The sequence below is a fragment of the Azospirillum sp. UFLA03-27 genome (genome assembly GCF_059803775.1).
Window position 1 is genome coordinate 1 of record NZ_JAUQTX010000012.1, and the last position, 50,829, is coordinate 50,829.

The 50,829-nt window shown below is 69.1% G+C and carries 48 protein-coding genes; 35 read left to right on the plus strand and 13 right to left on the minus strand.

Annotated features, from left to right (window positions below):
• Positions 1 to 76: 76 nt before the first annotated feature.
• Positions 77 to 1,345 (minus strand): adenylate/guanylate cyclase domain-containing protein, encoded by a 1,269-nt coding sequence (locus tag Q4I23_RS03285; RefSeq protein ID WP_498525325.1) that lies wholly within the window; start codon positions 1,343 to 1,345, stop codon positions 77 to 79.
• Positions 1,346 to 1,453: 108 nt separating this feature from the next.
• On the opposite strand from Q4I23_RS03285, the gene Q4I23_RS03290 reads away from it, so the two are divergent.
• Entirely contained in the window at positions 1,454 to 2,008 is a 555-nt protein-coding gene (locus Q4I23_RS03290; RefSeq protein WP_454020237.1) for a NifU family protein, read from the plus strand.
• A 63-nt stretch (positions 2,009 to 2,071) separates the two neighbouring features.
• Here Q4I23_RS03290 and Q4I23_RS03295 read toward each other — a convergent pair whose 3' ends face one another.
• Complete coding sequence (locus tag Q4I23_RS03295) at positions 2,072 to 3,112, minus strand: polysaccharide deacetylase family protein (protein WP_454020236.1); 1,041 nt, start codon at positions 3,110 to 3,112, stop codon at positions 2,072 to 2,074.
• 231 nt (positions 3,113 to 3,343) lie between these two features.
• On the minus strand, positions 3,344 to 3,895 hold the full coding sequence (ddpX, locus tag Q4I23_RS03300) for a D-alanyl-D-alanine dipeptidase (protein ID WP_498525305.1): 552 nt from the start codon (positions 3,893 to 3,895) through the stop codon (positions 3,344 to 3,346).
• A 101-nt stretch (positions 3,896 to 3,996) separates the two neighbouring features.
• Between ddpX and tsaB the strand changes: the two genes are divergently transcribed.
• Together tsaB and Q4I23_RS03310 are read left to right on the plus strand one after the other, a co-directional pair.
• Complete coding sequence (tsaB, locus tag Q4I23_RS03305) at positions 3,997 to 4,683, plus strand: tRNA (adenosine(37)-N6)-threonylcarbamoyltransferase complex dimerization subunit type 1 TsaB (protein WP_498525306.1); 687 nt, start codon at positions 3,997 to 3,999, stop codon at positions 4,681 to 4,683.
• Positions 4,680 to 5,192 carry a GNAT family N-acetyltransferase gene (locus Q4I23_RS03310; protein ID WP_498525307.1) on the plus strand — a complete coding sequence of 171 codons (513 nt, stop codon included), beginning with the start codon at positions 4,680 to 4,682 and terminating at the stop codon, positions 5,190 to 5,192. The genes tsaB and Q4I23_RS03310 overlap by 4 nt, the downstream gene beginning before the upstream one ends.
• Positions 5,193 to 5,195: 3 nt before the next feature.
• Here the strand turns inward: Q4I23_RS03310 and Q4I23_RS03315 are convergent, their stop codons facing one another.
• Positions 5,196 to 5,450 carry a sulfurtransferase TusA family protein gene (locus Q4I23_RS03315; protein WP_498525326.1) on the minus strand — a complete coding sequence of 85 codons (255 nt, stop codon included), beginning with the start codon at positions 5,448 to 5,450 and terminating at the stop codon, positions 5,196 to 5,198.
• 91 nt (positions 5,451 to 5,541) lie between these two features.
• Here Q4I23_RS03315 and Q4I23_RS03320 point away from each other — a divergent pair, with 91 nt between their 5' ends.
• From Q4I23_RS03320 to trmB, 11 genes are all read left to right on the plus strand, one after another.
• On the plus strand, positions 5,542 to 5,958 hold the full coding sequence (locus tag Q4I23_RS03320) for a Ros/MucR family transcriptional regulator (protein WP_014238866.1): 417 nt from the start codon (positions 5,542 to 5,544) through the stop codon (positions 5,956 to 5,958).
• A gap of 311 nt (positions 5,959 to 6,269) precedes the next feature.
• Positions 6,270 to 7,094 carry a GNAT family N-acetyltransferase gene (locus Q4I23_RS03325; RefSeq protein ID WP_174440254.1) on the plus strand — a complete coding sequence of 275 codons (825 nt, stop codon included), beginning with the start codon at positions 6,270 to 6,272 and terminating at the stop codon, positions 7,092 to 7,094.
• A 28-nt stretch (positions 7,095 to 7,122) separates the two neighbouring features.
• Positions 7,123 to 7,956 (plus strand): lysophospholipid acyltransferase family protein, encoded by an 834-nt coding sequence (locus Q4I23_RS03330; RefSeq protein WP_498525308.1) that lies wholly within the window; start codon positions 7,123 to 7,125, stop codon positions 7,954 to 7,956.
• A gap of 259 nt (positions 7,957 to 8,215) precedes the next feature.
• Positions 8,216 to 9,604, plus strand: coding sequence for a tRNA (N6-isopentenyl adenosine(37)-C2)-methylthiotransferase MiaB (miaB, locus tag Q4I23_RS03335; protein WP_498525309.1), 1,389 nt, complete (start codon positions 8,216 to 8,218; stop codon positions 9,602 to 9,604).
• 5 nt (positions 9,605 to 9,609) lie between these two features.
• Positions 9,610 to 10,689 (plus strand): PhoH family protein, encoded by a 1,080-nt coding sequence (locus Q4I23_RS03340; RefSeq protein WP_454020536.1) that lies wholly within the window; start codon positions 9,610 to 9,612, stop codon positions 10,687 to 10,689.
• Complete coding sequence (gene ybeY, locus Q4I23_RS03345; RefSeq protein ID WP_014238860.1) at positions 10,689 to 11,219, plus strand: rRNA maturation RNase YbeY; 531 nt, start codon at positions 10,689 to 10,691, stop codon at positions 11,217 to 11,219. Before Q4I23_RS03340 ends, ybeY begins: the two co-directional genes overlap by 1 nt.
• On the plus strand, positions 11,216 to 12,133 hold the full coding sequence (locus Q4I23_RS03350) for a hemolysin family protein (protein ID WP_454020230.1): 918 nt from the start codon (positions 11,216 to 11,218) through the stop codon (positions 12,131 to 12,133). The genes ybeY and Q4I23_RS03350 overlap by 4 nt, the downstream gene beginning before the upstream one ends.
• 196 nt (positions 12,134 to 12,329) lie before the next feature.
• A complete protein-coding gene (gene lnt / locus Q4I23_RS03355; RefSeq protein WP_498525310.1) occupies positions 12,330 to 13,919 on the plus strand; it encodes an apolipoprotein N-acyltransferase in 1,590 nt (529 codons plus the stop codon).
• Between the two features lie 113 nt (positions 13,920 to 14,032).
• Positions 14,033 to 14,521, plus strand: a complete 489-nt coding sequence (locus Q4I23_RS03360; RefSeq protein WP_145623114.1) for a helix-turn-helix domain-containing protein — start codon at positions 14,033 to 14,035, stop codon at positions 14,519 to 14,521.
• A 255-nt stretch (positions 14,522 to 14,776) separates the two neighbouring features.
• Positions 14,777 to 15,946, plus strand: a complete 1,170-nt coding sequence (metK, locus tag Q4I23_RS03365; RefSeq protein WP_014238855.1) for a methionine adenosyltransferase — start codon at positions 14,777 to 14,779, stop codon at positions 15,944 to 15,946.
• An 87-nt stretch (positions 15,947 to 16,033) separates the two neighbouring features.
• Positions 16,034 to 16,744 carry a tRNA (guanine(46)-N(7))-methyltransferase TrmB gene (gene trmB, locus Q4I23_RS03370; protein WP_498525311.1) on the plus strand — a complete coding sequence of 237 codons (711 nt, stop codon included), beginning with the start codon at positions 16,034 to 16,036 and terminating at the stop codon, positions 16,742 to 16,744.
• Here trmB and Q4I23_RS03375 read toward each other — a convergent pair.
• Positions 16,722 to 17,036, minus strand: a complete 315-nt coding sequence (locus Q4I23_RS03375; RefSeq protein WP_454020227.1) for an antibiotic biosynthesis monooxygenase family protein — start codon at positions 17,034 to 17,036, stop codon at positions 16,722 to 16,724. The genes trmB and Q4I23_RS03375 overlap by 23 nt on opposite strands.
• Before the next feature lie 304 nt (positions 17,037 to 17,340).
• Here Q4I23_RS03375 and rimP point away from each other — a divergent pair, with 304 nt between their 5' ends.
• From rimP to Q4I23_RS03425, 10 genes are all read left to right on the plus strand, one after another.
• Positions 17,341 to 17,826 carry a ribosome maturation factor RimP gene (gene rimP, locus Q4I23_RS03380; RefSeq protein WP_094301442.1) on the plus strand — a complete coding sequence of 162 codons (486 nt, stop codon included), beginning with the start codon at positions 17,341 to 17,343 and terminating at the stop codon, positions 17,824 to 17,826.
• A 54-nt stretch (positions 17,827 to 17,880) separates the two neighbouring features.
• Entirely contained in the window at positions 17,881 to 19,416 is a 1,536-nt protein-coding gene (gene nusA / locus Q4I23_RS03385; RefSeq protein WP_454020226.1) for a transcription termination factor NusA, read from the plus strand.
• Positions 19,417 to 19,446: 30 nt separating this feature from the next.
• Entirely contained in the window at positions 19,447 to 20,166 is a 720-nt protein-coding gene (locus tag Q4I23_RS03390; RefSeq protein WP_237904616.1) for an RNA-binding protein, read from the plus strand.
• A gap of 14 nt (positions 20,167 to 20,180) precedes the next feature.
• Positions 20,181 to 22,916, plus strand: coding sequence for a translation initiation factor IF-2 (infB, locus tag Q4I23_RS03395; RefSeq protein ID WP_237904617.1), 2,736 nt, complete (start codon positions 20,181 to 20,183; stop codon positions 22,914 to 22,916).
• A 129-nt stretch (positions 22,917 to 23,045) separates the two neighbouring features.
• Entirely contained in the window at positions 23,046 to 23,624 is a 579-nt protein-coding gene (gene rbfA, locus Q4I23_RS03400; RefSeq protein WP_454020224.1) for a 30S ribosome-binding factor RbfA, read from the plus strand.
• Complete coding sequence (truB, locus tag Q4I23_RS03405) at positions 23,614 to 24,552, plus strand: tRNA pseudouridine(55) synthase TruB (protein ID WP_498525312.1); 939 nt, start codon at positions 23,614 to 23,616, stop codon at positions 24,550 to 24,552. Before rbfA ends, truB begins: the two co-directional genes overlap by 11 nt.
• Before the next feature lie 15 nt (positions 24,553 to 24,567).
• Positions 24,568 to 24,837, plus strand: coding sequence for a 30S ribosomal protein S15 (rpsO, locus tag Q4I23_RS03410; RefSeq protein WP_035670129.1), 270 nt, complete (start codon positions 24,568 to 24,570; stop codon positions 24,835 to 24,837).
• 296 nt (positions 24,838 to 25,133) lie between these two features.
• Positions 25,134 to 27,254, plus strand: a complete 2,121-nt coding sequence (pnp, locus tag Q4I23_RS03415; protein WP_454020222.1) for a polyribonucleotide nucleotidyltransferase — start codon at positions 25,134 to 25,136, stop codon at positions 27,252 to 27,254.
• 195 nt (positions 27,255 to 27,449) lie between these two features.
• Entirely contained in the window at positions 27,450 to 28,211 is a 762-nt protein-coding gene (locus tag Q4I23_RS03420; protein WP_454020221.1) for a class I SAM-dependent methyltransferase, read from the plus strand.
• Positions 28,212 to 28,273: 62 nt separating this feature from the next.
• On the plus strand, positions 28,274 to 28,786 hold the full coding sequence (locus Q4I23_RS03425; RefSeq protein ID WP_498525313.1) for a hypothetical protein: 513 nt from the start codon (positions 28,274 to 28,276) through the stop codon (positions 28,784 to 28,786).
• Positions 28,787 to 28,797: 11 nt separating this feature from the next.
• Here Q4I23_RS03425 and ypfJ read toward each other — a convergent pair whose 3' ends face one another.
• Positions 28,798 to 29,691: a KPN_02809 family neutral zinc metallopeptidase gene (ypfJ, locus tag Q4I23_RS03430; protein ID WP_498525314.1), complete on the minus strand. Its 894-nt coding sequence runs from the start codon at positions 29,689 to 29,691 to the stop codon at positions 28,798 to 28,800.
• A 125-nt stretch (positions 29,692 to 29,816) separates the two neighbouring features.
• Between ypfJ and Q4I23_RS03435 the strand changes: the two genes are divergently transcribed.
• Complete coding sequence (locus Q4I23_RS03435) at positions 29,817 to 30,371, plus strand: TspO/MBR family protein (RefSeq protein ID WP_498525315.1); 555 nt, start codon at positions 29,817 to 29,819, stop codon at positions 30,369 to 30,371.
• Here Q4I23_RS03435 and Q4I23_RS03440 read toward each other — a convergent pair whose 3' ends face one another.
• Positions 30,372 to 31,406 carry a lysine-2,3-aminomutase-like protein gene (locus tag Q4I23_RS03440; RefSeq protein WP_498525316.1) on the minus strand — a complete coding sequence of 345 codons (1,035 nt, stop codon included), beginning with the start codon at positions 31,404 to 31,406 and terminating at the stop codon, positions 30,372 to 30,374.
• Between the two features lie 65 nt (positions 31,407 to 31,471).
• On the opposite strand from Q4I23_RS03440, the gene Q4I23_RS03445 reads away from it, so the two are divergent.
• The 5 genes from Q4I23_RS03445 (at position 31,472) to Q4I23_RS03465 (ending at position 35,610) form a co-directional block, all read left to right on the plus strand.
• Positions 31,472 to 32,221, plus strand: a complete 750-nt coding sequence (locus tag Q4I23_RS03445) for a glycerophosphoryl diester phosphodiesterase (protein ID WP_498525317.1) — start codon at positions 31,472 to 31,474, stop codon at positions 32,219 to 32,221.
• A gap of 229 nt (positions 32,222 to 32,450) precedes the next feature.
• Positions 32,451 to 33,848, plus strand: coding sequence for an NAD(P)H-dependent flavin oxidoreductase (locus Q4I23_RS03450; protein ID WP_247883177.1), 1,398 nt, complete (start codon positions 32,451 to 32,453; stop codon positions 33,846 to 33,848).
• A 137-nt stretch (positions 33,849 to 33,985) separates the two neighbouring features.
• Positions 33,986 to 34,417: an iron response transcriptional regulator IrrA gene (irrA, locus tag Q4I23_RS03455; RefSeq protein WP_498525318.1), complete on the plus strand. Its 432-nt coding sequence runs from the start codon at positions 33,986 to 33,988 to the stop codon at positions 34,415 to 34,417.
• 183 nt (positions 34,418 to 34,600) lie between these two features.
• Positions 34,601 to 35,020, plus strand: coding sequence for a rubrerythrin family protein (locus Q4I23_RS03460; protein WP_014238831.1), 420 nt, complete (start codon positions 34,601 to 34,603; stop codon positions 35,018 to 35,020).
• A complete protein-coding gene (locus tag Q4I23_RS03465) occupies positions 35,017 to 35,610 on the plus strand; it encodes a DUF3501 family protein (protein WP_498525319.1) in 594 nt (197 codons plus the stop codon). The genes Q4I23_RS03460 and Q4I23_RS03465 overlap by 4 nt, the downstream gene beginning before the upstream one ends.
• A 16-nt stretch (positions 35,611 to 35,626) precedes the next feature.
• Here the strand turns inward: Q4I23_RS03465 and Q4I23_RS03470 are convergent, their stop codons facing one another.
• A complete protein-coding gene (locus Q4I23_RS03470; protein WP_454020214.1) occupies positions 35,627 to 36,181 on the minus strand; it encodes an SH3 domain-containing protein in 555 nt (184 codons plus the stop codon).
• 231 nt (positions 36,182 to 36,412) lie between these two features.
• Here Q4I23_RS03470 and Q4I23_RS03475 point away from each other — a divergent pair, with 231 nt between their 5' ends.
• Complete coding sequence (locus Q4I23_RS03475; RefSeq protein WP_237904630.1) at positions 36,413 to 37,402, plus strand: 2-hydroxyacid dehydrogenase; 990 nt, start codon at positions 36,413 to 36,415, stop codon at positions 37,400 to 37,402.
• Between the two features lie 56 nt (positions 37,403 to 37,458).
• Here the strand turns inward: Q4I23_RS03475 and Q4I23_RS03480 are convergent, their stop codons facing one another.
• On the minus strand, positions 37,459 to 40,143 hold the full coding sequence (locus Q4I23_RS03480; protein ID WP_454020213.1) for a bifunctional acetate--CoA ligase family protein/GNAT family N-acetyltransferase: 2,685 nt from the start codon (positions 40,141 to 40,143) through the stop codon (positions 37,459 to 37,461).
• A 313-nt stretch (positions 40,144 to 40,456) separates the two neighbouring features.
• Here Q4I23_RS03480 and Q4I23_RS03485 point away from each other — a divergent pair, with 313 nt between their 5' ends.
• On the plus strand, positions 40,457 to 41,398 hold the full coding sequence (locus tag Q4I23_RS03485) for an L-lactate dehydrogenase (RefSeq protein ID WP_014238825.1): 942 nt from the start codon (positions 40,457 to 40,459) through the stop codon (positions 41,396 to 41,398).
• 90 nt (positions 41,399 to 41,488) lie between these two features.
• Here the strand turns inward: Q4I23_RS03485 and ppa are convergent, their stop codons facing one another.
• Positions 41,489 to 42,046, minus strand: coding sequence for an inorganic diphosphatase (ppa, locus tag Q4I23_RS03490; RefSeq protein ID WP_149164613.1), 558 nt, complete (start codon positions 42,044 to 42,046; stop codon positions 41,489 to 41,491).
• 148 nt (positions 42,047 to 42,194) lie between these two features.
• Here ppa and Q4I23_RS03495 point away from each other — a divergent pair, with 148 nt between their 5' ends.
• Entirely contained in the window at positions 42,195 to 44,003 is a 1,809-nt protein-coding gene (locus Q4I23_RS03495; protein ID WP_498525320.1) for an extracellular solute-binding protein, read from the plus strand.
• Here the strand turns inward: Q4I23_RS03495 and Q4I23_RS03500 are convergent.
• The 3 genes from Q4I23_RS03500 to Q4I23_RS03510 all read right to left on the minus strand — a co-directional run bounded on the left by Q4I23_RS03500 (position 43,958) and on the right by Q4I23_RS03510 (position 47,181).
• Positions 43,958 to 44,704, minus strand: a complete 747-nt coding sequence (locus tag Q4I23_RS03500; RefSeq protein WP_498525321.1) for a cytidylate kinase-like family protein — start codon at positions 44,702 to 44,704, stop codon at positions 43,958 to 43,960. The genes Q4I23_RS03495 and Q4I23_RS03500 overlap by 46 nt on opposite strands.
• Positions 44,705 to 44,825: 121 nt before the next feature.
• On the minus strand, positions 44,826 to 46,367 hold the full coding sequence (ubiB, locus tag Q4I23_RS03505; protein ID WP_454020209.1) for a 2-polyprenylphenol 6-hydroxylase: 1,542 nt from the start codon (positions 46,365 to 46,367) through the stop codon (positions 44,826 to 44,828).
• A gap of 4 nt (positions 46,368 to 46,371) precedes the next feature.
• Complete coding sequence (locus tag Q4I23_RS03510; RefSeq protein ID WP_498525322.1) at positions 46,372 to 47,181, minus strand: class I SAM-dependent methyltransferase; 810 nt, start codon at positions 47,179 to 47,181, stop codon at positions 46,372 to 46,374.
• A gap of 138 nt (positions 47,182 to 47,319) precedes the next feature.
• On the opposite strand from Q4I23_RS03510, the gene Q4I23_RS03515 reads away from it, so the two are divergent.
• Both Q4I23_RS03515 and Q4I23_RS03520 read left to right on the plus strand, forming a co-directional pair.
• Entirely contained in the window at positions 47,320 to 49,212 is a 1,893-nt protein-coding gene (locus tag Q4I23_RS03515) for a tetratricopeptide repeat protein (RefSeq protein ID WP_498525323.1), read from the plus strand.
• Positions 49,213 to 49,272: 60 nt separating this feature from the next.
• Positions 49,273 to 50,829, plus strand: a 1,557-nt coding sequence (locus Q4I23_RS03520) for a tetratricopeptide repeat protein (RefSeq protein WP_498525324.1), incomplete at its 3' end; no start/stop codon positions are given.

A 50,829-nucleotide genomic window follows, 5' to 3' on the forward strand; every position in this document is an offset into this window, starting at 1 on the left:
GCGTATAATCGTCGGCAGCGTCAGATGTGTATAAGAGACAGCTCAAGGCCGGCGACCGGGGGTTCGTTGCAGCGCCCTATTCATCGGTCCCTTCATTGGTCCCTTCATTGGTCCCTGTCTTCTCCTTCAGCCCATAGACCTCGATCGGGTCGTTCAGCCCCTTCACCGGGTGCCAGCCGACCGAGACGAGACGGCTGGCGCAGGCCTCGGCCACCTCGGCGGAGGTCAGGACGTTGCGTTCCAGGCGGCTGCACAGCCCCTCGATCCGGCTGACCAGATTGACCGCCGGGCCGATGACGGTGAAGTCCAGCCGGTTGGCGGAGCCGATGTTCCCGTACATGACCTCGCCCATGTGGATCGCGATGCCGCAGCGCAGCGTCGGCTGGCCCCAGGCGGCGCGCTCGGCGTTGCGGGCGGCCATGTCGGTCAGCGCCTCCTGCGCGGCGTCCAGCGCTTTGGTGCAGGCGGCGGCCCCGGTCGGGTCGCTCTCCTCCAGCGGGAAGATGGCCAGCATGGCGTCGCCGATGAATTTCATGATCTCGCCGCCGCGGCTTTCCACGGCGCCGCCCATGATCTCGAAATAGCCGTTCAGCAGGGCGATCAGCTCCTCGCGCGGCAGCCGGTCGGCCAGCGAGGTGAAGCCGCGCAGGTCGCAGTACCACAGCACGGCGCGGACGTTTGCGCCGGTGCCGCGGCGGATGTCGCCGGACAGGATGCGCGCGCCGGTGCGGTGGCCGACATAGGTGTCCAGCACCGTCGTCGCCAGCCGCCGCAGCGCCAGCGTCTCCAGCACCGCGCCCAACGCCGGCAGCACCGCGTCGACCAGCGCCAGATCGGCGGTGGAGAAGCCGCCGGGCCGGTCGGTGGTGAAGCTCAGCACGTTGCGCCGCCCTCCGGCGAACAGAACCGTCATGGCGACATAGTCCGTCGCCCCCTGCGCCCGCAGTTCGGCGAAGACCGGGTATGGGTAGGGTGGCTCCATCTGCTCCAGCCGGTAGCGCAGGCCGTCGGCGCCGTCTTCGATCAGGGTGGCGAAGGGGCTGGTCAGATATTCGGTGCTGGTTTCCGTGCCGTGGGCGCGGGTGGCGATCTCCACCTGCTCGGCGTTGCGGCGCCAGAAGAAGGCGATGGTGCGGATCTGCGGGTGCAGCAGGGGCAGGGCGCAGACCGCGCGCAGCAGCGGGACGCCGGACGCCATCAGGCGCCGGCAGAAGCGGTCCATCATCTGCTCGAAGCCGGGCGCGTGCCGGCCTTCCAGAAGCAGCCATTCGACGACCTCCCGCGCGGCGTCGTCGATGGATGGGGCCGCAGGGGTTGCCGGTGCGGTGGCCGCGGGCGGTGCCATGCTCACGGATAGATAACCATAAAGATGCGATGCTTGATCTGTCGGCGGATTCTGCCCAAGTTTCGCCTACGCCGCCAGTGTTGTTCGGCGCCGATGGAGGATATCACCATGTTCATTCAGACCGAGCAGACGCCCAACCCGGCGACTCTCAAGTTCCTGCCGGGGCGTGACGTGCTCGGACGCGGCACCGCGGACTTCCCGTCCCGCGATGGTGCCGCCGCTTCGCCGCTGGCCCAGCGGCTGTTCGAGATCGACGGGGTCCAGGGCGTGTTCCTGGGCGCCGACTTCGTGACCATCACCAAGGCCGGCGACAAGGAGTGGTTCCTGCTGAAGCCGTCGATCCTCGGCGTCATCATGGAGCATTTCACCGCCAACCGCCCGGTGCTTCTGGAAGAGGCGGCCGGCGACGGCCACGCCGTCAGCGCGGACGACGACGAGATCGTCACCCAGATCAAGGAGCTGCTGGACACCCGCGTGCGTCCCGCGGTGGCCCAGGACGGCGGCGACATCACCTTCTACGGCTTCGAGGAGGGCGTGGTGTATCTGGAGATGAAGGGGGCCTGCTCCGGCTGCCCCAGCTCCACCGCCACGCTGAAGGCCGGCATCGAGAACATGCTGCGCCACTACATCCCCGAGGTGGTCGAGGTCCGCGCCGTCCGCTGACGGCATCCATCGGATGGGCGTGGTCCGAACGGACGGATCGCGCCCGCCGGTGTCGCCCTCCGCTTACTCCGGAACGACGAACTGCATGCCCAGCCAGCGCCAGCGTCCCTCGGGGCCGGGCAGGGTGCAATTCACGCGCGTGCGGCCCGGCGGGAAGGGGTCGCGGATGCGCACCTCCACCCGGTCCTCCGTCACGCGCTCCAGCGCCGTCCGGCCCTGGCCGGCGGCGAAGCAGGCCAGCCGCGCGATGTCGCCGATCTCGTCCGACACGGTGAAGCCGATCGACGGCGGGTTGACGGTCAGCAGCGGATCGTCGGGCGTCAGGTCGGTCACCGGCAGCGGCAGCGCGTTGGCGGCCAGCCGGAAGCGGTCGACGCTGCCGAAACTCTCGTTCATCACGAAACGCGGCAGGGTCGCCCGGTCGGCCTGCGGGTGCAGGACGCCCGACTGTTGGCCGAAGGCGGCGGCGAAGCCCTGCTCCGTCACGATGGTCCGCAGCGCCGACGACACCTCGCCCTGTGGGTAGGCGAACAGGGTGGGGCGCTGGCCGGTCTCCGCCTGCAGCCGGTCGGCCATGCGGCGCAGCTCCGCCTTCACCTCCTCGGCGGGGCGGGACACCAGCGACTGGGTGGAGGCGCCGAGCCCGCCAAGCGTGACCCCGGCGGCGGCGAGCTGCCGCACCTCCGCCCAGGTCATGTGGGCGGGCGACCCGCGGTCGATGGCGTCGGTCGCCACGAACAGGGTGAAGGGAAGACCCGCCGCCTTCAGCCGCGGCCACGCCTCACGGAAAGTGGAACGGCTGGCCTCGTCGATGGTGATCGCCACCGTCCGGTCGGGCAGCGGCGCGCCGCTGCGCAACGCCTCCAGGATGCGGGGCAGGGGCAGGACCTGGTAATCCCCGTCCTGAAGCTCGTCCAAATGGGCTTCGAACTGGTCGATCCGGATGCTGATGGATGGGGTCTGGTCCTCGCCGAAGCGGTCGTAGGCGAAGACGACGGCGGTGTTCGTGGTTCCGTCTGCCGCAACGCCGGGGCTTCCCGCCAGGGCCTGGAAGGCCCAGGCGGCGGCCACGGCGAAGAGGGTGGCGGCGCGGCGGAACGGCATGGCGGCCTGTCGTGGGTCCGGAACGGTCGCGCGGCCGGACGAGGGTCCGGGCTGCGCCACGGCTGGTGTGGCACAGGCACGCCGCCGGGAACAAGTCCGCAACACATACGCTGTGCTTCGCGCGCTTTCGTGATGCAGCCTTGCAACAACCCCTATGGCACTAGGCCCTATGGCGCCCGGCCGCCGACGGGGCGCCCGCGGCCGGACCGCCAGGGGCCGGATCGCCAGGGATCAGCCCATCATCAGGCCACCCAGCGCCGCGTCGGTCAGCAGGGGGTAGCGCTGCTCGTCCGGCAGTTGATAGTGCCACCACTCGCAGCTGTAATGCCGCCAGCCCGCCGCCGTCATGACGCCGAGAAGAGCGGCGCGGTTGCGCTGCTGCTCGGTGGTCAGGTCGGTGCGGCCATGATGGGACTGTTCGGTCATGTCGTCGAAGCCGGTGCCCATGTCCAGCGGGCGCCCGGTCCCGTCGGCCAGCGTCAGATCCACCGCGACGCCGCGGGAATGGGTGGAGCCGCCCGACGGATCGGCGATGTAGGACGGATCGGGCAGCGCCCGCCACAAGGCCCATTGCGCCTCGACCGGGCGGAAGGCATCGTACAGCCGCAACCGGCAGCCGATGCCGCGGGCCAGCCGGATCGCCGCACGCAACGCCGCCGCCGCGTCGGGGTGCAGCAGGCAATGCGGGTGCCGGTAGATGGGCACCGCGGTCAGGTTGTCCGGCGTGGCGTAGAGCAGGTCGATGTCGACGTCGAAGTCCGGCGGTGCGATGGGTGTAAGCATGATCCATGCCGTCAGGGAAGACCGGGGCTGTCTAGCACGCTCTTGACCCAGGGCTGAAGTGGGGCTTTGAAGATGGCGGATTTGATGAAAGCGTGGGGGTCATGAGAGTTCTGGGACTGGACACGGCGACCTCCGGCTGTTCCGCCGCGCTGTGGGATGACGGCGCCGTCACCGTGCGGCGGCGCGAGCCGATGGCCCGCGGGCAGGCGGAGGCGCTGGTGCCCCTGGCGCAGGCCGCGCTGGCGGAGGCCGGCTGCCCCTTCGACGCGCTCGACCGCATCGCCGTGACCGTCGGGCCGGGCGCCTTCACCGGCCTGCGCATCGCGCTGGCGGCGGCGCGCGGCTTCGCCCTGGCCGCCGGCCTGCCGGTGGTCGGGATCACCAGTTTCGACGCGGTCGTTCATGGATTGCCGGACGCGGAGCGGGATGGCCGCGCCGTGCTGGTCGCCGTGGACTCCCGCCGCACCGAGCCGTTCCTGCAACTCTTCCATCCGGACCTGACGCCGTTCGGCGAACCGGCGATGCTGGAGCCCGCCGCGGTGCCGGGCTGGCTGGACGGGCTGCTCGCCGGTGAAGCCGGTGCCGTGCCATTGCTGATCGCCGGGGACGGGGCAGCCGCGCTGCGCCCGCTTCTGGAAGGGCGTGCCGACACCGCGTTCGCCGTCGGCCCGGGCACGCCCGACGCCGCCGTGGTCGCCGCCCTGGGCGCCCGGCGGGAGGTCGGTCTGCCGGCCCAGCCCTTCTACCTGCGCCCGCCCGACGTCTCCCTGCCGCGGAAGACGGCATGACGGCGGCCCCGCCCGAGGTGTCCAGCCCCCGGACGTCCCATCCGGTGCGGCTTCAGGCCGCCGGCCTCGCCGACGCCTCGGTGATCGCAGCCTTGCAGCAGGGTTGCTTTCCCGACGATCCCTGGAGCGGCGAGGCGGTCGCAAGCCTGATCGGCCAGCCCGGCTTCTTCGCCGCGCTGGCCTTGCGGGAGGGCGTGGAGGGCGACGATCCGGTTGGCTTCCTGCTGGCGCGGGTCGCCGCGGAGGATGGCGAGATCATCGCCGTCGGCGTCCGGGCCGACGCGCGGGGGGAGGGCACCGGCCGGCGTCTGGTCGTGGCGGCGTTGGACGGCGCCCGGGCGCTGGGCGCCACGGCGCTGTTCCTTGAAGTCGCCGAAGACAATGGTATGGCGCAATCCCTGTATAAATCTTGTGGTTTCTTTGCCGTTGGCCGTCGTCCCGGCTATTACCGCAGGGCGGACGGAAGGGTTGCTGCCCTGGTGTTGCGGTATTCGTACACCGACAAATAAACCTTAACCTTTCTGAATCCACAAACGGTGCACCCCGTCCGGCTCATCCGGATTTTCGGGCGTCACGGCGAGAATGGAGTGACCCAGTTCGGCTAAGGATCGGGGTACATTCTCCAAGGGTTCGCCAGCGTTCAGCCGGACTTCAAGCGTCTGCCCGGCCGCCATGCGCTCCACCGACAACTTGGTCTTGACGAAGGTTAACGGGCACACCTCGCTGGTGATGTCCAAAAACAAATCCGACGATTTTTTTTCGTACACTGCTTCCTCTTTAAGAGCAAAGGATGGATATTGCACGCGGCCACAAACCTCTTTATATGGAGAGGAACGCCAAGCTGCGGAGCAAGCTTACATGAGCAATGGTAACCCTTCCAACGCGCTGTTGTCTCTGACCACGGAGATCGTGGCGGCGCATGTCTCGAACAATACAGTCGCTCTCGGCGATCTTCCGACGCTGATTGAGCAGGTGTACAAGTCACTCGCGAATGTCGGGACCGAGCCGGTTGCGACTGAGGAGCGTCCGCAGCCCGCGGTGCCCATCAAGAAGTCCGTCACTCCCGACTACATTGTATGCCTGGAGGATGGCAAGAAGCTGAAGATGCTGAAGCGCCATCTGAAGACGGCCTACGACATGTCGCCGGAGGAATACCGCGACCGTTGGGGCCTGCCGGCCGACTATCCGATGGTCGCCCCGAACTACGCCCGCCAGCGCAGCTCGCTGGCCAAGCAGATCGGTCTCGGCACCCGCGCCCGCCGCGGCGCGGCCTAAGGTCCATCGGGCTTGTGCGTTGGTGTCCGGCGGACCGCCGCTGTTCGGTCCGCCCCGGAACCCCATCGCCCGGATGTGACCGTTTCTTCCTTCCCGCGTGATCATTTGCCGTCCCGCCTTGCCGCCGTCCCCGTTCGTCGGGGCCGGACCTTGTGGCTTGCCCGGAGTCCGGGCTTGCCGGGGGCGGGTTCGTCACGTCGCGGTTGACCGGCAACCGGCCATTCGTGTTATCCCTGTTCCGTGCCCGACGGGGCTCCGGAAGGAGAACCGGCGGTTGCCGCGACCCGAACAACGCCAGCGAAGCGTCGAGTATGGCTGATACAGGCACGGACCAGGGCAGCTCTTCGGATCTGCGCATGGGCTCCCTCGAAGTGCGGCTGGCCGAAAGCGCCGCCGAGATCGATTGGGCGCAGGCGTTGCGCTACCGCGTCTTCTACGAGGAGATGTCGGCGGTGCCGTCGCCGGACATGGCCGCGCGCCATCGCGACTTCGACGATTTCGACACCATCTGCGACCATCTGCTGGTCATCGACCACGCCCGCGGCGACGGACCGGAGTCCGTGGTCGGCACCTACCGGCTGATCCGCCGCCCGGCGGCGGCCAAGGCCGGGCGCTTCTATTCCAGCGACGAATACGACATCGGGCGGCTGCTCAGCTATCCGGGGGAGATCCTGGAGCTCGGGCGGTCCTGCGTCGACGCCGCCTACCGCACGCGCGGCAGCAGCATGCAGCTGCTGTGGCGCGGCATCGCGGCTTATGTCTTCCACCACGACATCGCTGTGATGTTCGGCTGCGCCAGCCTGCCGGGCACCGACCCGGTGGCGATGGCCGAACCGCTCGCCTACCTGCATCACTTCCATCTGGCCCCGGAGGAGTTGCGCCCCGTGGCGCTGCCGGAACGCTATGTCGGCATGGATCTGATGCCCCGCGACCAGATCGATCCGAAGCGCGCGCTGACCGTTCTGCCGCCGCTGATCAAGGGCTATCTGCGGCTGGGCGGCTTCATTGGCGACGGTGCGGTGATCGATCACCAGTTCAACACCACCGACGTGTCGATCGTGGTGAAGACCGACCTGATCACCAACAAGTATTCCAAGCATTACGAGCGGCGCAGCCGCGACGCCCAGATCGCGTGATCCGCGATTGCATCAGGAGACGGGTCGCATGACGGCGGTGGATGCAACCGGTGCGCGTGCCCTGGGGTCGCCGGTGCGGGGCGGGCTTCGTCTGGCCGTCTATCTGCTGTGGACGCTCCTGCTGGTCCCGGTGCAGGCGCTGGCCGTCGCTGTGCGCTCGCCGCTGCGCTTCCGGATACCGCGGTTCTACCATCGGGTCTGCGCCGCCATCCTGGGCATCGGCGTCGTGGTGCGCGGCGAGCGCGCCACGGACGGGCCGGTGCTGTTCGTCTCCAACCATTCCTCCTACCTCGACATCACGGTGCTGGGGTCGGTCATTCCGGGCTCCTTCGTGGCGAAGAGCGAGGTCGCCGGCTGGCCTTTCTTCGGGGCGCTGGCGAAGCTCCAGCAGACCGTCTTCGTGGAGCGCAAGGCCCGCTCCGGGGTGGAGAAGCAGCGCGACGAGCTGGGCGCCCGGCTGGACGCCGGCGACAGCCTGATCCTGTTCCCCGAGGGCACCTCCAGCGACGGCAACCGCACGCTCCCCTTCAAGACGGCGCTGTTCGCGGTGGCCGCCCGGCGCATCGGGGACCGGCCGCTGACCGTGCAGCCGGTCAGCATCGCGCCGACGCGGCTGGACGGCATCCCGATGGGGATCGCCTTCCGTCCCTGTTACGCGTGGTACGGCGACATGGATCTCGCCCCCCATCTGTGGACCGTCTTCACGCTGGGCCGCATGACGGTGGAGGTGGAGTTCCACCCCCCGGTGACCATCGACGGCTTCTCCAGCCGGAAGGCCCTGGCCGACCATTGCCAGCGCGCCGTGGCGCGTGGCGTGGAGCGCGCGGTGTCCGGAAAGCCGCTGCCCACCGTCGTCTCGTGATGGAAACTTTCCACACCGCGGAATGGGCCGCGAAACGAATGATCGGCTCGCGGGCACGATTGACTCGTTTTCCCGCAGTCGTGCTACCATATCGGCTGGGTGCGATGCCGCGACGCGGCGGGTCGCGCGCCGGATTGCGCCGCTTGGACCGGTGCCGTCCAGGCGCGCGTTTTTGCATTGGTCGAGATCGCGGCTGGCCAAGACACAATTGGCCGAATTCGCGTTTGGTCCGGATCGTTCAGCGCTGTGGAAGGGATCGTTGAGTAAGAAGCTCTTCATCAAGACCTGGGGTTGTCAGATGAATGTCTACGACTCCGCCCGCATGGCGGATGTCCTGGCACCCCTGGGATACCGGCCGGTGGACGAGCCGGACGGCGCCGACATGGTGATCCTCAACACCTGCCACATCCGCGAAAAGGCCTCCGAGAAGGTGTTCTCGGAACTGGGCCGCCTGCGCCAGCTCAAGGACGTCAAGGCCGAGATCGGCGACGGCCGGATGATCGTCGCCGTGGCCGGCTGCGTCGCCCAGGCCGAGGGCGAGGAGATCGTCGCCCGCGCCCCCTTCGTGGACATGGTGTTCGGGCCGCAGACCTATCACACCCTGCCGGAAATGGTGGCCAAGGCCAGCCGCAAGGCGGGCAGCGTGCTCAACACCGACTTCCCCGTGGAGTCCAAATTCGACTTCCTGCCGGACGAGAGCGCCAGCCAGGGCGTCTCCGCCTTCCTGGCGGTGCAGGAGGGTTGCGACAAGTTCTGCACCTTCTGTGTGGTGCCCTACACCCGCGGCGCCGAGTTCTCGCGGCCCGGCGCCCAGATCGTGGCGGAGGCCCGGCGCCTCGTCGCCGGCGGCACGCGGGAGATCAACCTGCTCGGCCAGAACGTCAACGCCTGGCACGGGGAGGGGCCGGACGGCACCACCTGGGGCCTCGGACGGCTGGTCCGCGAACTGGCGGACATCGACGGGCTGGAGCGCATCCGCTACACCACCTCGCACCCGCGCGACATGGAGGACGACCTCATCCGCGCCCACGCCGAGGTGCCGCAGCTCATGCCCTACCTGCATCTTCCGGTGCAGGCGGGGTCGGACCGCGTGCTGGCGGCGATGAACCGCAAGCACACGGCGGACGACTACCGCCGCATCGTCGACCGGCTGCGCGCCGCCAAGCCGGATCTGGCGCTGTCGGGCGACTTCATCGTCGGCTTCCCCGGCGAGAGCGACGCCGATTTCGCGGCGACCCTGCGCCTCGTCACCGACGTCGGCTACGCCCAGGCCTATTCCTTCAAGTACAGCCCGCGCCCCGGCACCCCGGCGGCGCTGGAGCACGGCCAGCTGCCGGAAGACGTCAAGGACGCCCGTCTCGCCGCGCTCCAGCAGTTGCTGAACGCGCAGCAGCAGGCCTTCAACCAGAGCTTCGTCGGGCGCACCGTGCCGGTCCTGTTCGACCGCGTCGGCAAGCGTGCCGGCCAGCTCCTCGGCAAGAGCCCCTATCTGCAGTCGGTGCACGCCGACGCCAACGAGCGGCTGCTCGGCCGCATCGTCGAGGTGCGCATCGACGCCGCCCATCCGAACAGCCTTGCCGGCAGCGTGGCGACCGGTGAATACCGCAGCTCCGCCACCGGCACGCAACCCGTGGAGGCGACCGTTTGAACGGCTTGCCCGATCAGCGCCCCGACCCGCGCTCCGATCAACGCCCAGATCAACGGATTGATCTGAACTTCGACGACAACCGGCTGCTGCCGATGCTGTACGGGGAGCATGACCGCCACCTCGCCCGCATCGAGAACCAGCTGGGCGTTTCCCTGATTTCCCGCGGCAACACGCTGACCATCGCCGGTCCGGCGGAATCGTCGGAAGCCGCGCGTTCGGCCATCGATGCCCTCTATGAGCGACTGAAGCGCGGCATGACCGTCGGCACCGGCGAGGTGGACGCCGCCGTCCGCATGGCGACCGGCGTGGGCGGTGCCGTGCGCGACCAGAATCTGGCGACGCTCAGCCGTGGCGAGGTCGCGGTGCGCACCCGCCGCAAGGGCGCCATCACCCCGCGTTCCCCCATGCAGGCGGCCTATCTCCAGGCTCTGGCGGAAAGCGAGATGGTCTTCGGGCTCGGCCCGGCCGGCACCGGCAAGACCTACCTCGCCGTCGCGCAGGCGGTGGCGCTGCTGACCACCGGCCAGGTCGACCGCATCATCCTGTCGCGCCCCGCCGTCGAGGCGGGGGAGCGGCTGGGCTTCCTGCCCGGCGACCTCAAGGAGAAGGTGGACCCCTATCTGCGCCCGCTCTACGACGCGCTGCACGACATGCTACCGGCGGAGCAGGTGAAGAAGCGGCTGGAGTCCGGCGAGATCGAGATCGCGCCGCTCGCCTTCATGCGCGGCCGCACGCTCGCCAACGCTTTCGTCATCCTGGACGAGGCGCAGAACACCACGCCCATGCAGATGAAGATGTTCCTCACCCGCCTGGGCGAGGGGGGCCGCATGGCGGTCACCGGCGACATCTCCCAGACCGATCTGCCGGCCGGCGCCAAGTCCGGCCTGCGCGAGGCGCTGGACATCCTGGAGGGGGTGGAGGGCATCCGCTTCGTCCAGTTCACCGCCGCCGACGTGGTGCGCCACCCGCTGGTCGCCCGCATCATCCGCGCCTATGACCATGCCGAAGGCCAACGCAAACCCGCCCCCCGGCGGGCCGCCGCGGACGGCGGCGGGCCGGCGGCGGATGCGGAGGGAACACCGTGATGGCCGTCGATGTCGTCGTTTCACGTGAAGCGGGCGATTGGGCTGACAACGCCGAATGGCTGTGCGAACGGGCGGCGCTCGCTGCGCTCTCCGTCACCTACGACGAGGATGAGGGGCCGGCGGAGTTGTCCGTCGTGCTGGCCGACGACGCTCTGGTGCACCGCCTGAACCGCGAATACCGTGGCAAGGACAAGCCGACCAACGTGCTGTCCTTCGCCCTGACCGAAGCGGAGGAGCCCGAACTGGGCGAGGACGCGCCGGTCATGCTGGGCGACGTGATCCTGGCCTGGGAGACCGTCGCCCGTGAAGCCGCCGAGCAGGGTAAAACACCTTCGGACCATATGACCCACCTTGTGGTGCATGGCGTTCTTCATTTGCTCGGGTATGATCATGAGACGGATGACGAGGCCGAGGAGATGGAGCAGCTCGAAACCGACGTGCTCGCGACCCTCGGCATCGCCGACCCGTACGCCGCCACGCGCTCTCCGCCCGGGGAGCCGAATTTGGACGAACAACCACCGGACCGATGAGCGAGATTTCCGACAGTCGAACGCCCCGTGAAGACGGGGCCGAAGATCAGCAATCCTTGGGCCACCTGTTTCGCGGGTGGATGAGGACCGTCCTGGGGGGGCGCGACGACGCCACCCTGCGCGCCACGATCGAAGACCTGATCGAGGATCAGGACAGCGGCGAGGGATCGCTGGGGGCGGGCGAGCGCGCTTTGCTCGCCAACATCCTGAAGCTGCGCGACCGCACCGTCGACGACGTGATGGTGCCCCGCGCGGACATCGTGGCGGTCGATGTGGACACCCCGTTCCCCGCCCTGGTCCAGCGCATGGCGGAGGAAGCCCATTCCCGCCTGCCGGTGTTCCGTGAAACGCTCGACGACGTCGTGGGCATGGTCCACATCAAGGACGTTCTGGTGGCGATGGCCAGCCGGACGCCGGTCGAGCTGAAGGACATCGTGCGCGATCTCAGCATCGTCGCACCCAGCATGCCGGTGGTCGACCTGCTGGTGCAGATGCGCCAGAAGCGCCAGCACATGGCGCTGGTGGTCGACGAGTTCGGCGGCATCGACGGCCTCGTCACCATCGAGGATCTGGTCGAGGAGATCGTCGGCGAGATCGAGGACGAGCACGACGAAGAGGCGACCCCCCATTTCGTCGAACGTCCAGACGGCACGATCCTCGCCGACGCCCGTGTCTCCATCGAGGATTTCGAGGACCGCGTCGGCGCCTTCCTGACCGAGGAGGAGCGCGAGGAGGTCGACACGCTCGGTGGTCTCGTCGTCTCGCTGGCCGGACGCGTGCCCGGTCGCGGGGAAATGCTGACCCATCCCTCCGGCCTGGAGTTCGAGATCGTCGAGGCCGACCCCCGCCGCATCAGGCGGCTGCGCGTCCGCACCGCCCCCGCCGAGAACTCCGCCCTGGCCGAGGTCGGGTAAGCCCCTCGGGGTTTTTCACCACGAAGACACGAAGGACACAAAGACGGCACAAAGAGGCTCTACCGCATCCCCGGACCCACCGGTGAAGCGGGAGCCTCTCTGTGCCCCTCTTCGTGTCTTCGCGCCTTCGTGGTGACGTCGTTTCCAACCCGGCACAATCCTCTCTCCAGCCCATCCGCATCCGGAGTGTCACCCCTTGACCGCCACCGACATGACGACCCCCCCGGCCCGGCTGGGCCGCCTGTCCGCGGGTCTGGCCGGGCTGACCGGTTGGCGCCGGCTGCTGGCGGCGGCGGGATTCGGCGGGCTGGCGACGCTGGCCCTGCCGCCGGCCGGCGCGGTGCCGCTGCTGCTGATCGCCTTTCCCGGGCTGCTCTGGCTGCTCGACGGGGCCAGGACCAAGCGGCAGGCCTTCGCGGTGGGCTGGTTCTTCGGCTTTGGCCATCACCTGCTCGGCCTCTACTGGATCAGCGCGGCTCTGTTCACCGACATCGAGCGCTTCTGGTGGGCGCTGCCGCTGTCGGCGGCGGGGCTGCCCATCCTGCTGGCGATGTTCACCGGCTTTGCCTCGCTGCTGGTCTGGACGCTGAAGGGAAGGGGGCTGGGGCGGGTGTTCCTGTTCGCCGCCTCCTGGGCGCTGTTCGAATGGCTGCGCGGCCATGTCTTCACCGGCTTCCCATGGAACCTCGTCGGCTATGGCTGGACGGGCGTCCTGCCGGTTCTGCAGGGCGTCTCGCTGATCGGCATTTATGGCCTCAGCCTGCTGACCGTGCTGGTGGCGTCGCTGCCGGCGGGCTTGGCCGACACGGCGGTGCCGCGCCGCCGCGCCTGGGGGGCGCTGGCCGCCGGGCTGGCGCTGTTCGCGGCGCTGGGCGCCTGGGGCGGGCTGCGGCTGGCCGGGGCGTCGGACGCGGCGGTGCCCGGCGTGCGGCTGCGGCTCGTCCAGCCGGCCATCGACCAGCGGCTGAAATGGGCGGCGGGCGAGCGGGTGCGCAACGTCCAGCAGCAGATGGAACTCTCCGTAGCCCCGTCCAGCGAGCCGGTCACTCACGTGATCTGGGCGGAGACCGCGGTGCCGCTGTTCCTCGACCAGGACGCCCGCCTGCGTCAGGCGCTGGGGTCGGTCACCCCACCCGGCGGGCTGCTCATCACCGGGGTGCCGCGCATGGAGACCGGACCGGAGGGCGCGCCGCTCTATTACAACAGCCTGGCGGCGGTCGACGGCAGCGGCGCGGTGACGGGGCGCTTCGACAAGTTCCACCTCGTGCCCTTCGGCGAATACATGCCGCTGCGCCACTGGCTGCCGGTCGGGGCCATCGCCGGCAACGGGGCCGAGTTCTCCGCCGGGCCGGGGCCGGTGTCGCTCGATCTCAAGGGCCTGCCGCCGGTCAGCCCGCTGATCTGCTACGAGGTGATCTTTCCCGGCGCCGTTCTGCCGAGCGGTGAAGATGGCGCCGGACGGCCGCGCTGGATGCTGAACCTGACCAACGACGCCTGGTACGGCAACACCGCCGGCCCGCACCAGCACTTCGCCATCGCCCGGACCCGCGCGGTGGAGGAGGGGATGCCGCTGGTCCGCGTCGCCAACACCGGCATCTCCGGCGTGGTGGACGCCCACGGCCGCATCACAGCCATGCTGCCGCTTGGTCACAGGGGTGTGGTCGATGCGGCCTTGCCGGAAGCGCTGACCGCCCCCACTCTCTACGGACGTGTGGGCGATGGCGCGTTTGGGTTGCTTCTTTTGACCTGTTTCGCGGTGGGCCTGCGCGCACGACATCGCAGTTAGCGCATCCGAGACTCTTTTTTCAATCACGCGCATCGGGAGCGCTCGGGCGCGCTTGACTGCATACATGGATATGTCGTATCAAGGTTGCACAACTGTTTCAGGGAATTAGAGCAATGCAAGCAACGCCAGCGCGGGGCCGCCGGGCCACTGCCGGCCGTCCCAAGACGGGAAAGCCGAACCCGATCGACGTTCACGTCGGTTCCCGCGTCCGGTTGCGCCGGACCCTTCTGGGTATGAGCCAGGAAAAGCTGGGCGAGGCCATCGGCCTGACCTTCCAGCAGGTGCAGAAGTACGAGCGCGGCGCCAACCGCATCGGCGCGTCGCGCCTGTTCGACCTCAGCCGCGTCCTGGACGTGCCGGTGTCCTTCTTCTTCGACGACATGCCGGCGGAAGCCGCCGCGGCTCCGGTTGACGACGAAGAGGGCAACGCCGCCGGTTTCGAGGAGCGTTCGGGCGGCTACGAGCCGGATCCGATGGCCAAGCGCGAGACGCTGGAGCTGGTGCGCGCCTATTACCGCATCAACGACCCGTCGGTGCGCAAGCGCCTGTTCGAGCTGACCAAGGCCGTTGCCAATTCCGGCATGGTCGAAGCGGCCGAATAACACGGTTTAGAGACCTGAGCCGAACAACCGGAAGCAATCCGGACGGCAGGAAGATTGGGGAACGCGGCCCTCCGGCCCGTTCCCCGATGTCGTTTCAAGGCGAATTTCCGGCGGCCTCCTCTAACCCCGGGGAGATTGCTTGACCTGGAACGCAAACCTTGTCACATACGGAAAATGACTGGCTTTCCGTGGGTGCTGCGCCGGTCTCCCAATTTAGTTTTGTTGAATAGCCCCCGCCCATTGCCGAGGTTCGTCGTGGCCAAGCTCAACTACGTGTTCACCAGCGAGTCCGTGTCCGAAGGCCATCCGGACAAGGTGTGCGACCGCATCTCCGACGCCATCGTCGATCTGTACCTGTCGCACGATCCCTACGCCCGCGTGGCGGTGGAAACGCTGGCGACCACCAACCAGATCGTGCTGGCTGGTGAGGTGCGCGGGCCGGAGAGCATCACCCCCGACATGCTGGTCCAGGTCGCCCGTGCCGCGGTGAAGGACATCGGCTACGAGCAGGACGGCTTCCATTGGGAGAAGATGGACGTCAAGTGCTTCGTCCACTCGCAGTCCGCCGACATCGCGGTCGGCGTCGACGCCGCGGGTGAGAAGGACGAGGGCGCCGGCGACCAGGGCATCATGTTCGGCTACGCCTGCAACGAGACGCCGGCGCTGATGCCGGCGCCGATCTATTACAGCCACGCCATCCTGAAGTCGCTGGCCGAGGCCCGCCATTCCGGCTCCGCTCCGCAGCTCGGCCCCGACGCCAAGAGCCAGGTGACGCTGCAGTACGAGAACGGCAAGCCGGTGCGCGCCACCGCAGTGGTCGTCTCCACCCAGCACGCCGACGGCCTGACCCAGGAGGAGGTGCGCGAGATCGTCCGTCCGCATGTCCTGAACGTCCTGCCCGCCGGCTGGATGTGCGACGAGGCGAACTTCTACGTCAACCCGACCGGCCGCTTCGTCATCGGCGGTCCGGACGGCGACGCCGGTCTGACCGGCCGCAAGATCATCGTCGACACCTACGGCGGTGCCGCGCCGCACGGCGGCGGAGCCTTCTCCGGCAAGGACCCGACCAAGGTCGACCGTTCCGCCGCCTACGCCGCGCGTTACCTCGCCAAGAATGTGGTCGCCGCCGGCCTGGCCGAACGTTGCACGATCCAGCTCTCCTATGCCATCGGCGTGTCGAAGCCGCTGTCGGTCTATGTGGACACCCACGGCACCGGCACGGTCGACGAGGACCGGCTGTCGGAGGTTCTGCAGAAGCTGGTGGACCTGTCGCCGCGCGGCATCCGCACGCATCTCGGCCTGAACAAGCCGGTCTACGCCCGCACCGCCGCCTACGGCCATTTCGGCCGCGAGGCGGAGGCCGACGGCGGCTTCTCCTGGGAGAAGACCGATCTCGTCAACGACCTGCGCGCCGCCTTCTTCTAAGACAGGCTTCTTCTAAGACCGGACCCGTCCGTCCGGGATGCAGGGGCCATGCGGCCCCTGCATTCGTTTTGGGACCCTGCTGTCACGATGACCGACTCCTTCCTGGACTCGTCCAAAAGGCTCTACGGGCGGCGCAAGGGGCGTCCGCTCCGCAAGCGCAAGACCGAACTGCTCGACGGGCTTTTGCCATCGCTGGAAATCCCGGTGCCTCAGCCGGGCGACCGGATCGACCCCCACGCCCTGTTCGCCAACCCCATGCGCGACATCTGGCTGGAGGTCGGCTTCGGCAGCGGCCACCACATGGCGTGGCAGGCGGCGAACAACCGCGACGTCGGGGTGATCGGGGCCGAGCCCTTCATCAACGGCGTGGCCGGCCTGCTCAAGTTGGTGGACGACGAGGGCGTGCAGGACAATGTCCGCATCCTGCCGGACGACGCCCGTCCGCTGCTCGACGCCCTGCCGGACGCCTCCATTGGGCGCGCCTTCGTGCTGTTCGCCGATCCCTGGCCGAAGAAACGCCACTGGGAACGCCGCTTCATCGGTCCGGACAACCTGCCGCGCCTCGCGCGCGTGCTGAAGGACGGGGCGGAACTGCGTCTGGCCAGCGACGACATGGGGCTGGTGCGCTGGATGCTGGAGCACACGGTCCGGCATCCCGATTTCGAATGGACCGCCCGCGGCCCGTCCGACTGGCGCCAGCGCATCGCGGACTGGCCGCCCACCCGCTATGAGGAAAAGGCCATCGAGGCCGGGCGCAAGCCGGTCTTCATGCGCTTCATCCGCAAGGCGCGGGGGTAGACACCACCGGCTCCCCGTAATGCTCCACCAGCGGGAACGGATCGTAGAAGCGGTGGAGCAGGGCCTTCCAGCGGGCGTAGCGCTCGGACCCGCGGAAGCCTTCGGTGTGGTTCTCCAGCCGGTCCCAGCGGACGAGAAGAAGGTAGCGGTCCGGCGCCTCGAGGCAGGGCCGCACCTCCAGCCCGAGGAAACCCGGAGTCGCGGCGATCAGGGGCTGCGCCTCGGCCATCGCGCGTTCGAAAGCCGGGCCCTGGCCGGGTTTGACCGCTAGGAGGGCCGTTTCGAGGATCACGGTGAGCTGCCTTTCCAAGGTGTTTTCGGCAAGGTGCGACGGCCGCCGAAGGCTTGACTTTACCCCGGCCGGACCCGCCCACCAAGCGCCTGGCATAGAACCTTGCGGAAAAGCGCTTGCGGCTTGCTCCGGAATGTCTATATTCACCGCATGAACCCATACGGATCGGCGGCTCGGGAAACCGGGCCGGCGGGACGCTTTGCGGGTGGGCCTTGGCCCACTTATTTTTTTATCAGCGTATGGAATCCCCGTGTTGGTCCCAGGGCGCTGTGCCAGGGGAGACCGCGGGGGCGGGTCAGGTGGAATGGAAGCAACCGGTCGTATCGAGCAGATCATCACGCCGTCGGTCGAGGCCATGGGCTACGAACTCGTGCGTGTGCAGTTGACCGGTGGGCAGCGCATGGTTCTGCAGGTCATGGCGGAACGCGCCGACGGCGCGCCCATGACGGTCGAAGACTGCGCCGACATCAGCCGCGCGATCTCCGCGGTGCTCGACGTTGAAGATCCGATCAAGAGCGCCTACACGCTGGAGGTCAGTTCGCCCGGCATCGACCGGCCGCTGACCCGTCTGAAGGATTTCGAGCGTTTCGCCGGTTTCGAGGCCAAGCTGGAGACCCGGCTCGCCGTCGATGGCCGCAAGCGCTTCAAGGGCATGCTGAAGGGCGTCGAAGACGGCCTCGTGTGCATCGAATCGGAACAGGGAGCCGCCCGGTTGGAGTTCGACAACATCCTGCGCGCCAAGCTGGTCTTGACGGATGAACTGATCCGCGCCAGCCAGGGCCAGGGTTGACGGCCGCTCCGGGCTTCACTCGAAGAACAAACGCCAGTCCAGGAAGTGTGACGGATGGAACTGCTGCAAGTCGCTGACGCGGTTGCCCGCGAAAAGAACATCGACCGGGACGAGGTCCTGGAGGCGATGGAGCAGGCGATTCAGAAGGCCGGGCGCTCCAAGTACGGCCACGAGCACGACATCCGCGCCCGCATCGACCGCAAGACGGGCGACATCCACCTGACCCGCCACCTGGAGGTGGTCGAGGCGGTGGAGAACGAGGCGACCCAGGTCACCCTCGCCTACGCCCAGCGCCGCAAGCCCGGCGCCCAGGTCGGCGACTTCCTGGTCGATCCGCTGCCGCCCATCGACTTCGGCCGCATCGCCGCCCAAACGGCCAAGCAGGTCATCGTCCAGAAGGTGCGCGACGCGGAGCGCAAGCGCCAGTTCAACGAATACAAGGACCGCACCGGCGAGATCGTCAACGGTCTGGTCAAGCGCGTCGAGTACGGCAACGTCACCGTCGACCTGGGCCGCGCCGAAGCGATCCTGCGCCGCGACGAGCTGCTGCCGCGCGAGCACTTCAAGAACGGCGACCGCGTGCGCGCCTACATCTTCGACGTGCGCGAGGAAGCGCGCGGCCCGCAGATCTTCCTGTCGCGCACCCATCCGATGTTCATGGCGAAGCTGTTCGCACAGGAAGTGCCGGAGATCTACGACGGCATCATCGAGATCAAGGCGGTCGCCCGCGATCCGGGCTCGCGCGCCAAGATCGCGGTGATCAGCAACGACAGCTCCATCGACCCGGTCGGCGCCTGCGTCGGCATGCGCGGCAGCCGCGTCCAGGCGGTCGTCGGCGAGCTGCAGGGCGAGAAGATCGACATCATCCAGTGGAACCAGGAGCCGGCGACGTTCATCGTCAACGCCCTGGCCCCGGCCGAGGTCGCCAAGGTCGTGATGGACGAGGACAACAGCCGCATCGAGGTGGTGGTGCCCGACGACCAGCTGTCGCTGGCCATCGGCCGCCGCGGCCAGAACGTGCGCCTCGCCACCCAGCTCACCGGCTGGGACATCGACATCCTGACCGAGCAGGAGGAGTCGGAGCGCCGGTCGGACGAGTTCCGCACCCGCTCGCAGCTCTTCATGGACGCGCTGGACGTGGACGATGTGATCGCCCATCTCCTGGTCGCCGAAGGCTTCACCTCGGTGGAGGAGATCGCCTATGTCGAGACCGAGGAGCTGGCCGAGATCGAGGGCTTCGACGAGGACGTGGCGGAAGAGCTGAAGCAGCGCGCCCTCAACTTCCTCGACGAGCAGGACGTCCGCATGACCGAGAAGCGCCAGGTGCTCGGCGTCGAGGACGCGGTGGCGGAAGTCACCGGCTTCAGCCCCACCCTGCTGGTGAAGCTGGGTGAGAACGGCGTGAAGACGATGGACGACCTCGCCGACCTCGCCGCGGACGAGCTGCGCGACATCCTCGGCAAGGAGGCCCCGACGGAAGACGAGGCCAACGAGATCATCATGGCCGCCCGTGCCCATTGGTTCGATGGCGAGGAAGGCGCGCCCACCGCGGCGCAACCCTCGCCCGACGACCAGGCGGCGCAGAGCTGAGCCGGGATTTAGGACGCACAAACGGTACGGATGGTTGGACTGAGCGACAGGAACGAACAGACTCCGGCGGACGGTGAACCGGACGGCCTCGCGGCCGAAGGGGAGGCTCTGCTGCCGGCGGACCTGGAAAAGGGTCCGCTGCGCCGCTGCATCGCCACCGGCACCGTGCAGCCGAAGGACGGCATGATCCGTTTCGTGGTATCACCCGATGGCGAGATCGTGCCTGATCTGGAGGAACGGCTTCCGGGCCGCGGCCTCTGGCTGTCGGGGGACAAGGCGGCCTTTGCGAAGGCCATCGGCAAGAACATGTTCGCCAAGGCGGCGCGGCGCGCGGTGCGCGTCCCGCCCGATCTGGCGGAGCGGCTGGAGAAGCTGCTGGAGCGGCGGTGCCTGGATGCCTTCGGGCTGGCGCGCCGGGCCGGGCAGGCTCTGGCCGGATACGAAAAGGTGCGCGAGGCGCTGAAGACCAATCAGGTCGGACGCTCCGGACCGCCCTATCTGCTGGTCGAGGCCAGCGACGGTTCGCCCGACCAGCGGGGCAAGATCACAGCGCTGGCGCCGGATATGCCGGTTGTTGACCTGTTCGACGCCGCGGCGATGGCCGCGGCCCTGGGACGGGAAAATGCCGTGCACGCGGTGGTGGCGCGCGGGAAGCTGGCCAAGGGATTGGCTCGCGACTCCGCGCGTCTCAAGGGTATCAAGGGCTTTGTCGCCGGCTCTCCGCCGGCCGGCCACGTAAGCAACGTCTGACCATTCGGGAACCGATGACCGACAGCAACGACCAGGACCAAAAGAAAGTCTTGCACCTCTCCGGCTCCGGCAAAGGGAAGCTGGAACTGAAGAAGCCGGTCGAGACCCAGGTCCGGCAGAGCTTCTCCCATGGCCGGTCGAAGCCCGTGACCGTGGAGGTCAAGCGTAAGCGGGCCGTGGAGAAGGGCGCCCTGCCGGGCGTGGCCGACGGCGGCGCCGCCGCGCGTCAAGCCGCCCAGGGCATCCCCGTCCGGGGCGTGCCGGGCCAGCGCCAGCGCGGCGGTGGTGGCGGCGCCGTCCGTCAACTGACCAACCAGGAACGCGAGGCGCGCATCCGCGCTCTGCAGGGGGCGGCCGAAGACAACCGCCGCCGCGCCGAGGAGGAGGCCGAGGCCGCCGTCCTGGCCGCGGAGGAGGCCGTCCGCGCCGCCGAGGAAGCGGCGTCCCAGCCGGTCCAGGTGGCCGAGGCGGAGCCGGAGATTCTCGACGCCGAGACGCTGCGCCAGCGCGAGTTGGCCGAGCTGCGCGGCATCGAGGAGGCGGAGCGCGCCAAGGCCCAGGAGGCCGAGCGCCGCCGCCAGGAAGAGGAAGCCAAGCGCAAGGGGGCCGAGGAGGCCAAGCGCAAGGACACCGAACAGCCCCGTCCGCAAGGTGCGGGCGCCCGTCCCGCCGCCGGTGGCGCCGGTGCGCGCACCGCGGCCACTACCACGGAGGCTCCGGCCGCCCGTGGCCCGGGGGCTCCGGCCGCTCCGCGCTTCGGCGAGGAAGAGGACGATCGCCGCGGCAAGCCCGGGAACAAGAAGGCTCCGGCTCCGGCTCCGGTCCGCAAGGCCGCTCCGGGCGCCGATCGCCGCAAGGGCTCCAAGATGACCGTCTCGCAGGCGCTCAGCGACGAGGGTGGTGAGCGCACGCGCTCGCTGGCCGCCGTCCGCCGTGCCCGTGAGCGCGAGCGGCTCCGTCAGATGAGCCGTCAGGAGACGCAGAAAGTGACCCGCGACGTCGTGCTGCCCGAGGTCATCACCGTCCAGGAGCTGGCGAACCGCATGGCGGAACGCGGCGCCGACGTGATCAAGCAGCTCATGCGCATGGGCGTGATGGCCACCATCAACCAGACGATCGACGCCGACACGGCGGAGCTGATCATCGCCGAGTTCGGCCACCGTGTGCGCCGTGTGTCGGAGGCGGACGTCGAAGTCGGCCTGCGCCTCAACGACGATGCGGAAACGGCGCTGGTGCCGCGTCCCCCGGTCGTCACGATCATGGGTCACGTCGACCACGGCAAGACATCGCTGCTCGACGCCCTGCGCCAGACCGACGTGGTCAGCCGCGAGGCCGGCGGCATCACCCAGCACATCGGCGCCTATCAGGTGCAGCTGGAGTCGGGTGCGAAGATCACCTTCATCGACACGCCGGGCCACGCCGCCTTCACCGAGATGCGTGCCCGCGGCGCCAACGTCACGGACGTGGTGGTGCTGGTCGTGGCGGCGAACGACGGCGTCATGCCGCAGACGATCGAGGCGATCCATCACGCCAAGGCCGCGAAGGTTCCGATCATCGTCGCCATCAACAAGATCGACCTGCCCGACGCCAAGCCGGAGCGTGTCCGCCAGGAACTGCTCCAGCACGAGCTGGTCGTGGAAGAACTGGGCGGCGACATCCAGACCGTGGAAGTGTCGGCCAAGGCCAAGCGCAACCTGGACAAGCTGGAGGAGGCCATCCTCCTGCAGGCGGAAATCCTCGAGCTGAAGGCCAACCCGGAGCGCACCGCCGAGGGCGTCGTGGTCGAGGCCAAGCTGGAGCGCGGCCGCGGTTCGGTCGCCACCGTGCTGGTCCAGCGCGGCACGCTGAAGGTCGGCGACGTCTTCGTCACCGGGTCGGAGTGGGGCCGCGTCCGCGCCCTGGTCAACGACCGCGGCCAGAGCGTCGAACAGGCCGCCCCGGCCAGCCCGGTCGAGGTGCTCGGCCTCAACGGCACGCCGCTCGCCGGCGACGACTTCACCGTCGTCGAGTCGGAAGCCCGCGCCCGTGAGATCGCCGAGTTCCGCCAGCGCAAGAAGCGCGAAGCCGCCAACGCGGCGTCGGCCCGCGGCTCGCTGCAGGACATGTTCAGCCGCATCCAGGCCGGCGAGGCCAAGGAACTGCCGGTCGTCATCAAGGGCGACGTGCAGGGCTCCATCGAAGCGATCTCCAACGCCCTGGAGAAGCTCACGGCGGAGAACACCGAGGTCAAGGTCCGCGTGCTGCACGCGTCGGTGGGTGCGATCAACGAGTCCGACATCACGCTGGCGAACGCCTCCAACGCGATGGTCATCGGCTTCAACGTCCGCGCCAACCCGCAGGCCCGCGACATGGCCAAGCGCGACAGCGTCGAGATCCGCTACTACTCGATCATCTACAACGTGATCGACGACGTGAAGGCGGCCCTCACCGGCATGCTGTCGCCGACCCTGCGCGAGCGTTTCATCGGCTACGCCGAGATCCGCGAGGTGTTCAACATCACCAAGGTCGGCAAGGTCGCCGGTTGCATGGTCACGCAGGGCACCGTCAAGCGCGGCGCCGGCTGCCGCCTGCTGCGCGACAACGTCGTCATTCACGAGGGCACGCTCAAGACGCTCAAGCGCTTCAAGGACGAGGTCAAGGAAGTGCGCGAGGGTTACGAGTGCGGTATGGCCTTCGAGAATTACGACAACATCCTGGCCGGCGACATCATTGAAGCCTTCGAGATCGAGGAGGTGGCGCGCGAGCTGTAAGCCAGCCGCCGCACCCCGGCTCACAGGCCGGTCGCAGATGACGTTACAGTTGACAAGGGCGCCCATGCGCCCTTGTCGCGTTTTCGCGGAGGGGCGGACCCCTCCCGCACCGCATTCGGGATCGACAGCATGAGAAAGAAACACGATCTGGCCGGAAAGCCGCCATCCCAGCGCCAGCTCCGCATCGGCGAGGAAATCCGCCACGCCCTGGCGGATCTGTTCCGGCGCGGCGACTTCCACGACCCCGAACTGGCGGAACTGAACGTCACGGTGACCGAGGTGCGGATCAGCCCGGACCTGCGCAACGCCACCGCCTTCGTCACGCCGCTGGGCGGCGGCCCGATGGACGAGACGCTGTCGGCCCTGCGCCGCGCCGCTCCCTTCCTGCGTGGCCAGGTCGCCCGCGCCATCAACCTGCGCCACGCCCCGACGCTGAGCTTCGAGGCCGACACCTCCTTCGACTATGCCGGTCGCATCGACGACATCCTGCACAGCCCGGCGGTCGCCCGCGACGTCGGCTACCGCTCGCTCGCCGACCGCGTGAACGGCGACGACGACCATGACGACGAGGACGACGGCTGGGACGAGGAGGACGAGAAGGAGACGGACGACCTCGACGACGATGAAGACATCGACGACGAGGATGAGGACGAAGACGACGGGGATGAGGGCAACGGCGGCGAGGGCGAGGGGCGCCGTGGCTCGTAAGCGCAGGGGCGAGCCGATCCACGGCTGGATCGTGCTGGACAAGCCGGCGGGGATGACCTCGACACAGGCGCTGTCCAAGGTGCGCCGCCATCTGAACGCGGAGAAGGCCGGGCACGGCGGCACGCTGGACCCCATCGCCACGGGCATCCTGCCCATCGCGCTGGGCGAGGCGACCAAGACCGTGTCCTACGCCATGGACGGCGAGAAGACCTACCGCTTCACCGTTGCCTGGGGGACTCGCACCACCACCGACGACCGCGAGGGAACGGCGGTGGAGACCTCCGCGGCGCGTCCCGACGCCGAGGCGATCCGCGCCGCTCTGCCCGCTTTCCTGGGCTTCGTCGAGCAGATTCCGCCGCAATACTGCGCGCTCAAGATCAACGGCGAGCGCGCCTACGACATCGCCCGAGAGGGCGAGGTGGTGGACATCGCCCCGCGCACCGTGCGCATCGACCGGTTGGAACTGATCGAGACGCCGGACGCCGACCACGCGGTTCTGGAGGTGGATTGCGGGAAGGGCACCTATGTCCGCTCCATCGCCCGCGACCTCGCCGAACGGTTGGGGACGGTGGGGCACATCCGCGATCTGCGACGCCTGCGCGTCGGGTCCTTCACGCTGGACGAGGCGATTTCCCTGGACGATCTGACCGCGATGGAGCAAGGTGCCGCGGTCGAAAGACTTCTGTTGCCGATCGAGACCGCGCTGGACGACATCCCGGCGCTGGCCCTGACGGACGCGGAAGCGCACCGACTGAAGCACGGCCAGACGGTGGCACTCCTCACCCGGCAGGACCGCGAACGCCTCACGGCACTGCGCGGCGATGTTGGTGGGGATGGCACCGTTATTGCGCTTTTCGGCGGCAAGCCGGTGGCGCTGGCGCGCGTGGAGGGGGCGGAGGTCCGTCCGGTGCGCGTTCTCAACCTATGAACGATGGAGACCCCGATGTCGATCACGCCCGATCGCAAGCAGGAACTCATTAAGGACTATTCGCGCGGCACCAACGACACCGGTTCGCCCGAGGTCCAGGTCGCGATCCTGTCCGAGCGCATCCGGAACCTGACCGAGCACCTGCAGGGCCACAAGAAGGACTTCCACTCCCGCCGTGGTCTGCTGGTGATGGTCGGCCAGCGCCGCCGTCTTCTCGACTATCTCAAGAAGAAGGACAACAGCCGCTACGCCACGCTCATCGAGCGTCTGGGCCTGCGTCGCTGATTTCCAAAAGGCGTCCGTGCCGGTGACCGAACATCCGTCCCGATCAGCGCTCGACCCGCCGCACCGCGTTCCGGTGCACCGGGGAGCGTCGCGCCGGTCGGGACGTTCGGTTGTTCGCGAAGCTATGTTCTAGTCAGACGGCCGGCCCGGACCTTCCGGGACCGGCCGTTTGATTTTTTTAGCCCTTTTCGGGTTTTGCCCTTTGTTGGGTTTTCACATGCGGGGTCCGACGACCGATGACCCCGGCTTAGGCCAGCAATCCGGCGGGCCTAGGTGTCGGATGGAAGGAAGAATCCATGTTCAAAGTTTTCCGCAAAGAAATCGAATGGGGTGGACGCAAGCTGACGTTCGAGACGGGCAAGATCGCCCGTCAGGCCGACGGCGCGGTGCTGGTCACCTATGGTGAGACCACGGTCCTCTGCACGGTCGTCGGCGCCAAGTCGCCGAAGCCGGGCGTCGATTTCTTTCCGCTGACGGTCAATTACCAGGAAAAGTCCTTCGCAGCCGGCAAGATTCCCGGCGGCTTCTTCAAGCGTGAAGGCCGCCCGACGGAGAAGGAGACGCTGGTCAGCCGCCTGATCGACCGTCCCATCCGTCCGCTGTTCGCCGATGGCTTCCGCAACGAGACGCAGGTCATCTGCACCGTGCTGAGCCACGATCTGGAGAACGATCCGGACATCGTCGCGATGGTCGGCACCTCGGCCGCGCTGACGATCTCCGGCATCCCGTTCCTCGGTCCGATCGGCGCCGCCCGCGTCGGCTACGTCGACGGCCAGTATGTGCTGAACCCGACCATGGACGCCGTCGGCGGTTCTGCGCTCGACCTCGTGGTCGCTGGCACCCAGGACGGCGTGCTGATGGTCGAATCGGAAGCCAAGGAGCTGTCCGAGGAGATCATGCTGGGCGCCGTGATGTTCGGTCACAGCGGTTTCCAGCCGGTCATCGACGCCATCATCGATCTGGCCGAAGAGTGCGCCAAGGAGCCGTGGGACCTGCCGGAGCCGGCCTACGACCGCGCCGCGCTGAAGGCGAAGCTGCGCGCGACCGTCGGCGCCGACGTGGAGGCCGCCTACACCGAGACGGTGAAGCAGGTCCGCTACGAGAAGATCGGCGCCGCCAAGGCGAAGGCGCTGGAGGCTCTGGCCGAGGCCCATGAGACCCAGGCCATCGTGACCGAGTTCAAGGAGCTGGAGGCCGACATCCTGCGCGGCGCCGTCCTGAAGACCGGCCGCCGCATCGACGGCCGCGACACCAAGACGGTCCGCCCGATCGTGTCGGAGGTCGGCGTGCTGCCGCGCGCCCACGGTTCGGCGCTGTTCACCCGCGGCGAGACGCAGGCGCTGGTCGTCACCACGCTGGGCACCAGCCAGGACGAGCAGATCATCGACGCGCTGCAGGGCGAGTACCGGGAGCACTTCATGCTCCACTACAACTTCCCTCCGTACTCGGTGGGCGAGGCCGGCCGCATGGGCTCGCCGGGCCGCCGCGAGATCGGCCACGGCAAGCTGGCGTGGCGCGCCATCCACCCGCTGCTGCCGAAGAAGGAAGACTTCCCCTACACGCTCCGCGTGGTGTCGGAAGTGACCGAGTCCAACGGCTCGTCGTCGATGGCGACGGTTTGCGGCACCTCGCTGTCGCTGATGGACGCCGGCGCTCCGCTGGCGCGTCCGGTGGCCGGCATCGCCATGGGCCTGATCAAGGAAGACGACGGCTTCGCGGTCCTGTCGGACATCCTGGGTGACGAGGATCACCTGGGCGACATGGACTTCAAGGTGGCCGGCACCGACGCTGGCATCACCGCGCTCCAGATGGACATCAAGATCACCTCGATCACCGAGGAGATCATGAAGATCGCTCTGGGCCAGGCCAAGGACGGCCGCCTGCACATCCTGGGCGAGATGTCCAAGGCCCTGACCGGCGCCCGCGACGCGGTGAACGAGAACGCCCCGCGCATCACCGTGATCAACATCCCGAAGGAGAAGATCCGCGACGTGATCGGCTCCGGCGGCAAGGTGATCCGCGAGATCGTGGAGCAGACCGGCGCCAAGATCGACATCGAGGACGACGGCACGGTCAAGGTCGCCGCGGTGGACACCAAGGCCGCCCAGGCCGCCATCGACTGGATCAAGGGCATCGTCGCCGAGCCGGAAATGAACGTGGTCTACACCGGCAAGGTCGTGAAGGTCGTCGATTTCGGCGCCTTCGTGAACTTCCTGGGCTCCCGCGACGGCCTTGTCCACATCTCCGAGCTGGCGCAGCAGCGCGTCGGCAAGGTGTCGGACGTGGTGTCGCAGGGTGACTCGGTGAAGGTGAAGGTCATCGGCTTCGACGACCGCGGCAAGGTCAAGCTGTCGATGAAGCAGGTCGATCAGGCCACCGGCGAAGACCTGACCAAGAAGGACGGTCCCGCCGCCTGATCCGTCTTCCCGCGCGCAAGCGGGAACGACGCTTCTCATCTCCCTCCCCTGCGCGAGCGGGGGAGGGTCGGGGAGGGGGCGGGACGCTTCCGCCTCCAATCCTCTTTCGCTCCTTCATCGCGTCCGGCCTTCGGCTGCTCCCGTCCCCTGTGTTACAAGGTGGAACCACCACCATTGCGGGACGCGTGCCTGTCCATGCCCGACCAGCCCTCCGAAACCGCAGTCTTTCCGCCGGATGGACCGTCCTTCCGGATCGACTGGGGCCTGCAAGGTCTTCTCCGCCTCGTCGATTCCTATGAGTTCCGCACGGTGCTGGACGTCGGATCGGGCGGTGGCGACCACGCGCGCCTGCTGCGCCACATCGGGAAGGAGGTGGTGACGGTCGATCTGCACCGCAGCGCCGACATTCGCACCGACTTCATGGATGCGGCCATCGACCGGACCTTCGATGTGGTCTGGTGCTCCCATGTGCTGGAACACCAGCGCAATCCCGGTGCTTTTCTCGAAAAGCTGCGCCGCTGCCTTGTTCCGGACGGCGTGCTGGCGATCAGCGTCCCGACCCACCCGGCCGACCGCATGGTTGCCGGCCATGTGACGAGCTGGAACGCCTGGCTTCTCTGCTACAATCTGGTGCTTGCCGGTTTCGACTGCGCACAGGCGCGCTACGTCAACACGGTGGATCTCAGCCTGATCGTCCGCAACCGCCCGGCCCTGGCCGGCGACATCGGCACGGGGGCGGGCAGCGGGGCCGACCTCGATCCGGCGGACGGAGCCGATCCCTTCACCGCCGTCGCCCCTTTTTTTCCCTTCCCGGTCGGCCAAGGCGCCACGGCGCCGCTGGGAGAGATGAATTGGGGTGGTTTCGATTACCTGCTTCCCGCCGGCTTCCCGTCCTTCCGCCTGCACAGCCGCTTCCTGCCGCCGGAAGGGCTGTTCATCGGCGGGGGGACGGGGTGATGGCCGGTGCCCCGATTGTTCCACGATCGGTACTTCCCGTTCCACGGACCCGGTGACCCGCGATGCCCGCTTCCATTCCTGCCGACGCCACCCGTTGCCTGCATTACGGCGACGGCATGTTCCTGACGAGCGCCTTGATGACGCTCGAACAGCGGTTCCTTCTGAACTGGAACGCCTTGCAGAACCGGCTGCTCCATACGCCCGGCGTGCTGGAGGGGCCGGCGGTGACCCACGGCGGCGGCGACCGCGTGACGGTCGGGAGCGGTGCGGGCTTCGACGCCATGGGGCGCTTCCTGGTGCTGCCCGGCGAGGGCGCGTCCCTGACCGTGCCCGGCGGTTCGTCCGCTTCCTACTACGTCCACCTGCTCTTCCCCGACCCGGCGCCGGTCGGCGAGGATGGAACCACCATGAATCTGGCGGCCTCCCCGCGGGTCGGCGACACGGAGGAGGCGCCGGACAACGGTGTGCTTCTGGCCGAGATCCAGCGCGATGCGGCGGGGGCGGTCGCCGGCGTGATCGACCGGCGCCAGCCGGTGCGCTCCCGCCTGCCCGCGCAACTGACCGACGCTGGATGATTTGAGGAGGGCTACAGCCGCTCCGCCCCGAACGTGTCGCAGGCGTTCAATTCCCCCCGCTCCAGCCCTTTGCGGAACCATTGCACCCGTTGGGCGGAACTGCCGTGGGTGAAGCTGTCCGGCGTCACGGTGCCGCGCGACTGCTTCTGCAAGCGGTCGTCGCCGATGGCGCTGGCGGCGGTCAGGGCTTCCTCGACGTCGCCGGGCTCGATGATCTGGCGCTCGCGGTTGGCGTGGTTGGCCCACAGCCCGGCGAAGCAATCGGCCTGAAGTTCCAGCCGCACCGACAGCCCGTTGGCGTCGGCCTGGGAGCCGGCCTGCCGCTGGGCCTGCTGCACCCGGTCGGAGATGCCCAGCAGGTTCTGCACATGGTGGCCGACCTCGTGGGCGATCACATAGGCCTGGGCGAAGTCTCCCGGCGCGCGGAAACGGTCGCGCAGGTCGCGGTAGAAGCTGAGGTCGATGTACACCTTGCGGTCCTGCGGGCAGTAGAAGGGACCCATCGCCGCCTGGGCGAAGCCGCAGCCGGAATCCACCGTGCCGGAGAACAGCACCAGCGCCGGGTCCTGGTAGGTCCGGCCGATCTGCTGGAACTGGGCGGCCCAGGTGTCCTCCGTGTCGGCGAGGACGACGGAGACGAAGCGCTTCAATTCGTCGTCGGTTCCGTTGCTGGGAACGTCGGATTGCTCGTAACGGGCCTGCTCCTGCGGGACGGTGCCTTGCAACAGGTCCAGCGGGTTGATGCCGAGCAGGAGCGACACCACCACGATCACCGCCAGCCCGCCGATGCCGATGCCGCCACGCCCGATGGGGATGCCGATCCCACCCCTGCGGAAGCCGCCGCTTCCGGGCGTGCCGCGCCGGTCCTCGACATTCTCGCTCTCGCGACCGTCCTGCCACCGCATCGCCCGATCCTCCCCCGACGCATTGCGAGAGGGAAACCAGCGAAAGGGCGTGGCTGTTCCGGCGCTCCGCCGGATGCGTCAACCACGCGCTTGACCGAAAGCGGGGCCGTGCCAATTCCTAAGGCATGAACCACCGCTCCTTCGTCCCGACGGAACCCGCAACCGACACCGGCCCGCTGCCATTCCACGTGCACTGGTGGCAGGCTCTGGTCTTCTGGCTGCTCACCAACACCTATGGCGTGTTCGAGCGGGGTGGGGAGCCGTTTCCCGGCTATCAGCCCTCGCCGCTGCAGCCGCCGGGCTGGGCCTTTCCCGTCGTCTGGTTCAGCATCAGCCTGATCCAGCTCTGGGGCTGCGTGCGGTTGCTGAACGCGCCCTGGACGATCCGCTGGCGCCCGGCATTGATCGGCATGCAGGGGGCGCTGTGGCTGCTCTACGCCAGCTTCGGCTTCGCCTATTTCACGATGGGCAGCCCGATCCTGGCGGCGGCCTGGACCATGGCCTACTTCATCATCGCCGCGACCTGCGTGCTGCTGGCCTGGCCGGACGACCGCGCCATCGCGGCGAGCTGGCTGCCGCTGGTGCTGTGGACCGGCTTCGCCTCCATCGTCGCCATTCATGGCGTCGTCCTGAACCCGGACCCGCTGTTCGGTCTGGGGCCGGGGTTGGGAACGCGCTGATCAGCCGCGGTAGCGGTGCGTCGCCCCGGTGAAATCCTCGGCGAGATAGCCGTCCTCACCGTCCGGCCGCACCCAGCCCGGTGCGGCGGGGGCCTTGCCGTGCCCGCCGGGGATGTCCAGCACATAGGTCGGCTGGCAGAGGCCGGAGACGCGCCCGCGCAGTCCCTTCACCAGCGCCTGCCCCTCGGCCAGGGTCGGGCGGAAATGGCTGGTGCCGGCGGCGAGGTCGGGATGGTGCAGATAATAGGGTTTGATCCGGTTGCGCACCAATCCCCGGAACAGCGCCTCCAGCGCCGCCGCGTCGTCGTTGATGCCCTTGAGCAGCACGCTCTGGCCCAGCAGGGGAATGCCGGCGTCGGCCAGACGGGCGATAGCGCCGCGCGCCTCCTCCGTCAACTCGCTGGCGTGGTTGACGTGGACGGCCATCCAGGTCGCCACGTCCGGCGCCTTCAGCGCTTCCACAAGCTCCGCCGTGACGCGCGCCGGGTCGGCGACGGGGATGCGGGTGTGCAGCCGGACCACCCCGACATGGGGAATGTCCGACAGGCTGCGGACGATGTGGGAGAGGCGCCGCGGCGACAGCAGCAGCGGATCGCCGCCGGTCACCACCACCTCCCACACCTCGGGATGCGCACGCACGTACGCCAGGGCGGCGTCCAGCTCGTCGGGCGAGAGGGCCTCACCGCCGGGGCCGACCATTTCCCGCCGGAAGCAGAAGCGGCAATAGACCGCGCAGGCGTGCAGAGGCTTCAGCAGGACCCGGTCGGGGTAGCGGTGGACAATACCCTTCACCGGGCTGCGCGCGACGTCGCCGATGGGGTCCTCGCGCTCCTCCGGCGCGGTGTACGCCTCCTCCGGAGAGGGGACGTACTGCGCGTACAGGGGATCGCCGGGCGCGGCGTCCGCCAGCGTTTCCAGCAGGTACGGGGTCAGGGCGATGGCGTAGCGGTCGGCCACGGCGGCCACGGCCTCGCCCGCCGCGGGCGTCATCAGCCCGGCGGCCACCAGATCGGTCACGCTGTGGGCTGCCTTCATCGCTCGTTCCCGATCCGCCGCTTTGCGCCTAGTATGAGAGGCCCGCTCTTACTCCTGCAGGACCCATGCTGTCGACTCTTCCCCGCCTGATCGGCCACCGCGGCGCCAAGGAAAGCGCGCCGGAAAACACGCTCGCCAGCCTGCGCGAGGCCGCCCGCCAGGGCGCCGCCTGGGTCGAGGTGGACGTGATGCTCACCCGCGACCGCGTGCCGGTGCTGATCCACGACGACACGCTGGAGCGCACCACCAACGGCGCCGGGCCGGTGCCGGACCTGACCCTGGCAGAGCTGAAGGCGCTGGACGCCGGTTCCTGGTTCGACGCCCGTTTCGCCGGCGAAACGGTGCCGACCCTGGAGGAGGCGCTGGGCGTGATCCGCAAGTTGGGCCTGGGCCTGAATCTGGAGATCAAACCCTATCCCGGCCAGGAGGTGCCGACAGCGGAAGCCGCGCTGGAGCTGTTGAAGCGGCTGTGGCCCGGTGGCCTGCCCCTGTTGGTGTCCAGCTTCGAGGTGCCCTGCCTGGAGGTGGCGCGCGACCGGGCGCCGGAGATTCCGCGCGGTTACCTGCTGTGGGACCCTCCCGCCGACTGGGCGGCCATCGCCGACCGCATCGGCGCGGCCACGCTGAACGTCCATCAGGATCGCCAGACGGCGGAGAGCGTCGCCGCCTACTGCGCCACCGGGCGTCCGGTTCTGGCCTACACGGTCAACGACGCGGCGCGGGCGCGGGCGCTGTTCGACTGGGGTGTGGCCGGACTCTTCACCGACGCGCCGGGCCGGCTGGCGGCGGAGCTGGCCGCCGGGACGTCCCCGTGAAGCGGTTCTCCCAGGGACCACCGGTTGACGCTTGGGGACATGTCGCTGTGACAGATTTTTTTCTAACACCGCGAATCCGCTCGTCCGCACGGAAATTTCCTCATATATAGATCGCTCATGGCGGCATGGGCCGTCGGGGGCACGACTCCCGGCGGCGTTTTTCGTCGTCTTTCGGGTCGCGCTGTCCGGGTGCCCGCACGCGGGCGCTCTCATGGTCTTGGAGGTTTCGTTGAAGGCGCTTAAGCCGTTGCTGATGTCTGGCCGGGAGGTTCTGCCGCTCGTCGAGGGTGGCAAGGGAATTGCCGTCTCCAACGGGGAAAGCTCGGGCGCCTGGGCGGCGGCCGGGGGTATCGGAACATTCTCGGGCGTGAACGCCGACAGCTACGACGAGAACGGGAATCTCCTGCCGCAGGTCTATCACGGCAAAACCCGTCGCGAGCGTCACGACGAGCTGATCAAGTTCGGCATCCAGGGCGGCATCGCGCAGGCGCGCATCGCGCACGAGGCGTCGAACGGCCAAGGCCGCATCCACATGAACGTCCTGTGGGAAATGGGCGGCGCCGAGCACATCCTGCACGGCGTGCTGGAAGGCTCCCAGGGCCTGATCCACGGCGTCACCTGCGGCGCCGGCATGCCCTACCGCGTGGCGGAGATCGCCGTGCACTACGGCGTGCACTACTACCCCATCGTCTCCTCGGCCCGCGCCTTCCGCGCCCTGTGGCTGCGTGCCTACCACAAGTTCCGTGAGAACCTGGGCGGCGTGGTCTACGAGGACCCGTGGCTGGCCGGCGGTCACAACGGCCTGTCCAACTCCGAAGACCCGCTGAAGCCGGAGGATCCGTTCCCCCGTGTCCTGGCGCTGCGCCAGATGCTGAACAGCTTCGGCCTGAACGACACCCCCATCGTGATGGCGGGCGGCGTCTGGTGGCTGTCGGATTGGGAAGACTGGATCGACAACCCCGACCTCGGCCCGGTGGCCTTCCAGTTCGGCACGCGCCCGCTGCTGACCCAGGAAAGCCCGATCTCCAACGCCTGGAAGCACCGCCTGCTGACGCTGAAGGAAGGCGACGTCTTCCTGAACCGCTTCTCGCCGACGGGCTTCTACTCCTCCGCCGTCAAGAACCCGTTCCTGATGGACCTGATGGCCCGCTCGGAGCGTCAGGTGGCCTATCTGCCCAAGCCGGTGGGCGAGCATTCCGCCGAGCTGCCGCTGGGCCCGCGCGGCCGCCCGGTCTATGTGACCGAGACGGACAAGGCCCGCGCCGAGGGCTGGCTGTCCCAAGGCTTCACCAGCGGCCTGAAGACGCCGGACAGCACGGTCATCTTCGTCACGCCGGAGCAGGCGGAGCGCATCCACCGCGATCAGGTGGACTGCATGGGCTGCCTGTCGGCCTGCAACTTCTCCAACTGGGCGCAGAACGAGGAAGGCACGAACGGCAAGCGCGCCGATCCGCGGTCCTACTGCATCCAGAAGACCCTGCAGGCGGTCAGCCACACCGACGACTGCGAAAACCAGCTCATGTTCGCCGGTCACAACGCCTTCCGCTTCGCGTCGGACCCCTACTACAAGGACGGGTTCATCCCGACCGTGAAGCAGCTGGTCGAGCGGATCGCCACCGGCTACTGACGCCGGCGGCCCGCGGCTTTGCGGGGGGCGCTTGCCCCCTGACCTGAAATCGTTCTAAAGTGAGCGGGCTGCGGCAGATCGCCGCGGTCCGTTTCGCGTTTCGACTTTGTGACCTGAACCACGGCGAACAGACGACGATGACCGGCACCCGACCCTTCAAGCGCGCCCTCGATCGCCTGCAGACGGCAGGCTTCCGCCCGACGCGCCAGCGTCTGGGTCTGGCCCGCCTGCTGTTCGAAGGGGAACACCGCCACGTCACCGCCGAGCAGCTCCACACCGAGGCCATGGGGGCGGACCTTCGGGTGTCGCTGGCCACGGTCTACAACACGCTGAACCAGTTCACCGCCGCCGGCCTGCTGCGTGAGGTGGTGGTGGAGGCGGGCAAGTCCTACTTCGACACCAACACCAGCGACCATCACCACTTCTTCCTGGAAGGGACGGGCCGGCTGGAGGACATCCCCGGCGACGACGTGGTGGTGCAGCATCTGCCGCCGGCCCCGCCGGGCACGCGCATCGCCCGGGTGGACGTGATCGTCCGGCTGAGCGCGGAGCAGGGCAAGGACCGCTGAAGGACAGGCGGCCGATGGCCGTCTCCGGAAAAAATCCGTCTCCCGACCGGGCCTTCAGGGAATTTCCGGAACATTGACGCGTTTTGGGAGCAATGGCATAAGCCGTAGCCGAGGCTCGGCCGCCGGAGGCCCCACGCCCGCGCGCGGCCGGGCCGGACAGAACCCCGTCTGGAGAACGCCGCCATGTCGCTGAAGGGCACGAAGACCGAGCAGAACCTCAAGGCGGCCTTCGCGGGTGAGAGCCAAGCCAACCGCCGCTATCTCTATTTCGCCCAGAAGGCCGACGTAGAAGGCCACAACGAGGTCGCCGCCGTCTTCCGCTCCACCGCGGAGGGCGAAACCGGCCACGCCCACGGCCACCTGGAATTCCTGGAGGAGGCCGGCGACCCGATCACCGGCCTGCCCATCGGCGACACGGTGAGCAACCTGAAGGCCGCCATCGCCGGCGAGACCCACGAATACACCGACATGTACCCTGGCATGGCCCGCACCGCCCGCGAGGAAGGCTTCGAGGAGGTCGCGGACTGGTTCGAAACACTGGCCAAGGCCGAGCGGAGCCACGCCGGGCGGTTCCAGAGGATGCTGGACCAGCTGTCGTCATGACGGCACGCCGGACCGCGATCACCCGCGCCGACATTCTTCCCCTGGACCGCTATGCCCTCGAACGCGCCGCCCGCCGCAGCGCGCTGGTCGCCGTGAAGAAGAGGCGCCGCGTAGCGGTCGGTCCCTACGCCCTCGTCCATTTCGAGAATTACGAGACGATGTGGCAGCAGGTCCACGAGATGCTGTTCATCGAGCGGGGCGGCGAGGCACAGATCGACGGCGAGCTGCGCGCCTACAACGGGCTGATTCCCCAGGGGACGGAACTGGTCGCCACGCTGATGTTCGAGATCGCCGATCCGGCGCGCCGCGCCGCCGAACTTGGCCGGCTGGGCGGGGTGGAGCGGACGGTGACGCTGCGCTTTGCCGGCCACACGGTGACCGGCCGGCCGGAGGAGGACGTGGAGCGCACGAACGAGGTCGGCAAGGCGTCCGCCGTCCATTTCCTGCATTTCGACTTCACGCCGGAGCAGATCGCCGCCTTCCGCACCCCCGGGACGGAGGTGATCCTCGGTATCGGCCATCCCCGGTACGGCCACATGGCGGTGATGCCGGAGGCGGTGCGGGCGGAGCTTGCGGAAGATTTCAGGTAGAGGGCGCTGTGCTCCCTTACTCGAACGTCTCGTCCTTGTAGGCGCCCCAGAACTCCCCGCGGCTCATCCAGCCGCGATAGCCTTTCAGGTCCACCTCGCACCACTCGCCTTTGCATTTGCGCAGCCAGCCGATCACTCCAGGCTGGGCGCGGGCCACGACGGCGGCGTCGCCGCGCGGCTCCTTGCGGACGCTGCGGATGTCGCCGGTGATGACGATGCTGCGCTTGCCCGACAGCATGCTCTGATGCACCCAGCCCTCGCTGCCTTCCCAATCGCGGATGCGGCGCCAGGTGTCGAATTCCTGGGTGATCTCCACCGGCATTTCCTTGCGGGTGAACACCCATTCAATGGGGTAGCGCACGTTGGGGCCGGTGCGCGCGTTCACCTCGCCCGAGCGCAGCGACACGAAACGGGGGATCGGCAGACCCGAGGCGTGGGTCGGGTCCTTCTCGCGCCGTCCGCCTTCCGACGCGTCGGCGGTGGATGGCGTGACCGGCGCCAGGGCTGCGACGGCCAGCGCCAGAACGGCGAGAGCGCGGCGGATGGCAGACGTCGTCGGCAACGGCAACACCGGCAGCCCCGTGCTGTGGAGATCGGAAGGATTTGAGTCGGAGGCACTATAATTAGGGGTAGCCGCCAGGAGCAAGCGCAAGGCGCGGGCGGGCGTGCAACGTCGGTTCTTGTCACATGGCGGGGCGGCTCATCAGGCTGGCCGCCGCGCCGAATCGTCACTGCCATCTGGACAGCTTCCCAACCGCTTGATAGGACAAGCGTCGGCCCGGAATGGGGGAGGCACCGTCCAATGACCGAAAAGAAGAAGCCGCTCGTCGTCGTCACCCGCAAATTGCCCGACGTCATCGAGACGCGGATGATGGAGCTGTTCGACGCACGGCTGAATTCCGACGACGAACCCTTGACCCACGCGCAGCTCATCGACGTGGCGCAGACGGCCGACGTGCTGGTTCCCACCGTCACCGACCGGATCGACCGCGAGGTGATCGAGAAGGCCGGGCCGCAGCTCCGCCTCATCGCCTCCTTCGGGACGGGCGTGGACCACATCGACCTGAAGGCGGCGCGGGAGCGCGGCATCAGCGTCACCAACACGCCGGGCGTCCTGACCGAGGATACGGCGGACATGACCATGGCCCTGCTGCTGGCGGTCGGCCGCCGGCTGGCGGAGGGCGAGCGGCTGGTCCGCTCCGGCCAGTGGAAGGGTTGGGGGCCGACGACGATGCTCGGCCACCGCATCCAGGGCAAGCGGCTGGGCATCCTCGGCATGGGCCGCATCGGGCAGGCGCTGGCGCGCCGGGCGCGGGCCTTCGGCATGTCGATCCACTACCACAACCGCCGCCGCGTCTATCCCGACGTCGAGCAGGAGCTCGAGGCGACTTATTGGGACAGCCTGGACCAGATGCTGGCGCGCATGGACGTGGTGTCCATCAACTGCCCGCACACCCCGGCCACCTACCATCTGCTGTCGGAGCGCCGGCTGAAGCTGCTGCGCCCGCACTGCTTCATCGTCAACACCTCGCGCGGCGAGGTCATCGACGAGACGGCGCTGACCCGGATGCTGTCGAAGGGCGAGATCGCCGGCGCCGGCCTGGACGTGTTCGAGCATGAGCCGGCGGTGAACCCGAAGCTGCTGCGGCTCGACAACGTGGTCCTGCTGCCGCACATGGGCTCCGCCACCATCGAGGGCCGCATCGACATGGGCGAGAAGGTCATCATCAACATCAAGACCTTCGCGGACGGCCACGCCCCACCCGACCGCGTCCTGGAAACGCTGCTGTAAGGCTGAGTGCTGGCGAGGGCGTCTAGAGGACGCTCTCAACCCAGGAAGACCGGAGGCTACTCCGCGGCCAGACCGCCGCCCAGCTCGATCCGCACCTCGACCACGCCGGGCTCGTCCAGGTTCTCCTTGCGGATGAAGCCGAGCGCGCGGCACATGCCGAGCATGCTGGTGTTCTCGCGCAGGACCTCGCCGTAGACCTCCTTGATCCCGCGGGAGCGGGCGTAGTCCAGGATCTTGTTCATGAGCTGGTAGCCCAGCCCCTGGCCCTTCATGTCCGACCGCACCATCACGGCGTATTCGGCGCGCAGGTTGTCGGGGTCGGCGGTGATGCGCACCACGCCGTACATGATGGTGTCGCCGGTCTCCGGGTCCGGCCCGACGGCGACCAGACCCATCTCGCGGTCATAGTCCATCTGGGTCAGGCGGGCGGCGGCCTGGTGCGACAACCGCTTCAGCGGCGCGAAGAAGCGCAGCCGCAGATCCTCCTGCGTCTGGTTGGCCACCATGTGGTGCACCAGCGGCTCGTCCTCCGGCAGGATGGGGCGGACGACGAACTGGCGGCCGTCCTTGATGGTGATGCGGTCCTCCAGCCCCTTGGGATAGGGGCGGATGGCCAGACGCTTGGCGCCGGGCAGGGCCGGCACGCCGACCTTGATGCGGGCGTCCAGCGCCAGGACGCCCTCCGCGTCGGCGAGCAGCGGGTTGATGTCCAGCTCGGCGACCTCCGGGAAATCGACGATGAGCTGGGAGATCTTGTTCAGCGTCAGCGCCACCGCCTCCAGATCGACCGCGGCGCGCGAGCGGTAGCCCTGCAACTGGCGCCAGATGCGGGTGCGGCCCATCAGCTCCGTCGCCAGCTTCATGTTCAGCGGCGGCAATGCCAGCGCGTAGTCCTCCACCACCTCCACCCCGATGCCGCCCTCGCCGAACAGCAGGACGGGGCCGAACAGCTCGTTCTCCGTCATGCCGACGATCAGCTCGTAGGCGTCGGCGCGCACCGCCATCTCCTGGACGGTGAAGCCCTCGATGCGGGCGTCGGGCACGGCCTCGCGCACGCGGGCCAGCATGGCCTCGGCCTCGGCCTTGACCTCCGCCGGCTCGGTCAGGTGCAGCGCGACGCCGCCGACGTCCGACTTGTGGGTGATATCCGGCGACAGGATCTTCAGCGCCAGCGGCCCGCCGATCATCTCGGCGCAGTGGGCGGCCTCCTCCGGCGTGTCGGCGCGGCGGGTGTCCACCACCGGGACGCCGTAGGCGGCGAGCACGCGCTTGGCCTCATACTCGCTCAGCCAGTCGCGCTTCTCGGCGATGGCGCGGGAGATGATCTTGCGCACCGTGATGCCGTCGGGCTGGAAGTCCTCCGGCACCGATGGTGGCGTCTCCATCAGCAGCTCCTGGTTCCGGCGGTATTCCACCAGATGCAGGAAGGCGCGCACCGCGTGGCTGGGCGTGTCGTAGGTGGGGACGCGGTTGGCGGCGAACAGCTTGCGCGCCTCCGCCGCGGTGTTGTCGCCCAGCCAGCTCGTCAGCACCGGATGCTTGCGCGTCTTGTTGGCGATCATGGTGTCGACCACGGCCTGCGCGGCGGCCAGCCCGTCGGTCACCGCGGTCGGGCAGTTCAGCACCAGAACGGCGTCGTTGTTGGGGTCGGCCATCAGCGCGTTCAGCGCGTCGGCGTAGCGCTTGGGAGGGGCGTCGCCACCGATGCGCAGCGGGTTGCGGGCGCTGCCGGCGCCCAGCGCCTTCTCCAGCGCGTCCATCGTTTCCGGCGCGAACTGGGCCAGCCGCCCGCCGGACAGGATCAGGCTGTCGGTCGCCATCACGCCCATGCCGCCGCCGTTGGTCAGGATGGCCAGCCGGTCGCCGGTGATCGGCGACCCGGTGCCCAGCGTGCCCACCGCGTCGAACAGCTCGTCCAGGCCGCTGACGCGCAGGATGCCGGCGCGGCGGAAGGCGGCGTCATAGACGGCGTCGGAGACCGCCAGCGCTCCGGTGTGGGAGGTGGAAGCCTCCAGCGCCTCGTCGGTGCGGCCGGACTTGATGACGATCACCGGCTTCTGGCGGGCGGCGGAGCGCGCCGCCGACATGAACTTCCGCGCGTCGCTGATGCTCTCGATGTAGAGCAGGATGGCGCGCACGTTGGCGTCGCCGGCCAGATAGTCCAGCAGGTCGCCGAAATCGACGTCCGCCTTGTCGCCCATCGAGATCAGATGCGAGAAGCCGATCCCCCGCGCCGTCGCCCAGTCGGCGATCGAGGTCACCACCATGGAGGACTGCGCCACCAGGGCGACGTCGCCCTTCTTCGGGGTGACATGGCCGAAGCTGGCGTTGAGCCCGCGGCCCGGCACCATGATGCCCAGGCTGTTGGGACCCAGGACGCGCATCAGGTGGGGCTTCGCCGCCTCGCGCAGGGTCTGGGTCTGCTCCTTGGAAAAGCCGCTGGAGATGACGATGGCCGCCTTGGTTCCGCGCTTGCCCAGCGCGTCGACGGTGGCTGGCACCGTGGCGGCCGGGGTGCAGATCACCGCCAAGTCCGGCGTGACCGGGAGATCGTCCACCGACTTGTAGGTCAGCACCCCCTCGACCGCGCGCTCGCCGGTCACCGGCATGATCGGGCCGTCGAACCCGGCGTTGAACAGGTTGCGGGCCACCACGGCGCCGATGGTGTTCGGCTTTCGGGTCGCCCCGATCAGGGCGATGGAGGCGGGCTTGAACAGGCGGTCGAGGTTGCGAACGGTCATGGCCGGGTTCCGGGGGTTCGTCTCACACAGCAAGGCTCGAACAGCCGCCATTCCGGTAAAGATCGGACCGGGGCCGTCGACTTGCAATCAGCGGTAAAGAGGCAATCGCGGGACGGGAACGCGACCGATCGCCGCTCATGTTGCGGTGCAACATACACATTGGTCATACCTTTGTACAGGCGCCCTTTGTCGCGCCCCCCTCCGAAGCGGATATCCCCGCACCGGATATCCCCGCTGTGCATCGGGGCTTGAGCGGGCGGGCGCGATGCTCCACCCTGTTGACCCTCAACGGAAAAAACAGGGAGCGGGAGCCATGAAGGTCGGGATCGTCGGGGCCGGCGCGGTGGGCGCCACGGCGGGATTCGCCATGGTGATGAGCGGTGCGGCCAGCGAGGTCGTGCTGGTCGACATGAACGAGAAATTGGCTGCGGCCCAGGCGCAGGACATCGCCCACGCCGTGCCCTTCGCCCGCGCCGCCCAGGTGCGCCACGGCGGCTATGCGGCGCTGGCCGGGGCCGGCGTGGTGGTGCTGGCCGCGGGCGTGGCGCAGCGGCCCGGCGAGACGCGCCTGCAGCTGCTGGAGCGCAACGCGGCGGTCTTCGGCGCCATCATTCCGGCCGTCCTGGCGGCGGCGCCCGACGCCATCCTGCTGGTGGCGACCAACCCGCTGGACGTGATGACGCAGATCGCCACCCGCATCTCCGGCCTGCCGCCGTCGCGGGTGATCGGCTCCGGCACGATTCTCGACACCGCGCGGTTCCGCGCGCTGCTGGCCGACCGGCTGGGGGTGACGCCGAAGTCGGTGCACGCCCATGTGGTGGGCGAGCATGGCGATTCGGAAGTCCTGCTGTGGTCCGGCGCCACCGTGGCCTGCCTGCCGGTGGACCGTGGCGCCGAGCGGCTGAAGCGTCCCCTGACCGCCGAGGACCGCGCCGCCATCGACGAGGGCGTGCGCCGCGCCGCCTACCACATCATCGACGGCAAGGGCCACACCGCCTTCGGCATCGGCGGCGGCCTGTCGCGCATCGTGGCGGCCATCGCCGGGGACGAGCGGGCGGTGCTGACCTGCTCCATCCTCAACGACGAGGTTTTGGGCGTGCCGGACGTGGCGCTGTCGCTGCCGCGGGTGATCGGGGCGGGCGGCGTCCTGGAGACGGTGATGCCCGACCTGTCGGAGGAGGAGGCGGCGGCGCTGAAGCGCAGCGCGGAAATCCTAAAGGAGGCGGTGACCTCGGTGGAGAAGTCGCTGCCCTAATGAGGAAAGAGGAGCGGGGCTGGTCCGCGTTGCAGGACCGGCCCCGCGCTGCGGAGCCGGTCCTTGCAACCCGTCCAGTCGAGAGGCGCGTCAGACCACCGGGCCGAGCTGGCCCTTGGTGGCGGCGGCGGCGCGCTCCATGCCTTCCTGGATCTTCTTGGCGGCTTCCTGCTCGTCGCCCCAGCGCAGGATCTTCACCCACTTGTTCTTTTCCAGATCCTTGTAGTGCTGGAAGAAGTGGGCGATCTGCTCGGTGGTGATCTCCGGCAGGTCCTTGTAGGACTTCACGTTGCTGTAGAACGGGTGCAGCTTGTCGACCGGAACGGCCAGCAGCTTCTCGTCCTCGCCGCCCTCGTCCTCCATGAACAGCACGCCGATCGGGCGCGAGCGCAGCACGGCGCCCGGGATGACCGAATGGCGGCCGACCACGCAGACGTCCACCGGGTCGCCGTCACCCGACAGGGTGTGCGGGATGAAGCCGTAGTTGCAGGGGTAGTACATGGCGGTGTGCAGGAAGCGGTCGACGAACATCGCGCCCGACTCCTTGTCGATCTCGTACTTCACCGGCTCGCCGCGCAACGGGATCTCGATGACCACGTTCACGTCCCACGGGGCGTTCTTGCCGACCGGAACCTTGCTGAGATCCATGGAAAACCATCCTTCGACTGCAAAAGCGGGTTGCGCTTGGTTGTGGACGCGGGCCAAAGCTCCCGGCGCCGCGCGCGCGGAGTTTAGGCAGATGCGGGCATAAGTCAAAGCCACTTGCGCAGGTGCGGCAAAGGGACGAGCCTTCGCCATGCCCTGCATCCTCTTTGCGCTGCTCTGTCTCGCCTTTTTTCCCCTTGCGGCGCGGGCCGACCCCCCCGCGAAGGCTGTCCACGCCATCGCCATGCATGGCGACCCCGCCTATCCGCCGGATTTCGCGCATTTCGCCTACGTCGACCCCGACGCGCCGAAGGGCGGCACGCTGCGCCAGGCGGTGACCGGCGGCTTCGACACGCTGAACCCCCATGTGGTCAAGGGCGTGCCCGCCCTGGGGCTTGGTTTCGTCTTCGAAACGATGCTGGCCCGCTCGTGGGACGAGCCCTTCTCGCTCTACGGCCTGCTGGCCGAGAGCCTGGAGGTGCCGGAGGACCGGAGCACCGCCGTCTTCCACCTGAACCCCGCCGCGCGCTGGCACGACGGGACGCCGGTAACCGCCGCCGACGTGCTGTTCTCGCTGGAGGTCCAGCGCGCCCATGGCACGCCGAACCGCCGCCAGTTCTACGCCAAGGTGGCGAGCGCCGAGGCGCCGGACGAGCGCACCGTCCGCTTCGTCTTCGCCCCCGGCCCGGACGGGCGTTTCGACCGTGAGATGCCGCTGCTGATGGGGCTGATGCCGATCCACGCCAAGGCGTGGTGGGCGGGGCGGGACTTCGCCGCCACGACGCTCGACCCGCCGCTGGGCAGCGGCCCTTACCGGATCAAACAGGCGGAGGCCGGACGGCGCATCGTTTACGAGCGGGTGGCCGACCACTGGGGGCGGGACCTGCCGTCGCGGCGCGGGCTGTTCAACGCCGACACGCTGGATTTCACCTACTACCGCGACGACTCGGTGGCGCTGGAGGCCTTCCTGGCCGGGCAGGGCGACGTGCGGCGCGAATCCGATCCCGCCAAATGGGCCACCGGCTACGACGGTCCGGCGTTCCGCGACGGGCGGATCGTGCTGGAGGAATTGCCGCACCGCCGCCCGGAGTTCGCCCGCGGCCTGATCTTCAACACCCGCCGCCCGCCGTTCCAGGACATCCGGGTGCGGCGGGCGCTCGGTCTCGCCACCGATTTCGCCTGGATCGGCAAGACGCTGTTCCACGGCGCGCTGGTCCGCACGGCGAGCTATTACCCGAACTCCGAGCTGGCGGCAGAGGGGTTGCCGGGGCTGGAGGAATTGTCAGTGCTGGAGCCCTTCCGCGACCGCCTGCCGCCGGAGCTGTTCACCACGCCCTTCACCCTGCCGCGCACCGACGGCAGCGGCCCGGCGGGGGCGCGGGATAACCTGCGCGAGGCGCTGCGCCTGCTGGCCGAGGCCGGCTGGCGGGTGAGTGGTGGGCGGCTGATCGACGGGGCGGGGCGTCCCTTCGCCTTCGAAATCCTGCTGGGCAGCCCGGCGGACGAGCGGGTGGCGCTGGAATACGCCCGCTCGCTGGAGCGGCTGGGGATCGCCGCCACAGTGCGCACGGTGGACAACGCGCAGTATCAGGCGCGGCTGGATCATTTCGATTTCGACATGACCCTGCGCTGGTGGGTTTCCAGCCTCTCGCCGGGCAACGAGCAGCTTTATTATTACGGGTCCGAGGCGGCGGACCAGCCGGGCAGCCGCAACTATCCCGGCATCCGCGACCCGGTGGTGGACGCCGTCGCCGCCTCCATCGCCGAGGCGCGGACGCGCGCCGATCTCGTGGCCCGCGTCCGCGCGCTCGACCGGGTGCTGCTGTGGGGCCATTACATGGTGCCGCTGTTCCACAGCCCGGCCGACCGCATGGCCCGCTGGTCGCGGTTGAAGCACCCGGAGGCGACGCCCCTCTACGGCCCGCTGGTCGAATCCTGGTGGATCGAGGAGGGCGGCTGAGCCTCCGCATGTCCACCATGATTCTGCCCGCCATGGACCCGGTAGGCGTGCAGGATCACATCGACCACGGCGTCCAGGTCGGTGAAGCGGTCGGTGTTGACGATCAGGTCGTACTGCAGCGGATCGCCGTTGGAGATCTTGAAGAACTCCTTGAAATACTTGGCGCGGGCGGCGTTGACCCGCTGCACCTCGTGCAGCGCGTCGGCGACCTTGGCGGGATCGCCGCCGGCCAGCCGTGCGGCGCAGACCTCGTCCGATCCGACGATGCGGACGCGGAAGCGCGGTGCCCCGCGCAGCAGCAGATGCGCCCCGCGCCCAACGATCACCCCGCCGCGGAAGGCGATGCCGTTGACCACGCGGGTCAGCAGCCGCTGGTACTCGGTCAGCGGGTCGTGCAGCCCCATCAGGCTGGCGTAGAGGAACATTCCCGTCCGCCCCGGCAGCTTCTCGTCGAGCTGGCGCATCAGCGCGGGGTCGGAGGTGGCCGTCGCCACCACGGCGTCGAGGATTTCCTTGTCGAAGCAGGGCACCCCCAGCGACTTGGCGAGCTTCGCCGCGATCGCCTCGCCGCCGGTCCCATGCTCGCGGGCGATGGTGACGACGGGGGGCGCGGACTCCAGCGGGCCGGAGCGGGGCCGGTGCGGCTGGAACTGGTCGGTTCGGATGTAGGTCAGAAGCGCCTGGAATTCGTCGCGGGCCATGGCTTCCCTCCGCGAACGGTTGCGACGACTCCAGTGTCCGGCCGGGCGGCGGCGGGGTCAACGACGCCCAAGGGGGAGAGGCACGTCGCCGCACCCCTTCCGCGCGCCGCCGAAAAGGACCCTACAGCACCCGGACCGCGATCACCGTCAGCAGGATGACGATGATCCACAGGGCGACGCGCTCGCTGATCCGGCGTTCCACCCAGCGGTCGAGCATGTGCTTGATCGAATGGGGGTGCAGGCGCAGGCCGCCGTCGGCCAACTCGGCGGCGGCGCGTTCGGCCTGGTTCACCAGACGGGGCAGGCGGCGCACCGTCGACACCACGGCCTCCAGATCGTCGAGGATCTGGGCTTCCGGCCCGCGGTTCTCGCGCATCCAGTCCTCGATCAGCGGGCGCGCCAGCTCCCACATGTTGATGTCGGGGTTCAGGAAACGGCCCACCCCCTCCGCCGTCAGCATGCTCTTCTGGAGCAGGAGGAGCTGCGGCTGGGTCTCCATCTCGAACTGCTCGGTCACCGCGAAGAGCTGGGCGAGCAGCCGGCCGACGGAAATCTCGCTCAGCGGCTTGTTCTGCAACGGCTCGCCGATGGCGCGGCAGGCCTGGGTGAAGACCTCGATCGACTGGTGGCGGGGGACGTAACCCGCCTCGAAATGCACCACCGCGACGCGGCGGTAGTCGCCGGTCAGGAAGCCGATCAGCATGTCGGCGAGGTAGGTCCGCGTCGCCCGGTCCAGCCGGCCCATGATGCCGAAATCGACGGCGGTGATGTTGCCGTCCTGGGTGACGAACAGGTTGCCGGGATGCAGGTCGGCGTGGAAGAAGCCGTCGCGGAACACCTGGTTGAAGAAGCTGGCCGAGGCCTTCGCCAGGATCTCGTCGCGGTCGAAGCCGGCGGCGTCGAGCCTCTCCGACTCGTCCACCTTGAAGCCGCGGATGCGCTCCAGCGTCAGGACGCGGCGCGCCGTGCGGTCCCAGTCGATGGCCGGCACGTTGAAGGTGGGGTCGTCCTTGAAGTTGTCGCCCAGCTCCGACGCCGCCGCGGCTTCCATCCGCAGCTCCATCTCCAGGCGGGAGGTGCGGGCGAAGGTATCCACCACCTCGCGCGGGCGCAGCCGCTTCAGCTTGGGCATGACCAGGACGGCCAGCTCGGCCAGCCAGTAGAACAGGTCGATGTCCCGCTCGAAGGCGTTCTCGATGCCCGGCCGCAGAACCTTCACCGCGACCTCCCGCCCCTCGGCGGTGACGGCGAAATGCACCTGCGCGATGGAGGCGGCGGCGACCGGCACCTCGTCGAAGCTGCGGAACAGCGTCCCGATGGGGGCGCCCAGCTCCTCCTCGACGATGGCGCGGGCCTGGGCGCCGGGGAAGGGCGGCAGCTTGTCCTGAAGCTCGGCCAGATCCAGCGCCATCCGCTCGCCGACGAGGTCGGAGCGGGTGGACAGAAGCTGCCCCAGCTTGATGTAGGTCGGCCCCAGATCGGCCAGCGCGCGGGCCAGCCGCTGGCCGACGCGGCCCGGCTCCTTGGCGTTGCCGACCCAGCGCCAGAACAGCGCGAAGCCGGGGGCGGTCTGCGGCAGCGTTTCCGGCAGCGCGTTGTAGCGCGCCAGCGTGCGGCCGATCACGAAGAGGCGGCCGATGTTTCGGGCGGTCCGGAACAGCATCCGGTCAGATCCGCCAGCCGGAATGGATGGCGGCGATGCCGCCCGTCAGGTTGCGCACGCGCACCGCGCCGAAGCCCGCGGCCTCGATGCGCTTGACCATGGCCTGCTGCTCGGGGAAGCGGCGGATGCTCTCCGCCAGATAGCGGTAGCTGTCCTCGTCCCCGGCCACCATGCGGCCGAGCCGCGGCAGGACCTGGAAGGAATAGACGTCGTAGATCTCGCGCAGGACCGGAAGGACCACGTGGCTGAACTCCAGGCAGAAGAACTTTCCGCCGGGCTTCAACACGCGGCGCGCTTCGGAAAGCGCGGCGTCGATGCGCGTGACGTTGCGCAGGCCGAACGCAATGGTGTAGGCGTCCACCGAACGGGAGGCGATGGGCAGCCTTTCGGCGTCGCCGACCGTCCAGTTCACGCCGGTCAGCAGGTTGCGGTCGTAGGAGCGGTCGCGCCCGACGCGGACCATCGACTCGGTGATGTCGCAGACCACGGCCCGCCCGCCGCCGCGCTCCAGGAAGCGGAAGGCGATGTCGCCGGTGCCGCCCGCCACGTCCAGCAGCGTCATGTCGGCGCGCGGCGCCACCATCTCCATCAGCGTGTCCTTCCACAGCCGGTGGATGCCGCCCGACATCAGGTCGTTCATCAGGTCGTAGCGCCCGGCCACGCTGTCGAAGACGGCGCGGACGAGGCCGGACTTGGCGTCGGGATCGACGGGGCGGTAGCCGAACCAGTTCCCTTCGGCCCCGGCGGACACGCCGGTGGCCTGGGCCGGAGCTGCGGGCGGGGACGGGGCGGAGGGGGTGCGCGGATCGGTCATGGCGCGCAACATAGCGCGCGACCTGGGCTTGCGCCAGCCGGGGCGTTGCCGTGACGCACCCCCGGCGCGCGGTTTTTGCGGGCTTGACCCCGCGCCCCGCCTTCGCCACCGTGCCCCCCGGGCGGAACAGGGGGGACCATGGCCACGCTGCAGGAAGCCCTGCTGATCGCCTTCGACCTCCAGCGGGAGGGACGCTTCGCCGAGGCCGACTCGGTCTACGGGCAGATCCTCGACGCCGTTCCCGGCCACCCGCCGGCCCTGCATCTGCGCGGCCTTCTCCTCGCCCAATGCGGGCGGCTGGAGGAGGGTTGCGCGCTGGTCGGGCAGGCCATCGCCGGGGATGGAGGCCAGCCCGACCTGCACGCCAACCACGCCAGCCTGCTGGAAGCGCTGGGCCGCTTCGGCGCGGCGGCGGAGGCGCTGGCCCGCGCCGCCGCCCTCGATCCGGAGCGTGTGGCGCTTCTCAACAATTTCGCGGTGCGCCGGCTGGCCGCCGACGATCCGGCCGCGGCGGAACAGGCCTTGCGCGTGGCGGTGGACCTTCGGCCGGGGCTGGCCGATCCGCGCATCAACCGCGCCCAGGCGTTGGATGCGCTGGGACGGACGGACGAGGCGCTGGCCCAGAGGCGGATCGCCGCGCTGCTGGCGCCGGACGACGCCGGCTTGCTGGGGGCGCTGGCCCTGCGGCCCGATGCGGGCGAAGGGGATCTGCGCCGCGCCCTGCGGCTCGACCCGGAGCGGGCGGCGCTGTGGAACCGGTTGGGCGCGTGGCGGAAGGACCGCGGCGCGCTGTCCTCCGCCCGCAGCGCCTATGAGCGCGGTCTAGCGCTGGCCCCCGCCGACGCCGCGCTGTGGAACAACCGGGCCAACGTGCGGAAGGGGCAGGGCGATCCGGGCGGCGCGCGGGACGCTCTGCGGCGGGCGGCGGCGCTCCAGCCGGAGTCGGCGGCCATCCGCAACAATCTCGCCGATGCCCACGCGCTCTGCGGCGACCCGGCGGCGGCGCTGGCCGAGGCGGAGGCGGCGCTCGCCCGCGACCCCGCCCTGGCCGACGCGCGGCTGGTGCGGGCCGCGGCGCTGCTGGCGCTCGGGCGCTTCGCCGAGGGCTGGAATGCCTGGGAGGACCGCTGGTCCGCCGAACCCTGGTGCCGCACCGCCGGGCGCTTCCCGCAGCCGCTGTGGACGGGCCAGCCGCTCCGCGACGGACGGCTGCTCGTCTGGGGGGAGCAGGGGATCGGCGACGAGCTGATGTTCGCCACGCTGCTCCCGTTGTTGGCGCAATCGTCAACAGATAAGACGCAATCATCAACAGGCGCTTTGGCGAGCTGCCTGTTGGAATGCGACGCCCGGCTGGTGCCGCTGTTCGCCCGCGCTCTGCCGGGGGTGGAGGTGGTGCCGCGCGGCCCGCGGCCGGACCCGCGCTTGTCCGCCCCAGACATCGCCGCGCAGATCCCCTCGGGCAGCCTGCCGCGTCTGCTGCTGCGCGGCGAGGAGGATTTCCGCCGGCTTCGCCCGATCCTGTCCGCCGATCCGGCGCGGACACCGGCGGTTCGGCGGGGTGGTGGGCGGCCCCTGGTCGGCATCGCCTGGCACACCACCAACCCGAAATGGGGACGCCTGCGCAACGTGCCGCCGGCCGATCTGGTGCGCGCTCTGCACGCCGCGGGTGCCGACATGGTGGTGCTGCAGTACGGCGACTGCGCGGAGGAAGTGGCCGCGTTGGCGGCGGAGGGCATCGCCCTCACGCTGCCGCCCGGGCTGGACCGCAAGGACGACTTGGACGGGCTGGCCGCGCAGATCGCCGCCACCGATCTCGTCGTCACCATCGACAACGCCACCGCCCATCTGGCCGGCGCGCTGGGGCATCCGGTCTGGGTGCTGCTGTCCCATGCGGCGGACTGGCGCTGGCTGGTCGGCCGGGACGACTCACCCTGGTACCCCTCGGCCCGCCTGTTCCGTCAGCCGGCGGCGGGGGACTGGCGGACGCCGCTGGAGGCCGTGACCGACCGGCTGCGAGCGCTTTTCCGGTAGCTCTGCTACCCTTCGCGTCCTCCCACCCCTTCACTTCCTCCCACGGCCCGGCACGGAAACATGGCGACAATCGCGGAAGCCCTGGCCATCGCCTTCGACCACCACGAGTCCGGCCGTCTGGCCGAGGCCGAAATCCTCTACGGCCGCATCCTCGACGCCGATCCCCATCAGGCGAACGCTCTGCATCTGCTGGGCATGCTCTACGGCCAGACGGACCGGCCGAAACTGGCCGCGGCGCTGTTCGTCGGGGCGATCGGGCTGGTTCCCGACAATCCGGGCCTGCGCTACGACCTTGCCCGCGTCCGGCTGATCCTGGAGGACGGGGAGGGGGCGGTAACCGCCCTGCGGCGGACGCTGGCGCTCCAGCCCGACCACGCGGCAGCGCTGTTCCAGCTCGCCCTGGCCTGCCGCGGCGTCGGGCGGCACGACGAGTCGCTGCTGGTGCTGGAACGGCTCCTGGCGCTCCAGCCCGACAGCCTGGAGGCTCGCTACCTCGCCGACCGGGCGGTGGAGCGGGAAGGGCGGGAGCTTCTTGATGGAGGGGAAGTCGGGCAGGCGGTGGCGCGGCTCACCCGCCCGGTGGCGGAGGCGGTGGGAGTGCCGCTCCTCTCCGCCCACGCCGCCGCGCTTTACCGCGATGGCCGGGTGGAGGAGGCCGCCCGGCTGTTCCGCGGGCTGCTGGCCGCTCGTCCGGCGGAGGCCCTGGCGCTGTGGAACCTGTCGCTGTGCCGGCTCGACGGGCTCGACGCGGCGGCGGCCGAGCGGCTGGCCCGCCGGGCGCGCGCCCTGGCCCCGCAGGAGGCGGAGGGCCACGCCAAGCTCGGGCTGGCGCTGGCCGCCCAGGGGCGGCGGGAGGAGGCGATGACCGCCGGGCGCGCGGCGCTGGTCTGCGATCCGGCGCACGCTCCGTCCCTGTCCAACCTCGGCGCGCTGACCATCCAGATCGGGGAGGATGCGCAGGCCCTGCGGCTGGCCGAGCGGGCGTTGCGGCTGGCCCCGGAACTGGGCGAGGCCCAGGTCGTCCGTGGCGATGCACTCGTCCATCTCGGCCGCCCGCGGGACGCGGAGGAGGCCTTCCGCGGCGCCCTGCGGGTGGCGCCGCAACTGACCGTCGCCCATTGGAATCTGGCCCATCTGCTGCTGCGGCTGGGCGATTACGCCGCCGGCTGGGCGGAGTACGAGTGGCGCTGGCGGAGCCAGGCCCTGGCCGGGCAGCGCCGCCCCTTCCGTCAGCCGCTCTGGGACGGCACCGATCTGGCGGGGCGGACCATCCTGGTCCATGCGGAGCAAGGGCTGGGCGACACCATCCAGTTCATCCGCTTCCTGGATCATGTGCTGCAGGCCGCCCCGGCGCATGTCCATCTGGAGGCGCACGGCCCTCTCCTGCCGCTGCTGGAGCGCAACACCGATCCGGCGCGGGTGACGGTGATCCCGCGGGCTCCCGACTTTCCGGGCGTAAGCGGCTTGCCCGACACCGACGTCCAGATTCCGCTGATGAGCCTCGCCGGCCTGTTCTGCCCGAGCCTGGAGGCGATCCCCGCCCGCGTGCCCTATCTGCGTCCCGATCCGCGGCGCGTCGCCGCCTGGAGCGAGCGGCTGGTGGAGGGGCCGGGGCCT

Excerpts from the sequence above, each read along its gene's own strand:
- nusA (WP_454020226.1), top strand. The coding sequence starts at position 17,881 with ATGGAACTGCTGCAAGTCGCTGACGCGGTTGCCCGCGAAAAGAACATC.
- Q4I23_RS03310 (WP_498525307.1), top strand. The coding sequence starts at position 4,680 with ATGACGGCGGCCCCGCCCGAGGTGTCCAGCCCCCGGACGTCCCATCCG.
- rbfA (WP_454020224.1), top strand. The coding sequence starts at position 23,046 with ATGAGAAAGAAACACGATCTGGCCGGAAAGCCGCCATCCCAGCGCCAG.
- infB (WP_237904617.1), top strand. The coding sequence starts at position 20,181 with ATGACCGACAGCAACGACCAGGACCAAAAGAAAGTCTTGCACCTCTCC.
- Q4I23_RS03325 (WP_174440254.1), top strand. The coding sequence starts at position 6,270 with ATGGCTGATACAGGCACGGACCAGGGCAGCTCTTCGGATCTGCGCATG.
- Q4I23_RS03465 (WP_498525319.1), top strand. The coding sequence starts at position 35,017 with ATGACGGCACGCCGGACCGCGATCACCCGCGCCGACATTCTTCCCCTG.
- Q4I23_RS03460 (WP_014238831.1), top strand. The coding sequence starts at position 34,601 with ATGTCGCTGAAGGGCACGAAGACCGAGCAGAACCTCAAGGCGGCCTTC.
- pnp (WP_454020222.1), top strand. The coding sequence starts at position 25,134 with ATGTTCAAAGTTTTCCGCAAAGAAATCGAATGGGGTGGACGCAAGCTG.
- Q4I23_RS03425 (WP_498525313.1), top strand. The coding sequence starts at position 28,274 with ATGCCCGCTTCCATTCCTGCCGACGCCACCCGTTGCCTGCATTACGGC.
- Q4I23_RS03330 (WP_498525308.1), top strand. The coding sequence starts at position 7,123 with ATGACGGCGGTGGATGCAACCGGTGCGCGTGCCCTGGGGTCGCCGGTG.
- trmB (WP_498525311.1), top strand. The coding sequence starts at position 16,034 with ATGACCGACTCCTTCCTGGACTCGTCCAAAAGGCTCTACGGGCGGCGC.
- Q4I23_RS03485 (WP_014238825.1), top strand. The coding sequence starts at position 40,457 with ATGAAGGTCGGGATCGTCGGGGCCGGCGCGGTGGGCGCCACGGCGGGA.
- Q4I23_RS03515 (WP_498525323.1), top strand. The coding sequence starts at position 47,320 with ATGGCCACGCTGCAGGAAGCCCTGCTGATCGCCTTCGACCTCCAGCGG.
- Q4I23_RS03320 (WP_014238866.1), top strand. The coding sequence starts at position 5,542 with ATGAGCAATGGTAACCCTTCCAACGCGCTGTTGTCTCTGACCACGGAG.
- Q4I23_RS03510 (WP_498525322.1), bottom strand. The coding sequence starts at position 47,181 with ATGACCGATCCGCGCACCCCCTCCGCCCCGTCCCCGCCCGCAGCTCCG.
- ubiB (WP_454020209.1), bottom strand. The coding sequence starts at position 46,367 with ATGCTGTTCCGGACCGCCCGAAACATCGGCCGCCTCTTCGTGATCGGC.
- irrA (WP_498525318.1), top strand. The coding sequence starts at position 33,986 with ATGACCGGCACCCGACCCTTCAAGCGCGCCCTCGATCGCCTGCAGACG.
- Q4I23_RS03435 (WP_498525315.1), top strand. The coding sequence starts at position 29,817 with ATGAACCACCGCTCCTTCGTCCCGACGGAACCCGCAACCGACACCGGC.
- Q4I23_RS03440 (WP_498525316.1), bottom strand. The coding sequence starts at position 31,406 with ATGAAGGCAGCCCACAGCGTGACCGATCTGGTGGCCGCCGGGCTGATG.
- ppa (WP_149164613.1), bottom strand. The coding sequence starts at position 42,046 with ATGGATCTCAGCAAGGTTCCGGTCGGCAAGAACGCCCCGTGGGACGTG.
- Q4I23_RS03500 (WP_498525321.1), bottom strand. The coding sequence starts at position 44,704 with ATGGCCCGCGACGAATTCCAGGCGCTTCTGACCTACATCCGAACCGAC.
- rimP (WP_094301442.1), top strand. The coding sequence starts at position 17,341 with ATGGAAGCAACCGGTCGTATCGAGCAGATCATCACGCCGTCGGTCGAG.
- ddpX (WP_498525305.1), bottom strand. The coding sequence starts at position 3,895 with ATGCTTACACCCATCGCACCGCCGGACTTCGACGTCGACATCGACCTG.
- rpsO (WP_035670129.1), top strand. The coding sequence starts at position 24,568 with ATGTCGATCACGCCCGATCGCAAGCAGGAACTCATTAAGGACTATTCG.
- ypfJ (WP_498525314.1), bottom strand. The coding sequence starts at position 29,691 with ATGCGGTGGCAGGACGGTCGCGAGAGCGAGAATGTCGAGGACCGGCGC.
- Q4I23_RS03290 (WP_454020237.1), top strand. The coding sequence starts at position 1,454 with ATGTTCATTCAGACCGAGCAGACGCCCAACCCGGCGACTCTCAAGTTC.
- Q4I23_RS03360 (WP_145623114.1), top strand. The coding sequence starts at position 14,033 with ATGCAAGCAACGCCAGCGCGGGGCCGCCGGGCCACTGCCGGCCGTCCC.
- Q4I23_RS03420 (WP_454020221.1), top strand. The coding sequence starts at position 27,450 with ATGCCCGACCAGCCCTCCGAAACCGCAGTCTTTCCGCCGGATGGACCG.
- Q4I23_RS03480 (WP_454020213.1), bottom strand. The coding sequence starts at position 40,143 with ATGACCGTTCGCAACCTCGACCGCCTGTTCAAGCCCGCCTCCATCGCC.
- tsaB (WP_498525306.1), top strand. The coding sequence starts at position 3,997 with ATGAGAGTTCTGGGACTGGACACGGCGACCTCCGGCTGTTCCGCCGCG.
- Q4I23_RS03475 (WP_237904630.1), top strand. The coding sequence starts at position 36,413 with ATGACCGAAAAGAAGAAGCCGCTCGTCGTCGTCACCCGCAAATTGCCC.
- Q4I23_RS03445 (WP_498525317.1), top strand. The coding sequence starts at position 31,472 with ATGCTGTCGACTCTTCCCCGCCTGATCGGCCACCGCGGCGCCAAGGAA.
- Q4I23_RS03350 (WP_454020230.1), top strand. The coding sequence starts at position 11,216 with ATGAGCGAGATTTCCGACAGTCGAACGCCCCGTGAAGACGGGGCCGAA.
- Q4I23_RS03495 (WP_498525320.1), top strand. The coding sequence starts at position 42,195 with ATGCCCTGCATCCTCTTTGCGCTGCTCTGTCTCGCCTTTTTTCCCCTT.
- Q4I23_RS03295 (WP_454020236.1), bottom strand. The coding sequence starts at position 3,112 with ATGCCGTTCCGCCGCGCCGCCACCCTCTTCGCCGTGGCCGCCGCCTGG.
- ybeY (WP_014238860.1), top strand. The coding sequence starts at position 10,689 with ATGGCCGTCGATGTCGTCGTTTCACGTGAAGCGGGCGATTGGGCTGAC.
- Q4I23_RS03285 (WP_498525325.1), bottom strand. The coding sequence starts at position 1,345 with ATGGCACCGCCCGCGGCCACCGCACCGGCAACCCCTGCGGCCCCATCC.
- Q4I23_RS03390 (WP_237904616.1), top strand. The coding sequence starts at position 19,447 with ATGGTTGGACTGAGCGACAGGAACGAACAGACTCCGGCGGACGGTGAA.